This window comes from Methylobacterium sp. GC_Met_2 (genome assembly GCF_026540795.1).
Lineage (GTDB): Bacteria > Pseudomonadota > Alphaproteobacteria > Rhizobiales > Beijerinckiaceae > Methylobacterium.
Genome location: NZ_JALNUM010000002.1, coordinates 112,783 through 164,779, shown reverse-complemented (window position 1 = coordinate 164,779; position 51,997 = coordinate 112,783). Strand labels below are relative to the sequence as shown.

Sequence of the window (51,997 nt, the reverse complement as noted above, 5' to 3'; positions counted from 1 at the left end):
GACGGGTTCCCCGCGAGCGAGACCGAGACCGATGAACATATTCGCCCTGTTCGAGGCGCGCGTGCGCGAGGCCGTCGAGGCGCTGACGCGCGCCGGCCAGCTGCCGGAGGGACTGGATCTCGGCCGCGTGGTCGTCGAGCCACCGCGTGATCCAGCCCATGGCGACCTCGCCACCAACGCGGCACTGGTCCTGGCCAAGGAGGCGCGGACCAACCCGAAGGCCCTCGGCGAGGCGTTGGCCGCCGAATTGCGGACCGATTCGCGAATCGTGGAGGCCAGCGTCGCCGGCCCCGGCTTCATCAACCTGCGGCTCGATCCCGCGATCTTTCACGCGGTGCTGCGCAGCGCCCTCGCGGCGCCGGAAGCGTTCGGCCGGGCGCAGATGCCGGGTGGTCCGATCAACGTCGAGTACGTCTCGGCCAACCCCACCGGGCCGATGCATGTCGGCCACGGCCGGGGCGCCGTGTTCGGCGACGCCTTGTGCAACTTGCTGGTCGCCGCCGGCCGGACGGTCACGCGGGAATACTACATCAACGACGCGGGCGCGCAGGTCGACGTGTTGGCCCGCTCGGCCTACCAGCGCTACCGCGAGGCGCTGGGCGAACCCTTCGTGATCGGGGAGGGCCTCTATCCGGGCGATTACCTGAAGCCCGTCGGCGCGAAGCTCGCCGATACGCACGGGCGCACCCTTCTCGACCAGTCCGAGGCGGAATGGCTGCCGGTGGTGCGCGAGACGGCGCTCGCCATGATGATGGCGATGATCCGGGGCGATCTGGCGGCGATCGGCATCCGGCACGACGTTTTCTTCTCGGAGCGGACGCTTCAGGACAGCGGCGCCGTGAAGGCGCTCCTCCAGGAATTGCGTGAACGCGGACTGGTCTACGAGGGCCGTCTGCCACCGCCCAAGGGCCAGCTCCCCGAGGATTGGGAGGATCGCGAGCAGACGCTGTTCCGCACCAAGGAATTCGGCGACGACAGCGACCGGCCGCTGCTGAAGTCCGACGGGTCCTACACCTACTTCGCCTCCGACATCGCCTATCACCGGGCGAAGTACCTCGCGGGCGCCACCGAGTTGATCGACGTGCTCGGCGCCGACCATGGCGGCTACGTCAAGCGCATGCAGGCTGCCGTGAAAGCCGTGAGCGACGGCCAGGCGACGCTCGACGTCAAGCTCTGCCAGCTCGTGCGGCTGTTGCGCGCAGGTGAGCCGGTGAAGATGTCGAAGCGGGCCGGCGAGTTCGTCACCCTGCGCGACGTCATCGACGAGGTCGGTCGCGACGCGATCCGCTTCATGATGCTCTACCGCAAGAACGACGCGACGCTGGATTTCGACCTCGCCAAGGTGGTCGAGCAGTCGAAGGACAATCCGGTCTTCTACGTGCAATACGCCCACGCCCGGGTGCGTTCGGTCCAGAGGCAGGCGCGCGAGGCGTTTCCGGACGCCGACCTGTCCCCGTCCGGCCTCCTCAGCGAGGCGGCGTTCGACCTGCTCACCGATCCCGGTGAGGCCGAGATGATGCGGCTGATCGCCCAGTACCCGCGGGTGCTTGAGTCGGCCGCCGCCGCCCATGAACCGCACCGAATTGCCTTTCACCTCTACGAAATCGCGTCTGCGCTTCATAGTTTCTGGAACAAGGGCAAAGACTTGCCGCAATTACGGTTTGTTAATGCAACCGATCGAAAGTCCACCTGGGCCCGGCTCGCGCTCGCCGAATCACTTCGGAGCACGCTTGCCGCGGGCCTCGCGGTACTTGGTGTGACCGCGCCGGACGAGATGCGATAGGCCCGGCACCAGCGGGCCTCCGACCGGCGCTGATGTGAGGATGCTGCCATGACGAACGCTTCGCGCGCTCAGGTCGATCTGGACGCCCTTGCGCGCGATCTGCACCCGGAGAATCCCCGGGGGCAGGGCACGGGCAAGGTCGATCCCCTCGCCGAACTGGCCCGGATCGTCGGGCAGGACGATCCCTTCCGCGCGCTCCTTGCGGCCCGCGATCAGATGCGTGCCGCGGCACCCGTCGAGCCGCAGCATACCTGGAACGGACGGGTCGAGCCGAGTTTCGCCCCCGAGCCCGTCAAGGCCTTACCGGCCGACGCCTTCGATCAGTATCTCGCCTCGGTCGAGCGCGACACGCATGAGGAGGCGCCGTACGCCCATACCGGCGTTGCCGCTGCCGATGTCGCCGATGACGCCTACGCGGAGGACCGCCCCCTGCGGCGCACCAACCCGCGGCGCAGGCTGCTGTCCGTCGGCGCCGGGATCGCCGTGGTGACCGTCGCGGTCACGGGCGCGCTTACCTACAAGGGTCTGAACAACACCGGGCACGGCGGTGTGCCGGTCGTGCAGGCCGATACGACGCCCATGAAGGTCGCACCCAAGGTCGCCGACGGCGTCGAGATCCCCGATCAGAACCGGCAGATCTACGATCCGAAGGGCAAGAAGGACGGCCAGATCAAGATCGTGAACCGCGAGGAGCAGCCCCTCGACGTCGCCGAGGCGGCGCGCGCGGCGCAGGGCCCCTCGCTCGGCGGAGCCAGCCAGGGCGGAACGACGCCGGGCAACAGCCCGTTCGAGGCGTTCGGCGAGCCCAGGAGGGTGCGCACCGTCGCGGTGAAGCCCGAGGGGCCGCCCGCGGCGCCGGCCCGCGAGGCGCAGGCCGATGCGGGCCCGTCGCCCATCCCCACCATGGTGCTGCCTACGGACGAGCCGCCGGCTCCGCCGGTGTCCAGGGCCAAGCTCGGACGCCAGGCAGCCGCAAGCGCGCCGCAAGCGATGTCCGCCTCCGTCGAAGCTCCCCCGGCGCCGACGCCCGTCGAGGCGCCGCCGACCAAGCCCGTGGCCGTCAAGCCGCCGCCGAAGGCCGCCCAGCGCGTCGCCACCGCGGGCCCGGCCTCCATCCCGGATACGACTGCCAGCACCACGGCCGCCGACGATGCGCCCGTGACCAGCGGCTCGGTGAGCGGGTTCTCGGTTCAGCTCGGAGTCCGCGGCTCGGCCGCGGAGGCGCGGGCTGCCCTGCATCAGTTGCAGGGTAAGTACAGCCAGCTCGCCGGCAAGCCGGGGCTGATCCGCCAGGCGGAGGTCGGCGGCAAGACGATCTTCCGGGTGCGCGTCGGACCGCTGGAAAAGACGGCGGCGTCCAGCCTGTGCAGTTCGCTTCAGAGTGCTGGCGGCCAGTGCTTCGTCGCGAAGAACTGACACGCCACGGTGCCCCATCCCGCAGAACGTCGGGATGGGGCCGATCGTGGCCCGGTCCGATGACGAAGCGGACGTAGTCCACGCCGAGCCCGACAGGCGAACCCCGATCCGAGCCCGTTCGGCTCGGCTGATTGAAGCGGTCAGGTTCAGCGGGGGCCTGGGCCGCGCCGCAGCGGTCTCGGATACCAGTGCCGTACGCGTCGCCCGTTCCGAGTCCCGGCGGCAACACTTGCGGTCCGCGCGCTCAATCGTGGCGTCTGGCCGTCGATTCGACTTGCCGGCTCCCCGTTCCCGCCCGACTCTGGGCCGATCGGATCGGCCCGATCCAGCTTGTTTCTTCGTCGCCATTCACCGAGTTCTTTCGAGACGTCCCGATGACCTCCCGTGCCCTGATTCTCGGCTGCGCCGGCAAGTCGCTCTCCCCCGAGGAGGCGGCGTTCTTCCGCGACGTGCAGCCCTGGGGCTTCATCCTGTTCAAGCGGAATATCGGCACGCCCGAGGAAGTGCGCGCCCTGACGGACGCGTTGCGCGCCTGCCTGGGGCGCACGCTCGCGCCGATCCTGATCGACCAGGAGGGCGGCCGGGTCCAGCGGATGGGGCCGCCGCACTGGCCGGCCTATCCGGCGGGCGGTCGCTATGGTCGGCTGAACGGCAGCGCGACGGCGGTCGCGCGCCTCGGAGCGCGCCTGATGGCGCATGATCTCGCGGAGGTCGGCATCAATGTGGATTGCGCACCCGTCCTCGACGTTCCGGCGCCGGGCTCCCACGACATCATCGGTGACCGGGCCTACGGGACGAACCCCGATTCTGTTGCCGCAATCGCGCGGGCGGTGGCCGAGGGCCTGATGGCTGGCGGCGTCCTGCCGGTGATGAAGCATATCCCGGGGCACGGCCGCGCCGCGTGTGACAGCCATCACGGGCTGCCGATCGTTGAGGCCAGCCGCGACGCGCTGGAGGCGCAGGACTTCCGGCCGTTTCGCGCGCTCGCCGACCTGCCTATGGCGATGAGTGCGCACGTCGTCTTCACCGCCATCGATCCCGAGCGGCCGGCCACCCAGTCCCCCACAGTCATCCGAGACGTGATCCGCGGCGCGATCGGCTTCGACGGCTTGCTGATGACCGATGATCTGTCGATGCATGCCCTGACCGGGACGTTTCGCGAGCGAACCGAGCGTGCCTTCGCGGCGGGCATCGATATCGGGCTTCACTGCAACGGTGCGATGGACGAGATGCGCGCGGTCGCCGAGGCCGCTCCGATCCTGGCAGAGCGCGCCGCGGAGCGGGCCACCGCTGCGCTGGGGCGCCTCGATCCCACCGGCGACGGCTTGGACGTGCCGCAGGCGCGCGCTCGGTTCGCGGCGGCTCTCGCAGCTGCCTGAACCGCGGCCTTCCACCGCGGATCTCCCGCGGCCTTCCACCGCCCCTGGCACCGCCCGTGCTTGTGTTCGGGCGGCGTGATCCCTAGGTTCGCCCCGAATTCCTCACCCGGACGTGGCGTCCCGCTCCCGCTTCGTCGGGGCGCACGCAGGAGGTTGCCATGGGCAGCATGAGTATCTGGCACTGGGTCATCGTCGCGGTCATCGTGATGCTGCTCTTCGGGCGCGGCAAGGTCTCCGACCTGATGGGTGACGTCGCCAAGGGCATCAAGGCGTTCAAGAAGGGCATGGCCGAGGACGAGACGCCCCCGGCGAGCCCGACAGTGGTGCCGCCGAACGAGCCCGTCCGCACGATCCCGCACACCGCCGAGACCAGCCCCGGCACCGCCATTCCGGCGAGCCACATCCCCGGTGGCGAACGCAAGCCGGTCTGAGCGACGGGACGGTCTTTGGGACTGTCTTGAAGCGTGCGCTGGTGTAGAGCCTGACGGGGGCCGGGCTGCGGTTCGGTTCCCAGGGCAGCAGGACCGTCGACGACATGCTGGACATGAGTTGGGGCGAGGTGATGCTGATCGGCGGCGTCGCCCTCATCGTCATCGGGCCGAAGGACCTGCCGAAGGCGTTGCGCACCGTGGGGCAGATCACGTCGAAGCTGCGCCGCATGGCCGGCGAGTTCCAGATGCAGTTCAACGAGGCGATCCGCGAGGCCGAACTCGACGAGGTTCGCCGCGAGGTCGACGGGATCCGCAACACGGTGCGCGGCGTGGGGTCGACCTTCAATCCCGTCCAGACGATCCGTGACGAGTTGAAGGGCGCCGTCGAAGGCCGGACCAAGGTCGGACCGGAAAAGCTCGGTCCCCCGCCGCCCGAGGCGGACACGCGCTCGCTGGCCGAGGCCACGGCGCAGTTGAAGGCGGAGCAGGACGCCGCTCCTGCCTTGGCCGAACCGGCGCCAGCCGAGACCAGGACGCACTCGGCTTCGCCTGCGGCAGCCGCGGATGTTCCACTTCCGGTGCCCGGCTCGGTCGAGGACCCGTTCGGGCCCCCGGCGGAGCCGGTTCCCAGCCACGACGCTCCGATTGATCCGAAGAACGGCGCCGCCGCCCAATGAGCACCGACGCCGACGAGGCCGAGATCGAAGCCTCCCGGGCTCCGTTGCTCGAACACTTGATCGAGTTGCGTGCGCGCCTGATCAAGTCTCTCATCGCCTTTGTGGTGATGTTCTTCGCCTGCTTCTTCTTCTCGCGCGATATCTACAACGTGCTCGTCTACCCCTACACCTCGGTGGTGGGGACGGCGAACGCGGAGCTGATCGCGACCCATTTTCTCGAGCAGGTGTTCACCAACATCAAGCTCAGCGTCTTCGGCGCGGCGTTCCTGGCCTTCCCGGTGATCGCCAACCAGATCTACGCTTTCGTGGCGCCAGGCCTCTACCGCAACGAGCGCAAGGCCTTCCTGCCCTACCTCGTGGCGACGCCGATCTTCTTCCTGCTCGGCGCGCTCGTGGTCTTCTTTCTGGCGATGCCGCTGCTGATCAAGTTCTCGGTCTCGCTCCAGCAGGTCGGCGTGGCCGGCGAGCCGACGATCAAGCTGATGCCCAAGGTCGACGAATACCTTTCGTTGATCATGACACTGATCTTTGCCTTTGGCATCGCGTTCCAGCTGCCCGTCATCCTCACCCTGCTGGGCCAGATCGGCATCATCGACGCGGCGTTCCTGCGCGAGAAGCGGCGTTACGCCATCGTACTGGTCTTCGTCGCCGCGGCCGTACTCACGCCGCCCGACGTGATTTCCCAGCTCTCCTTGGCCCTGCCGATGCTGCTCCTTTACGAGGCCTCCATTTTCTCGGTGGTCCGAGTCGAGAAGCTGCGCGCGGCCCGGCGGGTCGAGGAGGGGTTGGATCCGTAGGGCGTTCCCTGCTTATAGCGCTTTCCGCCGAAGTGGACGCCGGTTCGGCGCAAGTGAGCGTGTCACAACACGAGCTTAGAGCCGTGCCCGATTGCAACGCGATCGGGCACGGCTCTAGTCCGGAGATCGCAGTCGGTAACCGACGCCGGTTTCCGTGAGCAGGTAGCGCGGCCGCTCAGGGTCGGGCTCAAGCTTCTGCCGCAGCTGGCGGATATAGACGCGCAGATACTGCGGATCCGACGAGGCCGGCGCGTGGCGCATGAGCTGGGCGTGGGTGAGAACCTTGCCCGCATGCTGCACCAGCACCCGCAGGAACTCGTATTCCCGCGGCGACAGCTTCACCTCGCGCTCGCCAACCCGAACGATCCGGCGCACGAGATCGACCGACAACTCGTCGAGGCGGAACACCGGCCGCTCGCCCTGCATGGCCAACCGATGCCGGAGCGCGGTGCGGATGCGCGCGAGCAACTCGTTCATGCCGAACGGCTTGGTCACGTAGTCGTCCGCCCCGAGATCCAGGGCCTCGACCTTCCCACGCTCGTCGTCGCGGCTCGAGAGGATCAGCACCGGCAGATCCGGCCAGCGCTCGCGAATTGCCGCGAGCAGCGCATGGCCGGCCATGTCGGGCAGCCCGAGATCGAGGATCACGAGGTCGATGCCACCCGCCTCCAGGCTCGCGAGCGCTGCGGCACCGTCGCCGGCCTCGACGATCGCGTAGCCCTGCGTGCCGAGGCCGGTCCGGAGCAGGCGCCTGATCGGCGGCTCGTCGTCGACGACCAGAATGCTGGCCGAGGCGGTCATTCCACCCGCAGCAGCACGTGCCGCTTCTTGCCGAAGGACAGCTTGATCACGCCATCGCGCGTCAGATCGCTCCGCCCGAGCATCGCCTTCTCGTCCGACACCGGCACGTCGTTGACGCGCAGGCCCCCGCCCTTGATCTGGCGCCGGGCCTCGCTGGTCGAGGGCACCAGCTTCGCGATGTCGGGCCCGAAGGCCGTGAGCACCCCGAGTCCGGCCTCAAAAACGGCCGCCGGAACGATCACGGACGGCAGGTCGGCCGCGAGCGTGCCCTCTACGAAGGTCTTCCGCGCGGTCTCGGCCGCCGCTTCGGCCACCTCGCGGCCGTGCATCAGCGCCGTGGCCTCCGTGGCCAGCACCATCTTGGCGGCGTTGATCTCGGATCCGGCGAGCGCTGCGAGCCGGGCGATCTCGTCCATCGGCAGCAGGGTGAACAGCTTGAGGAAGCGGGCGACGTCGGCATCCTCGGTGTTCCGCCAGAACTGCCAGTAATCGTAGGGCTTCAGCATGTCCGGATTGAGCCAGACGGCACCCGCGGCGGTCTTGCCCATCTTGGCGCCCGACGATGTGGTCAGGAGCGGGCAGGTCAAAGCGTAGAGCTGCGGCGTGCCCATGCGGCGGCCGAGATCGATACCGTTGACGATGTTGCCCCACTGATCCGAGCCGCCCATCTGCATCAGGCAGCCATAGCGGCGGTTCAATTCCACGAAGTCGTAGGATTGCAGGATCATGTAGTTGAATTCCAGGAACGAGAGTTCCTGATCGCGGTCCAGGCGCAGGCGCACGCTGTCCATCGACAGCATGCGGTTCACCGAGAAATGGCGGCCGACATCGCGCAGCATTTCAATGTAATTGAGCTTGGTCAGCCACTCGGCGTTGTCGACCATCACGGCGTCGTTGGCGCCCGCGCCGAAGCGCAGGAACCGGTCGAAGGTCTTGCGGATCTCGGCCTTGTTGGCGTCGATCTGCTCGACGGTCAGGATCTTGCGGGTCTCGTCGCGGCCGGAGGGGTCGCCGACCCGGGTCGTGCCCCCGCCCATCAGGGCGATCGGCTTGCCCCCGGTGGCCTGCAGCCAGTGCAGCATCATGATCGACAGCAGATGCCCGACATGGAGCGAGGGCGCCGTGCAATCGTAGCCGACATAGGTGGTCAACCGGCCTTCGAGCGCGGCCGCGTCGATCCCCGCGAGATCGGAGGTCTGGTGGATGTAGCCGCGCTCGGTCAGGATCCGGAGGAAATCGGATTTCGGCGCGAAGCTCTCGGCGGTCATTGGTACAATCTCGGGTCGCATGCTGGCGCGACAGGCCGAGGCCCCGCATGCTAGCTCGCGCTGGGTTCAGGATACGGCGCGCTCTTAGCAGGGCGTTGGCCGAAAGGCACGGGGCAGGGCGGCATGGCGATGATGCGCGCGATCGGACTGATGAGCGGCACCTCGCTGGACGGCGTCGACATCGCCCTGATCGAGACAGACGGCGAGGGGGTCCACGTCGTCAAGGGCCACAACAATTTCCTGGAGCCGTTGGGACCGACCGGATACCGCGGCTACGCCGAGGACGAGAAAGCGCTCCTGCGTGGGGCGACCAAGGATGCCGAATCCGTTCTCCATCCCGCGGACCGGCCCGGCCGCCTTCCGGAGGCCGAGGCCTTCGTCACGCAGGCGCATGCTGAAGCCGTGGAGCGCTTTCTGGAAGAGAACGGCCTGAAAGCCTCCGAGATCGACGTGATCGGCTTCCACGGCCAGACCGTGATCCACCGGCCGGACCAGCGCATCTCGATCCAGATCGGCGACGGGCAGGCCCTGGCGACACGTCTCGGCATTTCAGTGATCTCCGACCTGCGCCGGGCCGACATTGAGGCGGGCGGGCAGGGGGCGCCGCTGGTTCCGGTGTTCCACAAGGCGCTGGCCGAGGCATCGGGCTTCGACGGGCCGTTCGGCATCCTCAACATCGGCGGCGTCGCCAACGCGACGCTGATCGATTCGAGGGGGGGCGTGATCGCCTTCGACACCGGGCCGGGCAATGCCCTGATCGACGAGTGGATGCAGGACCGCGAGGGTAAGAACCTCGACGATGGCGGGCGCACCGCCGCCCGGGGCCGACCGGACGAGCAGCTCCTTGCATGGCTGCTGACGCACCCGTTCTTCTTCCGCAAGCCGCCGAAATCGCTCGACCGGAACTGGTTCTCGCACAAGCTCGCGGGCCAGCTCTCCACCGAGGACGGCGCTGCGACGCTGACCGCCTTCACGGCCCGGGCGGTGGCGCGCGCGCTGGACCACGCTCCCGAGATCCCCACCCGCTGGATCGTGGCCGGAGGCGGCGCGCGCAACGGCGAGCTGGTGCGGCTGCTGAACTACCACCTGCGCGCCGAGATCACGACCGCCGACGCGATCGGCTGGTCCTCGGCCTACCTGGAGGCGCAGGCCTTCGCGTATCTGGCGGTGCGCTCGCTGCGGGGCCTGCCGATCACGCTGCCGTCCACCACCGGCGTGCGCGAGCCCTTGACCGGTGGCGTCCTGGCCCGACCGAACCGGTGAGCCTGGGCTACGCGCTGCACCGGATCATCGACGAATACCCGCTGGCCCGTCTCGACCCACCGGCGGGACACCCTGTCGCGGCCCTGATCCGGCGGGGCGCGCCAGACGAGTTGCGCGCGGCCCTGGCGCCGATCGAGGGTCCGTTCCTGGTGAAGGGCAGCCCCGGGCGGGGAAGCCACTGGGCAGCCGTCCCCTGGATCGCAATGTTCGATCCCGCCGTCACCACGAGCGCCACCCGGGGCTATTACCTCGTCTACCTGTTCCCGACCCATCGCGAGGCCGTGCACCTGTCGCTGGTTCAGGGCACCGTGGCGGCGATCCGCGAGCACGGGAGCGGCGCGGGCGCTCACCTGCGCGCCAGCGGCGACGGCCTCCGGCTGCGGCTCGCTGACTTCGCCGACCGGCTTCCCAACCAATCCATCGCGTTGGGCACGACCGGCGAGCTACCCGAGGGCTACGAGGCGGCCCACATCCTTGGATTGACCTACACGCGCGACGAACTCGGGGACGAGCGGCGGCTGCGCGCCGATCTGGCGACGGGTCTCGCGGCCTATCGGGCCTTGAAGGCGCGCGGCGGTCTCGCGCCGGAGGGCGTACCTCGATACTCGGTCCCGGGCATGCGACGCTCGCGCTCCCGAACCAGAAGCCCTCCCGCGTGCGGCGGATCTTCCTGAAGGATGCCGCACGGCTCAGCATGACGACAGATGTCCGCTGAGCCGCGCTAAGCGGGTTTCGCAAAAGTGGCCACCGGTTTTTCGACAAAAACCTGTGATATAACAAAGAGCTAAGCAGATGAAGTGTTGGCTTGCCAACGCAAATCTGCTTAGAATGGATCGCTCTCTGTTTCCGCCAAAGCCGACAGCCCGGTCCGTGCTGGTCGCAAACGACCGCACGAAGCTGACGGCGAAGTATGTGAATGCGATTGCGGATGCGATCTTCACGGTCGGTGGCTTGGCGCCCATCTTGGCCACACGTCTAACAGCTGGTCCACCGACTTTGCCGCTGCCGGTTATCGTCGGCGTGGCTATCGTTTGCTGGATGACGAGCGCGACGCTACAGTACTCCGCGCGGCGTTATTTGAAGGAGTTGCAGTGATGGGCTTTTCGGACATCCTGACACTGCTACGCGTGCCTGCGGCCGCCCTGATCCTTGGCTTAGGCGCATTGCGTTATGCGCGGTGGGCCGACGGACGCTGACAGGCTGGACCTATACCTGACGGTCTCCCCCGGTTTGTGCCCTCGCCGCTCCCGCGCTAAGGCAGCCGCGCCATGTCGCACAACACCTTCGGCCACCTGTTCCGCGTCACGACCTTCGGCGAGAGCCACGGGATCGCGCTCGGCTGCGTGGTCGACGGCTGCCCGCCCGGCCTGCCGCTGGAGGCCGAGGAGATCCAGGCGGAGCTCGACCGGCGCAAGCCCGGCCAGTCGCGCTTCACCACCCAGCGCCGCGAGCCCGATCAGGTGAAGATCCTGTCGGGCGTGTTCGCCGACGATCGAACCGGCGGCCGCCAGTTCACCACCGGCACGCCGATCGCGCTGATGATCGAGAACACGGATCAGCGCTCGAAGGATTATTCCGAGATCCGCGACAGCTACCGGCCCGGCCACGCGGATTACACCTACGACGCCAAGTACGGCATCCGCGATTATCGCGGCGGCGGGCGCTCCTCCGCCCGCGAAACTGCGGCCCGCGTGGCCGCCGGTGCCGTGGCCCGCAAGGTCGTACCCGGCATCACCATCCGGGCGGCCCTGGTCCAGATGGGCCCGCACGCCATCGACCGGTCGCGCTGGGACTGGGCCGAGACCGGCAACAACCCGTTCTTCTGCCCCGATGCCGAGACCGCCGCTTTCTACGAGACCTATCTCGACGGCATCCGGAAGGACGGCTCCTCGGTCGGCGCCGTGATCGAGGTCGTGGCCGAAGGCGTCCCGCCGGGCCTCGGCGCGCCGGTCTACGGCAAGCTCGACGCGGATCTCGCCGCCGCGATGATGTCGATCAACGCCGTGAAGGGTGTCGAGATCGGCGACGGTTTCGCGGCGGCAGCTCTCCGCGGCGAGGACAATGCCGACGAGATGCGCGCCGGCAACGATGGGCGCCCCCGCTTCCTGGCCAACCACGCGGGTGGGATCCTCGGCGGCATTTCCAGCGGCGAGCCGGTGGTGGTGCGCTTCGCCGTGAAGCCCACATCCTCGATCCTCACATCGCGTCGCTCCGTGACCCGGGACGGCGCCGAGGTGGACCTCATCACGAAGGGCCGCCACGATCCCTGTGTCGGCATCCGGGCCGTGCCGGTGGCGGAGGCCATGATGGCTTGCGTGCTCGCCGATCATTATCTGCGCCATCGTGGACAGGTCGGGCAGCAGCCCTGATCCCGGCCCCGCCTTCAACGATTCGAGAATGCCCGTGCCCCATTGCACCGTCACCGAGGCCATCGCGGCCTTCGCCAAGGGCGAGATCGTCGTCGTCACCGACGACGACGACCGCGAGAACGAGGGCGACCTCGTCGTCGCGGCATCCCTTTGCACGCCGGAGAAGATGGCGTTCATCATCCGCAACACCTGCGGCATCGTCTGCGCGCCGATCACGCAGGGCGAGGCCAAGCGCCTGCACCTCGCGCCGATGGTCGCCTCGAACGACGCACCGCTCGGGACCGCCTTCACGGTCACCGTCGACACGAAGCACGGTCTGACGACGGGCATCTCGGCGGAGCAGCGCTGCAACACCGTCCGGGCGCTCGCCAACGGCAACATGGGCGCGGGCGACTTCGTCCGCCCCGGGCACGTCTTCCCGCTGATCGCCCGCGATGGCGGCGTGCTCATGCGCTCGGGCCACACCGAGGCCGCGGTCGACTTGTGCCGCTTGGCGGACCTGCCCCCCGTCGGCGTGATCTGCGAACTCGCCAACGACGACGGCACCGTGATGAAGGGGCCGCAGATCGAGGCCTTCGCCGAGCAGCACAAGCTCAAGCAGGTTTCGGTGGCCGATCTCATCGCCTACCGGCAGGCCCGGGACCGGCTGGTGGAGCGGGTCGGTCATTTCCCCGTCCGGTCGAACCACGGTGACATGACCGCCTACGTGTTCTCCACGCCCTTCGAGACGATCCAGCAATTCGCCTTCGTGATGGGTGAGATCGGCGACGGACGTGACATCCTCGTGCGTCTCCACCGCTCCAATGTCGCCGCCGATGTGATCGGCGGCGGCAGGCAGATCGACGCGGTGCTGCGGCGTTTCGCGGAGGCCGGTCGCGGCGTGCTGGTCTATCTCCGGGATGGAACGGCGGGCGTGCCGGTCATGAGTGCCACCGACGAAGGGACGGAAGCGCTGCGCGCCCGCCAATGGCGCGAGGTCGGTCTCGGGGCACAGATCCTGCGCGATCTCGGCGTGGCCTCGTTCCGCAACCTCGCGACCTCGTCGCGCGCCTATGTTGGCTTGGCGGGCTTCGGTATCGAGCACCTGGGCGACGAGCCCCTGGAAACCTGACCGTCGTCTCAGGTGCGCCGCGCGACCGTCCAGATTGCGGCGCCCGCCATGATGGCAGCAGCGCTGCGACTCAGCCGTCGGTGGAACGCCGAATTTTGCAAGGTGTGCCGCGCCGGCGAAGCCAGAGCCGCGTAGGGCGTCATCACGGCGATCAGGACGAGGGCCGTAACGGCGACGAGCGTCGCGAAGTCACGCCCTGTGACCGCACGCAGATCCAGCAAGGTCGGTAGCACCGCGAGATAGAAGACGATCGTCTTGGGGTTGGCGAGCGTCACGGTGAGACCGGCGAGGAAGCTCGCCAAGGGACGGTCGCCCCGGCGGCCCGTCACGGTCTGGGTGCGCGCTGCGCTGCGCCACAGCTGGACCGCGAGGTAGCCCAGATAGAGCGCCGCGCCGATCCGGACGACAACGAACACGTCGCCCAGGGCCTCGGCCATGCGGCTCAGCCCGAAGACCGCGGCAGCGAGATAGGTCAGGTCGCCCAGGATCAGGCCCGCGGCGAACGCCATGCCGGCCCTGAACCCCGAAGCAAGCGCCCGCGCAACGAGCGCTACGACGCCGGGGCCCGGAATGGCGGCCACGATGCTGAGCGCCAGCGCATACGCCAGGAAACCGGAGGCCGTCATTGCACACGTCTCGATCTGCGGCGATCGATGGCCCCGTCACGATGCCAATTCCCGAACGCCTCAGGCTAAGGCCGGATCCAGCCAGTTCGCAACCGCCTGATCGGGCCTATCGCCCCATCAGCGCGTCGACATGCGCGGCGGCCGATTTGGCGAGACCTTCGAGGCTGTAGCCGCCCTCCAGCACCGAAACGATCCGCCCGCCCGCGCAGCGTTCGGCGAGTTCCATCAAACGGCGCGTCGCCCAAGCGAAGTCCTCCGCCTCGAGCCGCAGATTGGCCAGGGGATCGAGGCGATGGGCGTCGAATCCAGCCGAGATCACGATGACGTCCGGTCGGAACGTCTCCAGGCGCGACAGGATACCGGTCTCGAACGCCTCGCGGAACACCGCGCCGTCGTCATTCGGGCGCAGGGGCACATTGACGATCGTGTCCTTGTCGCCGCGCTCCGACGCGGCCCCGGAGCCGGGGTAGAGCGGCATCTGATGGGTGGAGCAATACAGGACCGAACCGTCGTCCCAGAAGATATCCTGGCTGCCGTTGCCGTGATGAACGTCCCAATCGACGAGGGCCACGCGTTCGGCGCCGTGCTTCGTCTGCGCGTAGCGGGCCGCGATGGCCGCGTGATTGAACAGGCAGAATCCCATCGACCGGGTCCGCTCCGCATGGTGGCCGGGCGGTCGCATGGCCACGAAGGCGTTGCGGCACTCGCCGGCTACGACGGCGTCAATCGCGTGCGTCGCGCCGCCGATGGCGCGCAGCGTCGCCTCCAGGCTTCCCGCGGACAGGACCGTATCGGAATCGATCCCGACCATGCCGTGCTCCGGCACGGCCGCGACCAGCGCGTCGACATAGCTTCGGGGATGAGCGAGCGCCGCGGTCTCCAGCTCGGCGCGCGGCGCAGAAGCCCGCACGAGGCCGGCGAAGCGCTCGTCCTCAAGCGCGCGCTCGACGGCCCGCATCCGGGCGGGCCGCTCAGGGTGGCCCTCCGGCACCTCATGATCGAAGCTCGCGGGATGGCTCACGTACAGTGTGGTCACGACGGTCGCTCCCGGGTCCGATCCTGTCGCGCGCCTGCAACAGGAGCCGGCAATGTGCCACGGTCGTAACGCGCGGACTACGGCCGCGTGCGCGCCACGACTAGGCTTGTCCGACTCATCTTCACCTTTTCCCGATTATCGAACGCTGTTCGGTGCGGGTCTGCTCATTCGAGACTGGCAGCATGAACATTGGCGGCTTGCGCATCGTCCCGATCATCGTCTGTATGGGCCTTCTGGCAGGCTGCACCTTCAAGGCCGTGCCCGATCCAACGCTGTCGGCCCGCGACGCGGAATTCATGGCGCTGGTGCCCGATGCGGAGTTCGATCCGCATTTCGCCCGGTACGAAATGAGCGATCCGACCCACGAGCCAACCCGGCACGATCGTGGTCGAGACAAAGGAACGGCAGCTCTACCTCGTTCAGCCGGGCGGGAAGGCGCTCCGCTACGGCGTCTCGGTCGGCGACGAGGCCTATGGCTGGACGGGGAAAGCCGTTGTCGACCGCAAGGCGGAATGGCCCGCCTGGAATCCGCCGGCCGAGATGATCAAGCGCTGGCCGCACGTCCACGCCATGCAGGGCGGCCCGATGAACCCGCTCGGCGCCCGCGCCCTCTATCTGACGGACCACGGCAGGGACACGCTCTACCGGATCCACGGCACCAACGAGCCCGAGAAGATCGGGCAGGCGGTCTCGTCGGGGTGCATCCGGATGCGCAACATCGACGTGGTCGACCTCTACAATCGCGTCCCCGTGGGCGCCTCGGTCATCGTCCGGTAACGCAACTGGTCAACGTCCCAATAAGCCTGCTTGCTCGTGAGGTGTTTACCTGAACTGCCATTCAGATCTGGCCATTAACTCCTGGCAGGGAAGCTGTCCCGTAAGTTGAAGACACACAGGGACTAGCGCCGACCGCAGCAAAGGTCGGGGAGGCAGGCGACCATGACCATGATTTCCGTGCAACAGTTCTGCAACCATGCCGTTTCGACGGGCCTGATCAGCGACGAGGATCTGCTGGTCCTCAAGCGTGAGGTTATCCCGGATGGCCTGATGAGCCGCGACGATGCCGATCTGCTGATCGCCCTCGAGCGCGCGGTGATCGGCTCCGACGCGTTCGCGGATTTCCTGGTCGCCTCCGTGGTCGACTTCGCCGTGTGGGGATGCCGGCCGACCGGTTACATCAACGCGGATGTGGCCGCCTGGCTCGCCGCGTCGCTCAGCGGCCGCGAAGGCCCCAGCGTCGTCGGGGCGCGGATCGCCATGGAAGTCGTCAAGGAGGCCCAGGGCAGCGCCGAATCATTGATGGCCTTCGCCCTGGAGGCCAATCGCCGGATCCGGGACGCGGTCCAGCCCGCCCGCATGACCTTTGCGCTGGCCGCCTGAACCTCAGACCAAGGCGCAGCTTCCGTCCGGGACGCATCTGATCTATCGGGACAGTCAAGCCGGTGTTCAATCCGGCGATCTCGGAAGCAGTGCGCCAGCGATGTTCGACAAGATCCTGATCGCCAACCGGGGCGAGATCGCCTGCCGGGTCATCAAGACCGCCCGGAAAATGGGCATCAAGACCGTTGCGGTCTACTCGGACGCCGACCGCGACGCCGTGCACGTCGCCATGGCGGATGAGGCCGTGCATATCGGCCCCGCGAGCGCGTCCGAATCATACCTCGTGATCGACAAGATCGTCGAGGCCTGCAAGCAGACCGGCGCGCAGGCCGTCCATCCCGGCTACGGCTTCCTGTCCGAGCGCGAGGCCTTCCCCAAGGCGCTCGAAGCCGCGGGCATCGTGTTCATCGGCCCGAATCCCGCCGCCATCGCCGCCATGGGCGACAAGATCGAGTCGAAGAAGGCGGCCGCCGCCGCCGAGGTCTCGACCGTTCCGGGCTTCCTCGGCGTGATCGAATCGCCCGAACACGCCAAGACGATCGCCGACGAGATCGGCTATCCGGTGATGATCAAGGCCTCCGCGGGCGGCGGCGGCAAGGGCATGCGCATCGCCCATTCGGGCGACGAGGTGGCGGAGGGCTTCGCCCGTGCCAAATCGGAGGCCGCCTCCTCGTTCGGCGACGACCGCGTCTTCATCGAGAAGTTCATCACCGATCCGCGCCACATCGAGATCCAGCTGATCGGCGATAAGCACGGCAACGTCGTGTATCTCGGCGAGCGCGAATGCTCGATTCAGCGCCGTAACCAGAAAGTGATCGAGGAGGCGCCGTCGCCGCTTCTCGACAAGAAGACCCGCCGCAAGATGGGCGAGCAGGCCGTCGCGTTGGCGAAGGCGGTGAACTACGATTCCGCCGGTACGGTCGAGTTCGTGGCCGGGCAGGACAAGTCCTTCTACTTCCTGGAGATGAATACCCGGCTCCAGGTCGAGCATCCGGTGACCGAGATGATCACCGGTCTCGATCTCGTCGAGCTGATGATCCGCGTCGCGGCTGGCGAAAAGCTGCCGATGACCCAGGACGACGTGAAGCTGAACGGCTGGGCCGTGGAGAGCCGCGTCTACGCCGAGGATCCGACCCGCAACTTCCTGCCCTCGATCGGCCGACTGACCACCTACCGGCCGCCGGAGGAGGGGCAACGGGGCAAGGCGATCGTGCGCAACGATACCGGTGTGGAGGAGGGCGGTGAGATCGCCATCCACTACGACCCGATGATCGCCAAGCTGGTAACCTGGGCGCCGAGCCGCGCCGAGGCGATCGCCGCCCAGGGCGAGGCGCTCGACGCCTTCGCCATCGACGGCATCCGCCACAACATCCCGTTCCTGTCGGCGCTGATGGCGCATCCGCGTTGGCAGGAGGGCCGTCTGTCCACCGGCTTCATTGCCGAGGAGTTCCCAGAGGGCTTCACCGCGCCGGAGCCCGCGGGCGACGTGTCGCGCCGCATGATGGCCGCTGCGGCGGCGATCGACCACAAGCTCAACCAGCGCAAGCGTGGCATCTCCGGGCAGATGCGCGCGCCGGGGCTGTTCGCCTTCGAGCGGGATCGGGTGGTGATTCTGGCCGGGCAAACCTATGCCGTTACGGTGGAGCCGGAGGGCGAGGATCTGCTTGTCACCCAGGATGACGGCAAGTCGCTCTCGGTTGCGAGCGTGTGGCGTCCCGGCGAGCCGGTCTGGATCGGCACGATCGGGTCCGAGCGGGTGGCCATCCAGGTGCGCGGCCTGCTGAACGGCGTGTTCCTGCAGCATGCCGGTGCCGCCGCCGAGGCCCGGGTCTATACCCGCCGCGAGGCCGAACTCGCTGCGCTGATGCCGGTCAAGGAGCAGGCGGGCTCGGGCAAGCAGGTGCTCTGCCCGATGCCCGGTCTCGTGAAGCAGATCCTCGTGGCGGAAGGCCAGGAGGTGAAGAATGGCGAGCCGATCGCGGTCGTCGAGGCGATGAAGATGGAGAACGTGCTCCGCGCCGAGCGGGACGCGACCGTCGGGAAGATCCACGCCAAGGAGGGCGAAAGCCTCGCGGTCGACGCGGTGATCCTCGAATTCGCCTGAGCCGGTGCGCCTTCGTCGTGAGTGCGGTTCACAATGAGCAGACGAAGCTGCTGGCGATGGCGGCAAACAACGTTGCAGTCGCCTTCGCGGTGATCGGCTTCGTCATGCCGATCACCGCGATGAGCTTCGGGATCGCCAACGCATCGACATTGCGCTGAGCAACCGCCTTCTTCGTGGCGATCTGGCTTTGCGCCGCGATCAGCTTACATTGGGTCGGGAGGCGCGTGCTGCGGAGCATCAGGCCATGAGCTCGGGTGAAATCTTTGTCACCTTCGTAATACCCGCTGTGACCTTGGCGGTCGCCTATGCGGCGATGCGCGCGAACGAATGGGCGATCCAGCGCGACGAGCGCAAATCGGGCAAGTGACGGGTCCGAGGGACGCCTGACGTCTGCCGCATGCCCCTCTACTTCGCCTACGGCGCCAACATGGATGCCGCCGCGATGGCCCTGCGCTGCCCGGTCTCGCGGCTGATCGGCGGCGGGCATCTGCCGGGATACCGATTCATCATCATGCGCGCGGGCTACGCCTCGGTGGTGCGCGATCCGGCGCGCGTTGTCTGGGGCGTGGTTTGGGAATTGGCCGGCGACGACATCCCGGCCCTTGATCGCTACGAGGGCGTGGCGGGCGGCCTCTACACCAAGGCGACCCTGCCGGTCCGGACCCCTGAGGGGGTCAAGCGCGCTCTGATCTATCTCGGCTGCTCCACCGCGCCCGGCCGCCCGCGGTCCGGATACCTCGACGCCGTCCTGGCGGCGGCACGTGCTGCGCAACTGCCGTCAGCCTATCTCCGAGAACTCGGCAGCTGGTCGCGCGGCCTTCCGATCTGATGGGAGCTCAACTGGTACGCAACCTGCTTGCCCACGATCGAGCTGGCGGGCGAGGGGTCTCACCGCGCCCGGCCAGCCGTCCGTGATTGTGCAGCATGTCCGTCGATCAACGGCGATTGGCGCGCGTCTGCGAGGGAGTTTTTGCATGTCGTATCTGGCGCCCGCCGATTTCGTGAAGAAGGCCGTCGATGCCGGTGAGTCGAAGGTCTTCATGGCCACCAAGGACACTTTCATCCGGGGCTATATGGCCGGCGCGATCCTGGCGCTGGCCGCGGCCTTCGCGGTCTCGGTGAACCAAGCCACCGGCCAGCCTTTGATCGGCGCGCTGCTGTTCCCGGTCGGCTTCTCGATGCTCTACCTGCTGGGCTACGACCTGTTCACCGGCGTCTGCGTGCTGACCCCGCTGGCTCTGATCGACAAGCGTCCCGGCGTGACCGTCGCCGGCGTCGCGCGCAACTGGGTGTTGGTCTTTTTCGGCAACTTCGCGGGCGCGCTTACGACCGCCGTCATGATGTCGATCGTGTTCACCTTCGGCTTCGCCACGGAGCCGAACGCCGTCGGCAAGCTGATCGCCGGCATCGGCGAGGCCCGGACGCTGGGCTACGAGAAGTACGGCGCCTCCGGCATGCTGACGCTCTTCATCCGCGCCATGATGTGCAACTGGATGGTTTCCACGGGCGTGATCGGCGCCATGCTGTCCACGTCGGTACCCGGCAAGGTGATCGCGATGTGGATGCCGATCACGGTGTTCTTCTTCATGACCTTCGAGCATTCGGTGGTGAACATGTTCCTGTTCCCGTCGGCGATCCTCATGGGCGGCCATCTGACCGTGATGGATTACCTGCTGTGGAACGAGATCCCGACGCTCGTCGGCAACATTGTGGGCGGCCTCGCATTCACCGGCCTGATGCTCTACTCGACCCACGTACGGACCGGCGCGACCCGGTCGGCGGCCGTCGGCGCGAACGTGCGTCGGCCCATCGCGGCCGAGTAAGGCAATCCGGACCCGCACGTCCTGCGTGCGGGTCCTCCGGGTGGGTGTAGTTCCGGATGGGTGAGACACGGACGGTCTCCGTCGTCATCGAGGGTCGGGTTCAGGGGGTCTCGTATCGGGCCTGGACCCAGAGCGAAGCACGGGCCCGCGGTCTGACAGGCACCGTCCGCAATCGCGACGACGGCGCGGTGGAAGCCGTCTTCAGCGGCACGCCAGAAGCCGTGGCCGAGATGCTGACGCTGTGCCGGTCCGGGCCGCCGAGCGCCCGCGTCACCGATCTCACCCTCCGCGAGCACGCGGATGCGCCCAGCCTGAGCGGCTTCGAGATCCTGCGCAGCTGAGCCGACGGTCACCCCGGCCATTCGAGCGGCTTCTGCGCCGGCCCTTCGGCTGGTATGGCGTCGCGGTCTGCCGCGAACACGCATTTCGAGACGCATGACCGATCTATCCGCCAGCCAGGCTGCGTTCTCGCCCCTGGATCTTGGGGCGCTCCTGTATTTCATCCTGGCTTGGGTGGCGTACGGTCTGTCCGTTGGGCGGCTGCGGGGCCGGATGGTGTCGCTCAGCCAGATCATGAACGGCCATCGCTCGAACTGGGCGCGGCAGGTGATCGGCCGGGACAACCGGGTGGTCGATACGCAGATTAACGCGTCCCTGCAGAACGGCACCGCCTTCTTCGCGTCGACCTCGCTGATCGCGCTCGGATCGGTCCTGACGCTGTCGCGGTCCGGTGACGACGTGTTGAACCTGTTCGCCACCCTGCCGTTCGGCATGGTCGCCAGCCGTCTGACATGGGAGTTGAAGGTCGCCGGCCTCGCACTGGTCTTCGTCTACGCCTTTTTCAAATTCGCCTGGGCCTATCGCCTGTTCAACTACGCGGCGATCCTGCTCGGTGCGGTGCCGTCCAAGGGGTCCGGGGCGAGCGAGACCGAGATGTTGCGGGCGGTGCGCCGGCTCGCTGCGATGAACGTCAGCGCCGGGCGGCACTTCGCGCGCGGGCAGCGCGCCTTCTTCTTCGCCCTGGCGTATCTGGGCTGGTTCATCAGCCCCTACGTGCTGTTCGTCTCGACAACGGCGGTTGTGATCATCATGTGGCGACGGCAGTTCGCGTCCGAAATCCGTACGGCGCTCCTCGAAGCGGGCGAGGGCCCGCACGAGGGTTCGCTCCTGCCGCCCCTCCAAGAGGCACGGACATGACCGAGGCGAGACCGGACGACACGGCGATCGAGACGACCATCCTGGACCTCGTGGCGGCGCGCGGCGCGGGCAAGACCATCTGCCCCTCCGAAGTCGCCCGGGCCTTGGGCGGCCCGCATCCGGATGGCTGGGGCCCCCTGATGCAGCCGGTGCGCCGCGTTGCGGTCCGCCTCGCCCATGCGGGCCGCGTGGCGATCCTGCGCAAGGGCAAGCCCGTGGACCCGGACGATTTTCGCGGAATCTATCGGCTGGCGCTGCCCGCCGGTGCCTCCGGCCCCGGCAACCAATCCGGCGTGTAGCCCGCCCATCGATAGACGACGAGGCCGATCCACTCCTTCACGCCCAGGTCGAGCTGGAGCAGTCCGTCCGAGGCGAAGCCGTTGAAACGAGTCAGGTCGCCCCAGCCGCGCGTCCGGTAGTCGACCGGGAAGGCATCGACCGTGAACCCGGCCTGCCGGAAGCAGCCGACCGCCCGGGGCATGTGCCAGGCCGAGGTCACGAGGAGCCAGCGCTCGCCGGGCTTGGGCAGAACGAGCGCCGCCGTGAAGATCGCATTCTCGCGGGTGTTGCGCGAGCGGTTCTCCAGGATCAGGCGCGTGCGGGGAACCCCGATGGTGTCGGCCTGCCGACTGACGATATCGGCCTCCGAGATGCCACCCCCAATGAAGCCGCTTCCGCCCGAGAAGACCAGCCGCGCCGTTGGGAAGCGTCGGGCCAGATCCGCCAGATAGATCGGCCGCTCGCCGGCATCGTTGACGACGACCTGCGCCCGCGCCTCAGACAATCCGGACTCGATCCCGCCGCCGAGGACGATGATGCCCGTGGGCGGCGGGCCGTCCGCCGGGAACGCGGGAAAGCGTTGTTCGAGCGGGAGCAAAACCGCCTCGGACAGGGGCGCCAATCCCCCGATGGCCAATCCGGTGGCGCCCAGGAGCGCCAGGGCGGTGCCGGTCCGGCGAAGCCGCGTCACGTGGAGCAGGACGCCGATCAGGACCGCGAAAATGAAGACATTCGAAGGGGTGATCAGAAAGTAGATCACCTTCGAAAGCGGGAAGAAGGCGGTGCTCACGCCGTCTTCGTCTCTGCCTGGAATCGCTCCAGCGCCGCCGCATCGGGGGGCAGGAGGCCGGCGAGGCTCTCACCCCGCTCCACCTCGCGTTGAATCCAGAGATCGAGGCGTTGCTGCTCGACGGCTTCCAGCGCGATCCGCTCGGCGATGGCGACGGGTAGCGCGACGATACCGGCCTCGGTGCAAACAATGATGTCCCCCGGATGGATCGCAGCACCGCCGCACGAGACGGGCTGCTGCGTGCCGACCAGGGCCAGTACACCGATCGCGCCCAGCGGCGCGCTCCAGTGCGGCAGGCCGACTGGCTCCGGCAACGCGGCATCGGTGACGAGGCCGACGGCGCCGCGCTGGGCAAGCCGGGCCGACAGGATGGCACCGAAGGGGAGTGCCAAGCCCGATCCGGCAGCGTCGATCACCACGACAGCCCCCTCGGGGATGGCCTCGATCGCGGCGGCGAGATCGCCCGCGGCATCGTCGCGGGCCGGGATCATGCGCAGGGTGTACGCGGTCCCGATCGCGGTTCCGCTGCCAGCCAACAGACCCCGCGGGCTGAACGCTTTGACGCCGGCCCGCGTCAGGGCGCGGGCGAGACTTGCGGATGTCACGGCGGAGAGCGCGTCGCGCAGGGTCGGGTCGATCGCCATCGTGGCTTCCTTTAGGGGTGCAATCCGCGTCGCACGCTTGCCAAGGTGGACCCGGCGCGCGCGACGGCAAGTCCGTCGGAACGCTCAGCCAATGGGCTCGCGCAGGGCGTTCGCAGCCCCCGGCCGGGCGGCAATGCGCGCGTACCACCGGCGCAGGGCCGGGCGCTCGATGCGTTCGGCCGGAAGGTTCAGCCAGCGATGGGCCGCGCAGCCGAGGGCGATGTCGGCAATCCCGAAGCAGTCGCCGACCGCGTAATCCCGATCCGCCAGATGGGCGTCGAGAATCGCCGCCTGAGCCTCGGATTTCCTCAGCGACGCGGCGATGAGGGCGCGGTCGGGCTCCGGCGAACGGTAGAGCTGCCAGAAGGCGTCGCGCATGGCCGGCGTGAAGCTCGTCGACTGCCAGTCGAGCCATTGATCGGTCTGCGCACGCGCCCGGGGATCCTCGGGCAGCGCCAGGGCCCGACCGTTCATCGCCAGATAACGGAGGATCGCGTTCGACTCCCAGAGGACGAAGCCGTCCTCCTCCAGGGTTGGCACGAGGCCGTTCGGGTTCAGGGCGCGGTAGGCGGGATCGGAGACGACGCCGAAAGCACCGCCCGCGTCGATCCGCTCGTAGGCGAGCCCGGCTTCGTCGAGCCCCCAGATCGCCTTCTGCACGTTCACCGAAGTGAGCCGCCCCCAGAGCCTGCGCATCGTCACGCCTTCAGTCTCCCGCCTTCGGTGGATAAGCGTGATCGCATCCGTCCGGATCGGTCACCCGCTGCCCGTCGATGGTGTCGGTCAGGTAGTTCGGTCCAACCGGCACCTTGCCGTGGCCGCCGGGAATGTCGAGCACGTACGTCGGCTGTGCGAGGCCGGAGAGACGCCCGCGGAGCGCCCGCATCAGGGCCTGCCCTTCGGCGAGGCCCGTGCGCAGGTGGCTCGTCCCCGGAGCGAGATCGCCGTGGTGCAGGTAATAGGGCTTGATTCGGTTCTCGACAAAGCTCCGCATCAGGGCTTCCAGCGTCGCGGGATCGTCGTTCACGCCGCGCAGCAGCACGGTCTGGCTGACCATGGGGATCCCGGCATCGATCAGCCGAGCGCAGGCGGCGCGGGCGCTCGGCGTGAACTCGCGCGGGTGGTTCGCGTGCAGGGCGACGAAGACGGCGCGCCCGAAACGGCGCAGCGCCTGCACGAGATCGTCCGACACGCTGTCGGGTTTGACGACCGGCACGCGGGTATGGATCCGCAGAACGCGGACATGCTCCATGGACGCGAGCCGCTCCGCGATATCGCCAAGACGTCTGGCCGAGAGCGCGAACGGATCGCCGCCGGTGAGCACGACTTCCCAGATCCGAGGATCCTGCGCGATATAGGCGAACGCGGCCTCCAGTTCGGTCTCGCTCAACGTTCCGAGCCCGTTCGGCCCGACCATCTCGCGGCGGAAGCAGAAGCGACAATAAACCGGGCAGATGTGCAGCGGCTTGAGCAACACCCGGTCGGGGTAGCGGTGTACGATGCCGGTGATCGGCGCATGGGCGGCATCGCCGATCGGGTCCGCGCGCTCCTCGGGTTCGACCCGGCACTCCTCCACGGACGGCACGAACTGCCGGGCGATCGGATCGTCCGGGTCGCTCGGATCGATCAGTTCGGCCATGTCGGGCGTCACCGAGACCGCGTAGCGGGCGAGAACGACGCGCAGCAGGTCGGCCTCCGCGCCGGAGATCAGGCCAGCAGCGGCGAGATCGTCGGTGTTGCGCAGGGCCTGGGTCACGCCTGGGTCTCCGCGACGGGGGTCCAGATGACATCGTCGATGCGGCCGGCGCCGCAGGCCAGCATCGCGAGGCGGTCGAAGCCGAGGGCGATCCCGGAGGCGTCCGGCATGATGGCGAGGGCCGCGAGGAAATCTGCGTCGATCGGGTAACATTCGCCGTAGACGCGCAGCTTTTCTGCCATCTCGTCCTCGAAGCGGCGGCGCTGCTCGGCCGGATCGGTCAGCTCGCCGAACGCGTTGGCGAGCTCGACGCCACAGACGTAGAGTTCGAAGCGCTCCGCGACGCGGCCGTCATGGGGTGCCGGCCGGGCCAGCGCCGCCTCGCTCACTGGATACTCGCACAGGATCGTCGGTCGGCCGATGCCGAGATGCGGCTCGATCCGGGCCACCAGGACCCGCGAGAACAGATCGACCCAGGTGTCGTCCGGCGCGACCCGCAGATCCGCGGCGGCGGTGGCGCGGGCGAGGGCCTCCCGGTCGGTTTCGCCGGTCCGCGACAGCGTGGCGAACAGATCGATCCCGGCGAAGCGGTCGAAGGCCTCGGCGAGGGTCAGCCGCTCCGGCTCCGCGAAGGGATCCGCGTCCCGGCCGCGATACGCGAAGCGGCGCAAACCCGTCGTCACGGCGGCCAGCCTCAGCAGATCGGCGCAGTCCGCCATCAGGTCCGTATAGGGCGCTCCGGCCCGGTACCATTCGAGCATCGTGAATTCGGGGTGGTGCAGCGGTCCCCGCTCGCGATTGCGGAAGACCCGCGCGAGGCTGAAGAGCCGCGACTCCCCGGCCGCCAGCAGCTTCTTGCAGGCAAATTCGGGTGAGGTATGCAGATAGAGGGGCGTGCGCGCGCCGCTGATGCCGACAGCTTCCGTGGCGAAGGCCGAGAGATGCGCCTCGTTGCCTGGTGAGACCTGCAGGCAGGCCGCCTCAACCTCGACGAAATCCCGCTCCGCGAACCAAGACCGGAAGGCCGCTGTGAGGCGGTTGCGCTGGATCAGCGCCGGCCGGCGATCGGCATGGCGATCGGTGGCCCACCAGGGGGAGGGGGGTTCCGTCACCACGACGAACTCTCGAGGGCGGGCGAAGACGGGGCGCCTGTCATGATCGGGTCGATCCGGCCCATTCTCATTTCCGGTCCCGGCGCGGACACGACATGGCCTGTCGGCGGCTCACAACGACGATTCGGCCGCCCGCTGGCAACCGGGACGCAGATGCGATAGTGGCGGGGTCCGACAATACAGCGCCCGCGCTTGGCGCGTGCCGCCCCCCATGTCAATGCAGGACGCAATTCCGTGAAGGTGATCGCCTCAACGCTCCGCAAGGGCAACGTCGTCGACAAGGACGGCAAGCTCTACGTGATCCTGTTCGCCGAGAACATCCATCCCGGCAAGGGCACGCCGGTGACCCAGCTCGACATGCGCCGGATCACCGACGGCGTGAAGGTCTCCGAGCGTTACCGGACCACCGAGCAGGTCGAGCGCGCCTTCGTGGAAGATCGCGAGCACACCTTCCTGTACAGCGACGGCGAGGGGTTCCATTTCATGAATCCTGAGAGTTACGAGCAGATCGCCGTGCCGGCGGACGTGGTCGGCGACGCCGCCCCCTATCTGCAGGAGGGCATGGCCGTCATGCTCTCGGTCCACAACGACGTGCCGCTGACGATCGAACTGCCGCAGCGCGTGACCCTGGAGGTCACCGAGACCGAGCCGGCCATGAAGGGACAGACCGCATCGTCGTCCTACAAGCCGGCGACGCTGTCGAACGGCGTCCGCACGACCGTGCCGCCGCACATCGCGGCCGGAACGCGCGTCGTCGTCATGACCGCCGACGGGGCCTACGTCGAGCGTGCGAAGGACTGAGATAGCCTAGCCGGTCGCGCAGCGCCGCGGCCGATGTCAGCGTGGTGCGTGCGCCGCATTCTCGAGGGTTGCGTAGCAGCCCTGCGAGAGCGCCTGGGCCCGTAACCGCTCCGGTGGGCTGAACGGCCGTCCGTCCTCGCGGAACAGATCCTCGCGCAGCAAAGCGTCCGACGTGCAGCGCGCGGCGATCCGGCAGAGCGGCGGCTCGCCGCCGGTGCGGGTGCAGATCGTGGCGTAATCGGCTCGGAACGCCCGCAGGCCCGCGCGCGGATTGGCGCCGGTGACCGTCACCAAGCCGGTGAGCGCTGCGAGCAACAGCGGCTGGTGGATCAGGTAGACGACGAGGCTGTGGCGCCCTGCGAAGGTCGCGGCCCGCGCGAGGGATGAGCGTGGGCTCCAGGCACCCAGGCGCGACCGCGCGAGCCTCGGCAGACCGATGCGGCCAAGCACGATCCCGCCGAGCACCACCCCGAACCACGGAAACAGCGGCACGTAATCGTTGGTCCGCGGCATCACGGAGCCGAGCCCCAGGAAGAACAAGACGGGCGCATCGAGGAACGCGGCATGGACGACATGCGGTGTCGCGAGCACCAGCGCCGCCGCGAGCGCGGTGATCGGGACCGGTAAGAACAAGAAGGCGAGCCCCAGCACGCTCGACACGGCGATGCAGTGCAGGATGCCGAAGAACACATAGGCGTCCGGAAACGTGATCCACGTCCCCAGGGTCACCAGGAGGGCGGCGCCCCCGACGCGGGCGAGCCGCAGCAGCGTGGGCCGGGGCCGGATACCCCGACCGTTCATCAGTACGAGCCCGACGCCGACCAGCACGAGGAAGCTGCCGGCGATCATCGCGGCGGCCAGATGTCCGCCCGGCGTGACGGCGTAATTCTCGGCGGTCAGCCGCAGATACCCGAGGTCCCACAGAGTGTGATAGCTCGCCATGGCGACGAGCGCAGCAGCCCGCGCCCCATCGATGACCGGCAGACGATTCCCCCGGCCTTCGATCGGAGGGGCGGGCGGGCGAACGGCGAGGGTTGGGTCGGCGGACATGGCAAGGAACCCAAATCATGACGGCCCGGCACCTGCAAAGGGCTTACTGCTCGGCTTAAGAATGGCGTCGGGGAGAAAGCCGACCTCTCGGAAACGTGATGCCAGCCGAGACTGGTTCATGGACAGTCGGGTGGCGCCGCTCGATCCGGCGTTCCGCGGGCGCTGAGGTGCGTTTGCGTACGCCGTCTGCGACAGATCGACTGTTGCCGCCGCGCATACACCTGCCGAGATTGCAACTCGGCATAGCTCGCTTGCCGTTGAAACGGGCTTCCCGCGTGTCAGGACTTCGTTAATCTTGCCGGGAACCGGCGCGGCGTGATTCAGGGTAGGTTTTTCGGCCATGTCTGACGAACGCGGATCCGGGCCGGAAACCCCTGATCATGGAACGAGTGCTCGCAGCGCCGAAATGGGCCTGCGTGAGGACGAGGCTCTAGAGCTCATCGAGGTCGCCGGACACATCAAGTGGTTCGACGTCGCGAAAGGATTCGGATTCATCGTGCCGGATGACGGCACCCCGGATATCCTGCTTCACGTCACTTGCCTGCGGCGGGACGGTTTTCAGGCGGCGAGCGAGGGCGCGCGCATCGTCGTGGAGGCGGTGGAGCGGCCCCGGGGCTGGCAGGCCTTTCGGGTGATTTCCCTCGATCAGGCGACGGCGGTCCATCCCTCGGAGATGCCGCTGCCGCGGACGCACGTGACCGTAACGCCGACCAGCGGGCTGGAGACCGCCGTGGTGAAGTGGTTCAACCGCCTTCGGGGCTTCGGCTTTCTGACCCGGGGCGACGGCACGCCCGACATCTTCGTCCACATGGAGACATTGCGCCGGTACGGGATCGCCGAACTGAAGCCGGGCGAGGCCGTGCTGGTCCGATACGGAGACGGCTCGAAGGGCGTCATGGCTGCGGAGGTCCGGCTGGTCGACGGGACCCTTCCGGCGTCGCACTAGCGCGGTGACCGGCTCGCAGTCTCTGTTCTGACGCGCTCTCCTACGCTGAACCGGTGTCCGATGCGGCGAAGAACGCTCGCGCGAGACTCCGCCTTCACCCGTTGCGCGAGCGCGGATTCCCTCGGCTGCATTCCTGGCCTATGTGAGCGCCGAGCCGCAGATCCCCCACGCATCGCTCCACGAGAGGCTTCAGCCTGTGAGAATCCCGTCCCACCTCGCGGCGGCCGCAGCCATAATCGGCCTCGGTCTGATCGCCGTCATGCCGGTCCCGGTGGTCCGCGCGCAGGCGCCGGCCCAGGCTGCGACGGCGAAGACGGAGCCGCTCACGATTACCACGAAGGCGGGGCCGAAGCGGTTCGCCGTCGAGGTGATGCGCGACGATGCCGGGCGGTCGCGCGGCCTGATGTTCCGTCGGCACATGGCGGCCGATCATGGAATGCTGTTCGACTTCGAGCGGGACGAGCCGGTCACGATGTGGATGAAGAACACCTATCTTCCGCTCGATATAGTCTTCATCCGGCCGGACGGCACGATCAGCCACATCGCGGCCGACACGGAGCCGCTGTCCACCGCCATCATCCCTTCTGGCGGCCCGGTGGTCGCCGTGCTGGAACTCAATGCTGGTACGGCGGCCAAGCTCGGAATTCGGCCCGGAGACCGCGTCGAGCACGCCCTATTCCGAATACGCTGACAGTCCGGGCGCAGCGCGAACGCACCGGGAACAAATGTCTTGACCAACGCGGGGATCCGCGCCAATGTTCCAGCATTGTTCCGATGCTTCGGAACGCCGGGACGGCGCGGAGAACCCGATGAGCGACGTGGCCGAGGCCGAGCTGTTCGGCAACGATGATTGGTCCGTACAGGCGGACGGGATCGAGCACCGGGACACCGGATACTTCATCGCGCGCGACGCGCTCGCGACCCGGCGCGCCGAGGGACTCTGGGACTGGCCGCTCCAGATGGCCGAGAAGCGCTGGTGCCGACCCAGCCTGTTCCGCGAGGCATTTCTCGCTGCCCTCGACCGCTTCGGTATCGCCCGCGACGCTGAGCTGATCCGCTCCTTTGCCCTTGGCTATGGGATCCGTGCGGTCGTCTCGCCGGCCGCGGAGACCTTCGTGACCCTGGCCGACATGCTGCAGCCGCGCGAAGCACCGGCAACGCGCCGGGTCGCGTCCAGGCCTGCGATCCGCGCGCTCAGTGCCGCGAGCGCGTGATGCTCCGGGCAGCCTCAATCCGGACGATTGACGCACTCCTCGGACAAGAGGACGCGTAAGCCTCCATCGACGAGACGATCGCTGCCAAACGCGTTACCTCTTCCCGGAGCGATCAGGGAGAGACCAGCATGGCGGAGCAGGACACGGCCGGCAGCATCGAAGGGCTTGAGGGGCTGATCACGTCGCCTCTGTCTCGGCGCGGCTTCGTCATGACCAGCCTGATGAGCGGTCTGACGCTCGCAACCACCCGGGTCGAGGCACAGGTCATTCACACCGACGCGGCCGGCATCGAGGCGGGCGAGGTGAAGATTCCGGCTGCCGACGGGCCCATGCCGGCCTATCGCGCAGTTCCGGACGGGCCCGGCCCGTTCCCGATCGTGCTGGTGATCGAAGAGATTTTCGGCGTTCACGACTACATCAAGGATATCTGCCGCCGCTTGGCCAAGGCCGGTTACTGTGCGGTCGCGCCCGAGCTGTATGCCCGGCAGGGCGACCTTTCGACGATGACGGATCCCAAGATCATTATCCGTGACGTCATCTCCAAGACGCCGGATGCGCAGTGGATCGGCGATCTCGACGCCGCGGCGGCCTGGGCCGCTTCGGCTGCCAAGGGCGATCCGCAGCGTCTCGGGGTCATGGGATGGTGCCGGGGCGGACGGGACGTATGGCTCTACGCGGCGCACCGGCGCGACCTGAAGGCTGCCGTGGCCTGGTACGGCCCCGTCGGCGGTGAGCGGACGGATATCCAGCCGCGCACGGCCGGCGATGTCGCCGCGGAGCTCCACGCGCCATTGCTCGGGCTCTATGGTGGCGCCGACACGGGCATCCCCGTCGCCTTGATCGAGGAGGCGCGCGATCGGGCAAAAGCTGCCGGAAAGACCGTCGAGCTGGTCGTTTATCCCGACGCGCCGCACGGCTTCCACGCGGATTACCGTCCGAGCTACCGCCGGGAGGCCGCAGAGGATGGATGGGCGCGGGCGCTGGCTTTCTTGAAGGCGCATGGCGTCGGCTGACACCGGTACCTGGAGCCCGGAAGCCGAATCCGCGGTCGTATCCGGGCGTTCCTGGAATGCTGTGTTACTCAGGACACAAAAACAACTTCTCTATTGTGCAAGGATCACAGGAGGCTCGGTGCCTGCGCGGCGCCGGTCCATCGTCGCGATAAAACGTTGAACCGATTGCGTCGGCCGCCGTTCAGCCCCTCTAGAGTGTCCTGGCCTATGAACGACTCGGTACAGACAGGCCGGAAGCCCGTGATCCTCGTCGTGGAGGACCAGCCCGACGAGCGATTCCTCGCGGCTACGCTGCTGGAGGATACCGGGTTCACCGTCATCGAGGCTGAAACCGCCGACCGCGCGCTTGCCATTCTGAACGATCGCGGGGACGAGGTCAGCGTCGTTTTCTCGGATGTCCGCACGCCCGGTCCGATCGGGGGTTTCGAGCTGGCGCGGATCATCGGCGTGACCTGGCCGCGGGTGCGCGTTCTCCTGACATCCGGAGATGCGGGCGATCAGCCCAGTGACCTGAGAGTTTCCGCCACCTTCATCCCGAAGCCCTGGCGCGCCGAGGACATCCTGGCCTGGGTCGAGCAGGCGGCGGGTCGTCCTTCCGGCGGCACCGGTCCGGCGATTATTGGTCCGGGTGGTAAAATTATCAGTCCCGGCCTGGAAACTTGAAGCAGGGTCATCGTTGTACGCCACACCCGGACCCGGCGCCGGGATTCTCCACACGACTAGGGATCATAGGCGTCGCCATGAAGATCGTTGCTGCCAATCACGCCGATTCCCTCAGTCGCACCGGCGGGTGGGCGTCTGACGAAGCTGTAGAAACAGTTGTTCTGGATTCGGTCCGGGACGAGTTGCGCAGCGTCTATGGCGAGGCGGATACTGCAGTGCCGCTCTCATTGGCGGCTTTGGCCCGTCAACTCGACTCTGCGCATTTGGGCAGCGGCGATTGCGTTGCGTGAGCACCGGAAGACGCCGAACTAACGATCGATGCATGGCGCACCGGACGATCCTGGCCTGATATGGCCGGTTTTGCATAAGTGCTCTTTAGAGCCAACCGGTGATATTGATCGTCGGGACCCGCCATAGCTTCGTGAAAACTCCAGTTTCAGACGGCCTCCCATCAGGTCCAAACGTAATTTCATCGCGTTCGGGGGATTCTCTCGGCCTAATCTCGTCGACGATGCACAACGTCCGGTGCACAGCAGCGGCTGGCTGAACCGCATCGGGTCGCCAAGACGAAAGAATCTGCTATTCAGCGGCCCCAATCCTGCGAGCGCAGGCGTTTCTCAATCGAGCCCTTCATGCGTCCTACCGCTCTTCGCGGGTCGCTCGCCGCGGTCGCGATCATGATCCTGGCCGGCTCCACGGCGGTCGAGGCAGCCACGCCGCCACCCCAGCCCGCCGAAGGGCCGGGCGGCTTCGGTGACCGAAAGGTCAACGTGGTGAAGCGACTCCTCGGACGCGGCACTGCGAGCAGCTACGCCTTCTTCGCCGCCGGGGCTGCGCCCGAGGCCGGGCGACCCGTCGCGATATTCTTGCATGGATGGGGGATCGTGAATCCGCAGAGCTACGGCGGCTGGATCGATCATTTGGTCCGCCAGGGCTGGCTCGTGGTCCTGCCGCGCTTTCAGGAGGTGAACCGGACGCGGCCCGCCGATGCGCCGATGATCGCCGAGACGCTTCTCAAGAGCGCGCTGACGGACCTCGGCTCTGACGCCGAGGCCAAGCCCGATCTCTCTCGCGTCGCGATGGTCGGTCATCTGGCCGGTGCGCCTCTGGCCATGGATCTCGCTGCCGATGCCAAGGCGCGAGGGCTGCCCGTGCCGAAACTAATCTTCGCCATGACACCCGGCGGCATTGCCAGCGGACCGAAATCGCGGGGCATTACGCTCGGCGATCTGTCGACGGTCGACCCGGCGACGATGATCGTCGCCATGGTGGGCGACAAGGATACCCGGGCCGCCGACATGGCCGCCAAACGCCTATTGCGTGAGGCGAGCGCGGTGCCCCTGGGCCGCAAGCTGTTCGTGCGGGTCCTTTCGGACGATCACGGCTTCCCGGCGCTCACCGCGACCCTGGCGTCGCCGGCCGGCGTGGATACGGTCTACGACGGTGGCGCCATCAAGCCGGCGGCTGAGCCCAAAGATGCACCGAAGGACGGGGCGAAGCCGGCGCCCTTCCGGTGGTCCCCCGATATGGCCCTTACGGGCGAGCAGCAGACGCTCGTCGCACAAGTCAACCTCGCCCGGGTGGATGCGATCGATTACCTGGGCTTCTGGAAGACCTTCGATCTTGCGGCCGCAGCGGCCTTCTCGGGCTCGGATGCCACCGCGCTGAAGACGAACCCGCGCCTGGCCGATATGGAGCGCTGGAGCGACGGTTGGCCGGTGAAGCGGCTCTTCGTCGAAACGCCGCGCGCGGCTCCGGCGGCTCAGGCCAAACCGCCCGCGCAAGCCAAGCCGGCCGCTGCCGCTCCCCGCGGGCGCTGACCGGTTCTCACGACAGCTTGGCCTTGGCGCATCGCTTGCTAGGTTGGTCCCGTTCGGAACGGGAGCGCATCGATGCCCGAGTTCGTCGCCAGCCTGCTCGCCGCAGCAGCCTTTTGCCTGACCTTGCTCGCCTTGAACGCACTCACGCGCCTGCTGATCCAGGCCCATCTCGGCTCACCCGATCTCGGCGAGACCGGTTTCCTGCAGGTTGGTGGCGCCCTGGTAGCCGCCCGCGTCGCCTATCGGCGGGGTCCGGGGCGCCAATCGCTCTGAGAGGCCTCAGGTCAAGGGATCGTCACCGCAGGAACGTCCCGAACGCGCGTGGGCCGTTACCGGTCGGGATGGTTGCCGTCACCTTGAGCGTCGCGGCATCAAGGATGCTCAACGTGTTGTCGCCCCAGTTGGCCACGTAGAGACGGCCCTCCGAATCCGCCTCGATCCCCTCGGGGTGATCGCCCACGTCGATATCGGTGATCGGCTTGAGCGTCGTGAGGTCGAAGACGGTGACGCTGCCGGCATACTGGTCTGTGACGAAGCCGCGCCCGCGACTGAGCGCGATCACGTAGGGGCGTCGGCCAGTGGCGATCCGGCCGATCTCGCGGCCCGCAGCAACGTCGATCACCGAGACGTCGTCACTCGTGACATTCGCCGTGTAGGCGCGGCCCGAAGCGGCGTCGAGGGTGATGCCGAACGGATGCTGGCCCACCGGGATGGTCTTGATCTCGCGACGGGCCGACGCGTCCACCACCGAAACGGTATCGGCCTCGCGGTTGGCTACGTAGAGCGTCCGCCCGTCCGGGCTTATGGCGATCCCCGAGGGGGAGGCCCCGACCGCGATCTCGCCATCCGGAATCAGGGTGCCGTCGTGCTCGGTCAGCACGAACAGGCGGCGCCCGTACCAATCGGCCACGTAGACCCGGCCGCCTTGCGGATCAGCCGCGATGCCAAGCGGGCCGCCGGGCAAAGGCACCTCGGCGAGAAGCTGGCCGGCATCGAGATCGATCACGGCGATGCCGTGCCCCTCCGGGCGGGTCACGTAGGCACGCCGGTGATCGGCCGACAGAGCGATCCCGGCCGGGGCCCCATCGACCGGTATCCGGCGCACCACCTTGCCGGCAGCGAGGTCCACCACCTCGACCGCACCGCCGAGCTGCGCGGTGATGATGGCCTCCCGCGCCGGCTCGGCGCGGGCGATGCTGGCCGTGAGGGCGAGGGCGACGGCGAGCGCCGCCCGGCCCGAGCTCACAAGCCCTTCTCGACCTTGGCCTTCAGGTTGGCGAGGCTCGCCTTGATCCAGTCGCCGACGCCTTTCTCGGAGGCCTCGTCGTTGAGATCGGGCGGGGGATCGTTGTTCATGTAGCCGCGATAGAAGGCGGCCTTCCACTCGACCTTCGACTTGGCGTCGCCGGCAGGCTCAACCGTGATTGTGGCCGAATAGTCGTTGGCCGGCAGATCCTTCACGTCAACCTTGTCGATGTAGTACGAGAACAGTTTGTCCTCGGGCTTGTACTTGTTGCTGGTCTCGGAGATCTGGTCGCCGTTCTTGAGTGTCAGCACCCGCTTGAACTTGCCGGCCGGATCGCCGGTCAGCTCGGTCTTGGTGACGTTCTGCATCCAATCGGCGTTCTTCACGTCGCCGATCACCGCCCAAACCTTGTCGGCCGGAGCGTTGATCTCGATCGACTCGTTGATCTTGCGACGGGTCGGGCCATGGGCCTGCGCGGTCGCGGCGACCAGCGCCGCGGTGGCCGCCAAGGCCAGGGTTATTTTTTTCATCTCGTCCTTCTCCTCCCGCGATCAGCGGTCGTCGCGACCGAGGATCCGCGCCGCGGGGCCGATGGCCGCCGCGACCTTGTCCTCAATCCAACCCCAGGCCTCGCGTTCGCGGGGTCCAGCGGTCTTTCCCACGGCGATGGCGAGGTAGGCCATCTCCGTCAAGACTTTCTCGGGTTCCAGCATGTGGAGCCGGGTGGAAAGAATAGCGGCTTCCACCACCGCCGCCTGCGCGCGGTTATAGCCGATGAACGGCGCCTGCGCGGCACTGTGAACCATGCGGCCGCGGAAGCGCGGCCGGGTTTCGTGATCCTCGACGACTGCGACCTCGAACTCGGCGTGGCCAAAGCTGTCGGCGAGACGCTGGCCCGCGATGACCGCGCAGGGAACGGTCGGCCAGTCGCGCCGCCCCGTGACAGCCCCGGCGATCACCCGGATATCGCGGGGACTCGAAGCCGCGAAGCAGGGATTTGCTTCCAGGTTGACGATAGTCGGCGAGGGCCGGAACGGCGCCAGCACGTAGCCGTCATCCCCGCCGATCAGCCCGAACGGCACGAGGTGCAGTTCGCCCGCGGGGGAGACCGTGGTGACGATGGTTTCCAGGATCAGCGGCATCGGCTTACGCCTGATCGGCCGACACGAGCCGGCCGCAGACCAGCTTGGTTTTCGGCGCCTGCGGACGTTCCGGCGCCGCCTCGGCGCGGGCCGCCGTTTCCGGAATCGTCTCAGGCGGCTCCGCGTCGGCCTCGGGTTTCACGAGCCGCGCGTCCCGGGTGCCGGGGGGTGGCGCGTCGGGGCCGGAATGGCGGGTGTGGCCGGCCTTCTTAAAGGCGGTGGCGTCCTCGACCTCGGCATCGGCGGCGCAGCCCCAACCCAGCGGCTCGTCCTGCACGTAGCGCTTGCCGAGCCGCCACGCGGTCTCGGCCTTGGCCAACTCAGCCCCGAGATAGAAGGCGTGGGCGCCGTCGCTCGCCACGTTCAGGTCCGGGAAGAAGGCCATCGCGTCGGTGCCGACCCTGTGGATGTCGCGGTTGTAGACGTGAATGCCGTCCTCCGCGACGGCGATCCGGTAGTTCGGATCGCGGACCTCCGCGGCGGCCTGGACGATATCCGCGGACGTCTGGACGAAGGGCCGTTTGTCGTGAAGCGCCAGCAGCGCCCGGCCGTAGCCTTTGGGCAGCGCCGAATCGGCCTTGGCGGCGAACATCACCCGCCGGGCCGCGTCGTGCTCCTCGACGGTGCGGCGGGTGTGATTGGAGACCTGCACGATCAGCACGTTCTGGATCGTCAGCTCCGAGCACATGCCGACGAGGAGGGCGGTGACACCCAGCGAATCCGCCTCGGTGAGTTCGGTAAGATTGCCGGTGCCCATCATCATGGCGATGTCGGGCCAGCGGGCACGGGTGTCGCGATAGCGGCTGATCGAATCCACGAAGCCGTGATGGATCGGCTCCAGGATCGGATCGGCCAGGAAGGGCCGGCCGGCCTTGAGCATCCTCTCGATCGCCCGGTCGAGGGAGGGCAGGTCGTCGGGGCGCTTCGGCACCAGCACGGGCACCGCATCGCATTCAAAGGCGAGGTCGAGGGTGTCCTCGTTGAGGCTCAGCAGAAAGTCGGCCCCGGCCTGGGCGCCCCGGGCGAGTTCCTCGCGGGAGAAGGAATCGACGCTGACCTTGAGTCCGGCCTCCTTCATCGCGCGCACGGCGTCTTCGAGATGGGGAAACGGCGTGTCGGGCAGGCCGCCAAGATCGATCACGTCCGCGCCCCTCCGGGCCAGATCCTGACCCTTGGCCAGGATTTCTTCGACGCTCATCTTCGAGGCGTCGACGATTTCGGAGAAGATCCGAAGGTCGTGACGGGAGAGATCGATTTTCCGGGCCGAGAGCCCGAGCCAGGCCGGCAGATCGACCACCTCGTCGGGCCCCCGCTCCACCGGCATGCCGAAATGAGCGGCCAAGTGCTCCAGGTTGGCCCGGCAGCGGCCCGGCAGGATCACCCGGGTCGCGCCTTCGGGCAGCTCGATCCTGCGGCGGATGATCTCCTCGGTCATCAGGGCCGCGACCTTCACGCCGGCATCCGCGATGCTCCAGCGAAACTTTTCGGGGAGGCCAGCCGCGACCTTTTCCAGCCGCGCCCGGGCGAGGCGGCCGGTGATGAAGACGATGTGTTCGGGCGCGCTCACGCGGCATCCCTCAATGCGACGGCGACCCGTCGGTTCGGTCCCCAGATCTCGATCGGTCCGCCGTAGCGGGCCGCGAAGGCCGGGAAGGCCGCGTCCACGAGGCCGCCGGACGCGAGGGCGTCGGTGTCCCGCCCCGACGGCGCATCGACGGATTTGACCAGCACGCAGCGTCGGGCGGCGATCCGCCCGGCAAGCCAGAGGGCGAGACTGTCGGAGGTCACGTCCCAGGTCTCCGGGATATCGGGATGCCCGGCGCGCAGCAGGCGCGGGTTCCAGACGCGCGCCGTCGCCGTCGCAGTCTCGGCCCAGGGCTCCAAAGTGTGGACGAGGCGCGGCTCGATCCCGCGAAAGATCCCGGCTGCGTCGCTCATGGCATCCAGTGCCCGGCGATGCGCTTCGGCGTCGCTGAAGCCCTCCCGCGCCTGTGCGGCCCGCACGAGGCCCGCGAAGGTGCCCCCGCCCGGAACGACGATGCAGCGTCCGCACGCGCCATCCGCAATCTCGGTCAGCAGCGCGCGCCGGCGGTGCGGATCCGCCTCCAGGCTGCCGCCGATCTTGACGACCGAAATCACGCGGCATCCCGCTGGTTGGGGCGAAGCACCCGCAGCGCCTCGGCGATTCGCAGTGGATCGATCCCAGAGCAACGGTCGAAGTCGCGGCACAGACCACCGCGGAAGCCAAGATAATCCGGCCCGTGTTCGGCCAGGGGCGGAATGTCGATGACGCGCAGCGAACCCGCGAGGCCACTCATCAAGCCGTGGGCGCGGCAGGCCTGCGTGAAGGCCGCGAGGTCGCCGGGCGGAGCGAGATCGGGCAGCCGCGCCCCATGCTTGCCGGCGGTGTCGATCATGGCGCCCGTGAAACCCGCCCGCGCCAGATGCGGGATCAGGTCGGCCGCGGGACCGTCCTCGGCGAACAACACGGCGATCAGATGGTTCGGTGCCGCAGCGGCCAAGGCTGCGAATGCGGAGGGTTCGCGCCGGCGGTCAGAATCGAGCCCGGTTTTCACCCAATCGACGCCGGTGGCCGCCATGGCGGCGATCGCCGCGGGCTCCGGATCGGCCACCGCGCTCGTCACCGCCCCGCCGGCCACTCGGCCCACGATCTCGCGGACCTGGGTCGGATCCAGGGCGCCGAGGGCTCCCCGATCAGGATTCTTGGCGTCGATCAGGTCGGCGCCGGCGAGCCGTGCGACCTCGGCCTCGGCCGGATCGCGGACACTGACGAGCAGTCGGGGCAGGGGGCTGAGCTGGACGTTGGACGCAGGCACGGTTGACTCGAGGAGAGTGTGAAAGGCCTCAGGATTTTCCGGGCAGCGGCTCGGCAAGCAGGCGGTTCTTCACCAGCCAGCGCATCGCGTGGGCCCAGGTATCGTCGGTGTCGGCCCGGATCGTGACCAGCCCGCCGCGCACCACCTTGCCGGTCTCGGCTTCGGCGATGGTGACGTTCAGGTTGAAGATCTGACCCGACCCCTTCTCCACATAACCCGTCGCGACGAGGTCCGCACCCAGGCTCTTGCCGATATCCGCCGCGCACCCGTTGCACTTGTACAGCGGCCCTTCCTTGGCCACGGTGTCGGCCTTCGGTGCCGTGTCGACGATCTCCAGCCCCGCCTGATCGTGCAGCGCCTTGCGCAACTCGTCCGTGACGAGCGCCAGCTTCCTGGTGTCGGCGGGACGCGCCCGGGCCCCGTAGGTGGCGCCTGGCTCGAACAGCTCCACCGGGAACACGGCAGCCTTCTCGGCGGCCAGCGCAGCGGCAGGCAGGACGGCGCCGACGGCGAGGAGACTGCAGACCGTGGTCGCTTGGAGGGACAGGTGACGCATGGACGGGGCGTTCCTCTCGACAATCCGGCCGCTTCGGACGGCCTCTCTCGGAGCATAGGTCGGGCGACGGGACACTTTGGCAATGTACTTCCCCGTCTGCCTGATCCACGAGGGGCTTACGCACTGCCGGTCATCCGGTCGTCGGGAACGTGAACGGCGCAACGGCGAGCCGCGATTGAGCGGTGGGGATGGAAACTGATAGAGGCCGTGCCTATGCACAATCCTGCAGCCGAAAGACGCATCGGTCGGGCGGCACGGCGGCGCTGGCTCCGGGCCGGCCTCACCCTGCTGGCGATGATGCCGTTCGCGGCCCGGGCGCAGCAGCCTGCGACGGAGTCCATCGACACCCATATCGGTCTGATCTACCGGCCTCAGCCCGCCCCGTCCTCCTACGACGCGGAGGCCGCGCCCGAGGACGAGGGGCTCGCCGGCGCCAAGATGGGTATCGCGGACAACAACACGACCGGCCGCTTCACCAAGCAGACCTACGTCCTCGACGATGTGGCGTTGACGGACGACAAGCCGGATCCGGTCGCCGCCGCCAAGGACCTCGTCGGGAAGGGCATCCGCTACCTCGTCCTGGCGCTGCCGGCCGACGCGGTGTTGGCGGTGTCCGACGCGGTGAAGGACACGGGCGCCGTGGTGCTCAACGCCGGCGCCGCCGACGACCGGCTGCGCGGCGCCGATTGCCGGGCCAACGTGTTTCACATCCTCCCGTCTAGGGCGATGTTCACCGATGCCCTGGCGCAATACCTCACGGTCATGCGCTGGCGGAAGGTTTTTCTGATCGTCGGCCCGACCGACGCCGACAAGGCCTACGCGGACGCCGTTCGCAACTCGGCACGAAAATTCGCCCTCAAGATCACGGCGGAAAAACCTTGGACTTTTGGCCCTCTGGCCAAGGCACGGGGCGATACCCCGACCCGTGCGGAGGCGATGGTGTTCACCCGGGGCCTCGACTACGACATGGCGATCGTGGCCGACGAAGAGGGCGATTGGGGCGACTACGTCTCCTATCGGACGGTGGACCCGCGGCCGGTCGGCGGCACGCAGGCCCTGACTCCGACCACATGGTCCCCGGTCCTCGAAACCTGGGGCGCCGCGCAGGCGCAGAATCGGTTCCGCAGGCTCGCCGGGCGGCTGATGCGGCCGCTCGACTATCAGGTCTGGGCCGCGGTGCGGACGGTGGGCGAGGCCGTGACCGCCAAAAAGACGAACGATCCGGCGGTGATCGCGCCGTACCTCGCGGAGCCCGCGTTCACCCTGCCCGCCTACAAGGGCGTGCCGCTGAGCTTCCGCCCCTGGGACCATCAGCTGCGGCAGGCGATCATCGTGGTGCAGCCGAAAGCGCTGGTCTCGGTGGCGCCCGAGCAGGGTTTCCTGCACCAGCGAACGCCGCTTGATACGCTGGGCGTGGATCTTCCAGAGACCACCTGCAAGTTCAAGTGACCGAGCGCCTGCGGCGTTGACGAGCGCCCCGGACCCTCGCAACGCGCGGATATCGCACTACTATTGGCCCGCGAGAATGTCCCAGGGTCGAGCGACCGAACGGGACTCCGGGACGACACAAGGGAAGGGAATGGCATGAGCCGCCGCATCGAGGCAGGACTGAGCGTTGTCGCCCTCGGTACATGGTTCGCCCTATGCGGGCCGGCCGCCGCCTTCACCGCGTATGTCACCAACGAGAAGGGCAACTCGGTTAGCGTCATCGACGCCAACACCATGGCAGTGACCGCCACGTGGAAGGTCGGCCGGCGCCCCCGCGGCGTGACCGTGTCCAAGGATGGCAAGGAGCTGTTCGTCTGCGCGAGCGACGATGACCGGATCGACGTGCTCGACACCAGCACCGGCAAGGTGGTCCGCTCGCTCCGCTCTGGGCCTGATCCGGAGCAGTTCATCCTCGATGCCTCGGGCAACCCGCTCTATGTCGCCAACGAGGACGACAGCCAGGTCACGATCATCGATATCGAGAAGAACAAGGTGCTGGCCGAGGTGCCGGTCGGCGTCGAGCCGGAGGGGATGGGCCTGTCGCCGGACGGGAAGATCCTGGTCAACACCTCCGAGACGACCAACATGGCCCACTTCATCGACACGAAGACCTTCCAGGTCATCGACAACGTGCTGGTGGATGCGCGGCCGCGCTTCGCCGAGTTCACGGCCGACGGGAAGTTCCTGTGGGTCTCGGCCGAGGTCGGCGGCACGGTCAGCGTGATCGACGTAGCCCAGCGCCGGGTGATCAAGAAAATCACCTTCAAGATCCCGAGCGTGAATGACGAGGCGATCCAGCCCGTCGGCATCCGGATCACCAAGGACGGCACCAAGGCCTTCGTGGCGCTCGGACCCGCCAACCGGGTCGCGGTGATCGACGCCAAGACCTACACGGTCGAGAAGTATCTGCCCGTGGGCCAGCGCGTCTGGCAGCTCGCCTTCACGCCGGACCAGAAGCAGCTATTCACCACGAACGGCACCTCAAACGATGTCTCGGTGATCGACGTGGCCTCCGAGAAGGTGGTCAAAAGCATCCCGGTCGGCCTGCTGCCGTGGGGCGTGGCGATCTCGCCGAACTGATCCGGGACCACAGCAATCGAGACCGCTCGACCGGCTCGAGCGCTCTCCGCGGAAGTGGACATCGGTTCGGCGCAGGAGACCGCGTCATGACAAGGGCTTAGAGCGGCGCACCTTTGCAAGGCAAACGGGCACGGCTCTAAAAGAGGGTGGAAGCGACACGATGCGGATGTTTCGATTGGCGGCTCTCGCCGGCGCCGGGCTGCTCGCGGCCGGTCCGGCCCTGGCGCTGGATCTGACCAAGAAGCGGGAGAACCTGCCCGATCTCGTCCTCGGCGACGATCAAGGCAATGACTTCGTCGTCGAGAACAAGGACATCACCCTCGAATCGGGCAAGGCCTACCGGCTGCGGATCGTCGCCAAGGGGCATCAGGAATACAAGTTCTATGCGCCCGAATTCTTCCGGTTCATTTGGTTCAACCAGATCGTGATCGAGCATAAGGAGATCCACGGCGGTGGCCCGCCCGACCACTTGGAATTCGACGATCCGGGTGAGATCGCCATCGAGTTCGTGGCGATCAAGCCGGGCACTTACACCTGGGCGGCGCACGGTCTCGAGTCGAAGGGCATGACCGGCACGTTGACGGTGAAGTGATGCGTGCGATCCTGCTTGCCTCGACCCTGATCCTCGCCGGGCCCGCGTTCGCCGCCGACGATGCCGCGGCCTGCGCCGAAGGCATCACGATGATCCGCGACGCCCTGGCACTGAACCCGCCCGAAGCCGCATTGCCCAAGCTCCGCAAGGCGCTGCGCGTCGCCGAGCGGGAGCAGAAGGAGGGCGAATTTGACGAGTGCCTCGACGCCGTCGCCGACTCCCGGAAGGTGCTCGGCCGATGAGTACTGAGGCGGCCCTTCGGGTCGAGCAGGTCGGCCACCGCTTCGGCACCCGGGCGGCCCTGGACGACGTATCGCTCGACGTGGGGCACGGGCGCTTCGCGGCCCTGCTCGGGCCGAACGGCGCGGGCAAGACCACGCTGTTCTCGGTGATCACCCGCCTCTACAACAATCAGACCGGGCGGGTCTCGATCTTCGGCCACGCGCTCGACCGGGAACCCTCCCGGGCGCTCGCGCGACTCGGCGTGGTGTTCCAGGCGCGCACCCTCGATACCGATCTGACCGTCGAACAGAACCTCCTCTACCATGCGAGCCTGCACGGCATCGCCCGCAGCGCCGGGAAGGAGCGGGTCGGCGTGCTCCTCGATCGGGTCGGGCTCGCCGACCGGCGGCACGACAAGGTTCGGACACTCTCGGGCGGGCAGTCGCGCCGCATCGAGATCGCCCGCTCGCTGATCCACCGGCCGGACCTGTTGCTGCTCGACGAGCCGACAGTCGGCCTCGATCTCGAATCGCGTGCCGACATCGTCGCGATCGTGCGGGCTCTGGTGCGCGAGGAGGGCCTCTCGGTTCTTTGGGCGACCCATATCTTCGAGGAGATCTCGCCCGAGGACGACGCGATCGTTCTCCATCGCGGCCGGATCGTCGCCCGGGGCCGGGCCGGCGATATCGGCGCCCCCGGGGAAGGACTCGCCGACGCGTTCCGCCGCATCGTGGCGGAGCCTGGGAGGGTGGCGGCGTGAGGATGCAGATGGGCGACGTGCCGCAGGATCGAGGACGGCATTCATGACGGCGCCGACGCACGTCTCAACGCCGGTCGCGCCGGCGACCGCCCGCGCCGTGCCGGCCCGGATCGGCCGCCTCGATTCGATCGGCTACCTGATTTGCCTCGGCGGCATCGTCCGCCGGGAACTGCTGCGCTTCTTCAATCAGAAGGAACGGTTCTTCTCGGCGCTGGTCCGGCCGCTCGTGTGGCTGTTCATCTTCGCGGCGGGCTTCCGCAATACGCTCGGCGTCTCGATCGAGCCGCCCTACCAGACCTACGTGCTCTACGAGGTCTACGTGGTGCCGGGCCTCGCTGTGATGATCCAGCTGTTCAACGGCATGCAATCGTCGCTCTCGATGGTCTACGACCGCGAGGTCGGCTCCATGAAGGTGCTGCTGACCTCGCCCTATCCGCGCTGGCTGCTGCTGCTCGCCAAGCTGATCGCTGGCGTCGCCGTCTCGGTCGTGCAGGCCTATGCGTTCCTGGCGGTGGCCTATTTCTGGGAGACCGACATCCCGCCGCTCGGCTACCTGACAGCGCTTCCAGCCTTCCTGGCCTCGGGGCTGATGCTCGGGGCGATCGGCCTATTCCTGTCCTCGCTGGTGCGCCAGCTCGAGAACTTCGCCAGCGTGATGAACTTCGTGATCTTCCCGATGTTTTTCGCCTCCTCGGCCCTCTACCCCCTGTGGCGGATCCGGGAATCCTCCGAGACCCTCTACTGGATCTGCGAGCTGAACCCGTTCAGCCACGCGGTCCAGCTCGTTCGTTTCGCTCTCTACGTCCAGTTCGAACCTGTCGCCTGCGCCGTCGTTGTGGGCGTGACGCTCGCGTTTTTCGGCATGGCGGTGGTCGCCTACGACCCCGGCCGCGGCATCATGGCCCGGCGCGGCGGCCCGGCTGGCGAGACCCCCTGATGGAGCCCGTTTCGATGAACCGTATCGCCTGCCGTCTTCTGGGCACCGCCCTCGGGCTGTCCCTCTTTACCGGATCGGCGCTGGCCCAGCCCAAGACCGATCCGGATTGGCCCTGTGTCCAGCGCAAGGTTTCCTCGCTCAGCCCCGGCCAGTTCTGGACCGGGCCTGATATCGCGGCGGCCGGCGATTGGGGAAGCGACAACAACGCCGCCGTGCTAGCGCAGAAGATCGCCTCGCGCCGCACCGAGCTGTCGCAGGTCGGTCCGCTTCTGGATGACTTCGCCAACACGTTCGGCGCCGACAAGGATGCCAAGGACAAGGCCCTGACCCGGGTCTACGCGGGCGTCTTCGAGGTGCTCAACGGCGAGCGCGACAAGGTCGTGGGTGGGATCGCACGCTATGCCCAGGGCCAGCGCCGGATGGCCGAGCGGATTCGCGACGAGGCCGATAAGATCAGCCAGACCAAGGATGCGCCAAGCGCGACGGACGCCACCGAACTGCCTAAGGATCAATCGGATCTCGAGACGAAGTTCGCTTGGGACCGCCGCATCTTCCAGGAGCGCAGTCAGTCGCTCACCTACGTCTGCGAGGTGCCGCAGTTGCTTGAGCAGCGATTGGGTGAGATTGCCCGGATGATTCAGGCGAAGCTCTGACGGGTTGATCAGACGCTCGGTGGCTTTGCCGAATGATCCCGGCCAAGCTTGCCAAATTGTCCGTAAGTCGCTGAAAAACCACGAAAAAGTGTTGCGACACCGCCACGGGCCGGGGCGTTCCGCGATCCCGGCGCCAAAATGGATCCGAAAAGTGGTCGCGGACCATCAGGTCCGATTGTGAACGTCCGATCGACCCGCCATGAGTATTGCCAAGCCCGGGACAACCGGACGCTGGTCTCAAGGCAGGGGAAATGCAATGTCACGTCGGGCGCTTCGGAGCGGCTTGCTCGCGTCTGCTTCAGTATTGGCGCTATCGGTCGCCCCGGGTGCAGTACAGGCTCAGCAATCGGTAACCCTCGGCGAGATCAGCGTCGTCTCGACATCACCGGTCGGGGCGGGCGGCGGCAATTCGAGCGGCGCTCAGAACCTCGACACACTGGGCCAGATCGTGCCGACCGCGCCCGCCGGCCCGATCCGCCTGCGCGGCTCCGAGCAACCGCTCAACAAGATCCCCAGCACGGTTCAATCGGTAACGCCCCGCCAGATCGACGTCGACCGCGGCACCGACAACATCCTCGCCACCTTCGCCCGGGCGACGCCCGGCGTGAACCTCAATGACTCGCAGGGCAACGGCAACCGCGCTGACCTCAACTACCGCGGCTTCACCGCCTCCCCCGTACAGGGCGTGCCGCAGGGGCTCGCCGTCTACCAGAACGGCATCCGCATCAACGAGGCCTTCGGCGACGTCGTCAACTTCGACCTGATCCCGCCGCAGGCGATCCAGCGCATCGACGTGGTCACCGGCAACCCGGTCTTCGGCCTCAACGCCATCGGCGGCGCGGTCAACATCCAGATGAAGAACGGCTTCACCTGGCAGGGTACCGAGATCTCGGCCTGGGGCGGCTCGGACGCCCGAACGGCCGGTTACTTGCAATATGGCAAGGTGTCGGACAACTGGAGCTTCTACTTCACCGGCGACGGCTTGAACGACCGCGGTTGGCGCTACGAGAACCCGAGCACGATCGGGCGGCTCTACGCGGATCTGGGCTATCGCTCGCAGGATTCGGAGTTTCACCTGATCGGGCTCGCCGCCCGCAGCTTCTACGGCGCGGCGGCCGCGACCCCGGTGGACTTCACCCATGTCGATCCCCGGGCGATCTTCACCTACCCGCAGACGCAGACCACGCAGGTCGGCTCGCTCCAGCTCACCGGCCGGGTCGACATCTCGCCGACCTGGGACCTCGCCGGCAACGCGTATTACCGCCGCTTCAGCGAGCGCTACGTCGACGGCAACGACGGCAATTTCGAGCAATGCAGCTCGCGGTCGAGCTTCCGCGGCTCCCTGTGCTACGAGGATGACGGCTTCAGCCCCTCCGCCGGCCAGTCGCAGAACGCGTTCCGCAACCAGTTTCTGCTGCTGGGCCAGCAGAACCAGCGGATCCCGTACCGCGCGCGCATCCCCTACGGGACGATCGACACCACGCAGACGGAATCGCAGGGCTATGGCGGCTCGCTGCAGGCGGCCAATCGCGACCGGATCTTCGGCCTGCCGAACACCTTCGTCATCGGCGGCAGCGTCGACGCGGCCGACTACTCGTTCAAGTCGTCGAGCACCCTCGGGGTGATCAACCCGAATCTCTCGATCACGACCGACCCGAACAACCCGTATTACGGCACAATCCCGGGGCTCGGCACGCCTTACATCCGGACGGCCGGCGCACTCGGCATCGCACCCAGCTCGGTGCAGGGCTCGAACCTGTATCTCGGCCTCTACGCCACCGACACGCTCGACCTGACCGACCGGCTCTCGCTCACTGCCGGCTTCCGGCTCAACTACGCACATATCCGCTCGGTCGATCAAACCGGCTTCTCGCCGGATGTCACGGGCACGCATGAGTTCACCAAGGTCAACCCGCTGGCGGGCCTGACCTACCAGTTCGACCCGGCGCTCAATCTCTACGGCAGCTACTCGGAATCGAACCGGGCGCCGACACCGCTCGAACTCGCCTGCGCCAATCCCGATCGACCGTGCCTGTTGCCGAACTCGCTGGTGGCCGACCCGCCGCTCAAGCAGGTCACCGGCCAAACCTACGAAGTCGGCTTCCGCGGCGTGATTCCGAGCTTCCTCTCGGGCGGCGCCCTGACCTACAAGGCCGGTGTGTTCCGCACCGACCTGACCAACGACATCATCCAGGTCGCCGTCGCGGGCAACGCCGCGCGGGCCTACTTCGTGAACGTACCGTCGACCCGGCGGCAAGGCATCGAGGTCAGCGCCGAATACGTGGTGACCCCCGACCTGCTGGTTTACGCCAACTACGCACTGATCGACGCCACCTTCCAGTTCAACCAGACGCTGTCCTCGCCGAACAACCCGTTCTCCGATGACGGGGCGATCAACGTGCGCAAGGGCAACAAGGTGCCCCTGATCCCGGATCATCAGATCAAGGCCGGGTTCGAGTACAACATCACGCCGAACTGGCGCTTCGGCCTCAACGTCTCGGCCTTCTCGTCGTCCTATTTCCGCGGCGACGAGTCGAACCTCAACCGCAAGCTGCCGGCCTACTATGTGATGAATCTGACGACGAAGTATCAGGTCACCAAGAACCTGGAAATCTTCGGGTTGATCACCAACCTGACCAACAACCGCTACGCGACGTTCGGCACCTTCGCCGAGCCCGGAGCGATCGCCGGCAACCTGTCGATCAACGACCCGCGGACCACGACCCTGGCGCAGCCGCTCTCGGTCTATGCGGGTCTGACCTACCGGTTCGGTGCCGATCCTGTACCGATGGCGCCGGAGCCGATCATCCGCAAGTACTGACGCCACAGGCGACAGGGGCGGGCGCCTTCCGCGGCCTTTGGGCCGCGCGAGGCGCCCGTCTGCGTTCAGAGGTCGCCGTGCGGCCTCCTGTCTCGGGAACGGGCCAGTGCGCCCGGAGTCTCCTCGGTGAGTCGGCTGAGCTCCTGTCGGAGTTCGCGCGCCGAACGAACCGCAATGCCTGGAGACCTGTCTCGATGATGTTCCGTTTTGCCGTCGCAGCCCTCACCCTCGCCGCAGCTACGCCCGCCCTCGCGACACCCTGCGCCGACGAGGTCAGCACCCTGCAGCGGCGGCTCGACAGCGCCGGCGCGGCCATGGTGACGGGCAAGACGCCGCCCGGCGGCCTGACCTCCTCGGATTCGCCGAAGGCGCTCGATAAGCCGCCGGCCCTAACAAAGGCGGATGCGGCCGTGAAGCCGAGCGCCGCAGGCGTCGAGGAAGCCAAGAAGCTGGTTGCCAAGGCGGGGGAGCAGGACAAGGCCGGCGACGCCCAGGGCTGCCGCGACACGATCATGAAGGCCAAGGAGAAGGCCGGCGCATTGCCGTAGTCGTAAGCATGACGCGGTCCCGCCGGATTCCGGTCGGGGCCGCGTGTCGGCGTGCTCAATAGGCGTTCTCGGTCTTGAGCAGCGCGAAGGGCGTGGTCGCCAGAATCTGGAGGTCGAGGAGAACCGACCAGTTCTCGATGTAGTAAAGGTCGTGCTCGACGCGCCGCTGTAGCTTCTCGGACGTATCGGTCTCGCCGCGCCAACCGTTGACCTGTGCCCAGCCGGTGATGCCGGGCTTCACCTTGTGGCGGGCGAAGTAGCCATCGACCACTTGGTCGTAAAGGGTGTTGGCCGCCTTGGCTTGCAGCGCGTGCGGCCGCGGGCCGACGAGCGAGAGGTCACCCTTCAGAACGTTGAACAGCTGCGGCAGCTCGTCGAGCGAGGTCTTGCGGATGAAGCGGCCCACCGGCGTGACGCGCGGATCGCCACGGGTCACCATCTTGGAGGCTCCCGCGTCGCACTGATCGACATACATCGAGCGGAACTTGAAGACCTCGATCAGCTCGTTGTTGAAGCCATGCCGCTTCTGCCGGAACAGCACCGGCCCGCGCGAACTCAGGCGCACGGCGAGCGCCACGCTCATCATCACCGGCGACAGGGCGAGCAGCATCAACAGGCCGACGCAGCGGTCGAACAGCGCTTTGACCACGACATCCCAATCCGCGATCGGCTTGTCGAACACGTCGAGCACCGGCACCGATCCGAGATAGGAGTAGCTGCGCGGCCGCAGGCGCAGCTTGGCCGCATGGGCCGAAAGCCGGATGTCGATCGGCAGCACCCAGAGCTTGGCCAGCATCTGCAAAATGCGCGCTTCGGCGGTGATGGGAATGGTGAAGACGATCAGGTCGAGCCGCGCATGCCGCGCATAGGCTACGAGGTCATCGACATTGCCGAGCTTCGGATGGCCCGCCACAACGTCCGACGAACGGTCCGTGTTGCGATCGTCGAAGACGCCGACGATGCGGATACCGCTGTCGCTCTGTGCCTCCAGCGCGGCGATCAGATCTTCCGCAGGCTTGCCGCCGCCCACGATCGCGGTGCGTCGGTCAAATCGGCCCGCGCGGGTCTGCGCCTCGATGACCCGATAGAGGATGAAGCGCCCGATCAGCAGCGCGCCGAGTCCCGTGCCGTAAAAGGTCGCCAGCCACAGGCGCGAGTAATGGTCGGCCACCTTCGCGAGCACCAAGCCCGCCGCGACCACCAGGAAGGTCAGCGACCACGCGGTGGTGATCCGGATTGCGCTCTTGAAGAAGGTGCGGAATGCGGCGATCCGGTAACAACCCGCGGTCTGGAGCAGGGCGACCGTGATCGCCGCGATGCACCCGATCGCCCCGGCATAGGTCACGCCGAAGGCCACCCGCCCATACAGCATGACAAGGTGGAGCAACGCACCAAGTGCGAAGATGAGGGCGCCTTCCAGCGCCCGGATCAGGCCCGCCACCACGACCGGCGAGATCGCGGTGCGGCCCGCAACGGCCGTCTCGGCCAGCGGCATCGCAGCGTCGGCGCGATGGTGGGGTTGTACCTCAAGAGGAGTGGCGGCCTCGAGAAGATCGCGGATGTCGAACGCACTCATCGAACGGCCCTCTTCCGCGCCAGCCGGCGGTTTCGTCAATCACAGCGTGGCACGGGGCATTGTCGGAAGACTTAAGACCACGCCACCCGCGACGTTATTGATCGTCGGGGCGCGGGTGGCTGGTCACTCAGATCCGGTCCGCGGATCAGGCCGTCCGCGGCGCCGCGAGTTCCTGAACCTTGACGGTGCGACGGTCACCGCGGGCCTGGAATGCGGCGGCGTAGCCAGAGATCACCTCGGTGCCCATGCGCTCCAGGGAGAAGCGCTGGTGAACCGACGTGCTGAGCGCCTGCACCTGGGCGTCGAGCGCTTCCGGCGCTTCATCGAGGACCCGACGGATGCCGGAGGCGAGGCCCACCGGATCCCGGGGCGGAATGAGATCGCCCGCCGCCTGCCCGAAGATCTCGGGGATCCCACCGACCCGGGTGGCGACCAGCGGCTGCCCGGCGGCTGCGGCTTCCAGGACCACGTAGGGCAGCGATTCCGCAAGAGAGGGAACCACTAGGATCCGGCCACGCGCCAGGACGGAGCGGATCGCCTGCGGCGGCTCGAACGAGACGGCGCCGCCGAGCCCAAGGCGGTCGACGTTCTGCCGCAGGATCTCGGCGTCCGGCCCGGACCCGACCATCAGCAGGCGCAACGCCCGGCCTTCCGCTCGGAGCTGAACGAGGGCCTCGAGCAGGTATGGCAGGCCCTTGGCCTCCCGCAGCTCGCCGACGTAGAGCAGATCGAAGGGGTCCTCGACGCGCTCGACGGGTGCGAACTCGGCGTCGGCGAGGCCATTATGGACGATGCGTGTCACTTGCTCCGGGCCGCCGACGAAGCGTCGGTGCCGGCCGGCGACGTACTCGCTTTCGAACAAGAATGCGTCGGTCCGGCGGGCCAGGACCGCTTCGGCGCTCATGTAGAGGCGGTGCAACGCGGTGCCGGGCCGGTAATTGTAGCTGCCGCCATGGGGCGTGTAGCTGCGGATCGCTGCGCCGCTGCGGGCGAGCCTGGCATAAGCGCCACCCTTCGCGCCGTGGCCGTGAAGGACATCGGCACCCACCATGGCCGCCCGCCGGCCGACCGCCTTCAGGCATCTCCAATCGGATCGATCCGGATTGCGCCGCATCGGGATCCGGAGGAGGCCGAGTTCGAGGCAGGGCAGCAGGTCGGACAGCGCCCGCTCGCCGCGCTCGCCGCCGGTCGTCGAGTCGCAGATGATCCCCACCGCGTGTCCCGCAGCGGCCTGAAGGCAGGCCAGATCCATCACGTGCCGGAAGAGCCCGCCGACGGGCGCCCGGAAGATGTGTAGGATCCGGTAACGCTCTGTGGCTCGAGCGTCGTTCGACTTGGCGACCACGGTATCGCTCCCGGTGAAAACTGTCCCGGGATTTATGGAGCGCCGATAGTCGTGGGGCTCTTAAACGCAGCTCATCCGGCGCATCCTTTTCATCGACACGGTAAGCGGAGTTTTACTGCGCCGAAAACAAGTCATGTCATTGGCAAGCCGTTCAGGCTGGCCCAGATGGTGCCGTAATGGCAGGCGGTGGCGGCCAACACGAAGCCGTGCCAGATCGCGTTCTGGAAGGGCAATGTCCGCCAGATGTGGAACACCACGCCGATTGAGTAGAGCGCACCTCCGATGGCCAGGAGCCAGAGCGCGGTCGGCTGAAGACTGGCGATCACCGACTCGTAGGCAAACAAACCGCTCCAGCCGAGCATCAGGTAAAGCCCGATGGACAGCCGGTCGAACCGGCCGGGCAGGAACAGCTTGACGCTGATCCCGACGAGGGCGACTGCCCAGATCATCGCAAGCAGCAGGTAGGCACGCGATCCCGATCCAACGAGGGCGACGAGCGGCGTGTAGGTGCCGGCGATCATCAGGTAGATCAGGGCGTGATCGGCCCGGCGCAGCAGCCATTTGCGAGGGCTGACCGGATACAGATTGTACAGAGCTGAGACGCCGAGCATCAGCACGAGGGCGGTCGCGTACACGACAACGGCGACACGCTCGGCCACACCAAGATGCGCGGTGAGCGCCGTCGCCACCATCGCGGCGGCGCCA

The 51,997-nt window shown here is 67.6% G+C and carries 58 protein-coding genes and 1 pseudogene (1 of these 59 cut by a window edge); 38 read left to right on the top strand and 21 right to left on the bottom strand.

All coding sequences use genetic code 11. The annotated features are described in order from the left end of the window. The first annotated feature begins 31 nt into the window (after positions 1–31). The 6 genes from argS (at position 32) to tatC (ending at position 6,483) form a co-directional block, all read left to right on the top strand. Positions 32–1,783, top strand: coding sequence for an arginine--tRNA ligase (gene argS, locus OXS49_RS01750; protein ID WP_267421170.1), 1,752 nt, complete (start codon positions 32–34; stop codon positions 1,781–1,783). 48 nt (positions 1,784–1,831) lie between these two features. Next, entirely contained in the window at positions 1,832–3,199 is a 1,368-nt protein-coding gene (locus tag OXS49_RS01745) for an SPOR domain-containing protein (protein WP_267421167.1), read from the top strand. A gap of 374 nt (positions 3,200–3,573) precedes the next feature. Then, entirely contained in the window at positions 3,574–4,578 is a 1,005-nt protein-coding gene (gene nagZ / locus OXS49_RS01740) for a beta-N-acetylhexosaminidase (protein WP_244000555.1), read from the top strand. Positions 4,579–4,736: 158 nt separating this feature from the next. After that, positions 4,737–5,009, top strand: a complete 273-nt coding sequence (locus OXS49_RS01735) for a twin-arginine translocase TatA/TatE family subunit (RefSeq protein ID WP_244000557.1) — start codon at positions 4,737–4,739, stop codon at positions 5,007–5,009. Between the two features lie 104 nt (positions 5,010–5,113). After that, complete coding sequence (gene tatB, locus OXS49_RS01730) at positions 5,114–5,686, top strand: Sec-independent protein translocase protein TatB (RefSeq protein WP_267421164.1); 573 nt, start codon at positions 5,114–5,116, stop codon at positions 5,684–5,686. Next, complete coding sequence (tatC, locus tag OXS49_RS01725; protein ID WP_244000562.1) at positions 5,683–6,483, top strand: twin-arginine translocase subunit TatC; 801 nt, start codon at positions 5,683–5,685, stop codon at positions 6,481–6,483. The genes tatB and tatC overlap by 4 nt, the downstream gene beginning before the upstream one ends. 114 nt (positions 6,484–6,597) lie before the next feature. Here the strand turns inward: tatC and OXS49_RS01720 are convergent, their stop codons facing one another. Further along, positions 6,598–7,284, bottom strand: a complete 687-nt coding sequence (locus OXS49_RS01720) for a response regulator transcription factor (RefSeq protein WP_244003763.1) — start codon at positions 7,282–7,284, stop codon at positions 6,598–6,600. Next, positions 7,281–8,552 carry a tyrosine--tRNA ligase gene (gene tyrS, locus OXS49_RS01715; protein ID WP_244003762.1) on the bottom strand — a complete coding sequence of 424 codons (1,272 nt, stop codon included), beginning with the start codon at positions 8,550–8,552 and terminating at the stop codon, positions 7,281–7,283. The genes OXS49_RS01720 and tyrS overlap by 4 nt, the downstream gene beginning before the upstream one ends. Before the next feature lie 123 nt (positions 8,553–8,675). Here tyrS and OXS49_RS01710 point away from each other — a divergent pair, with 123 nt between their 5' ends. From OXS49_RS01710 to ribB, 5 genes are all read left to right on the top strand, one after another. Continuing rightward, positions 8,676–9,815, top strand: coding sequence for an anhydro-N-acetylmuramic acid kinase (locus OXS49_RS01710; RefSeq protein WP_267421148.1), 1,140 nt, complete (start codon positions 8,676–8,678; stop codon positions 9,813–9,815). Next, positions 9,812–10,489, top strand: a complete 678-nt coding sequence (locus tag OXS49_RS01705) for a DUF3578 domain-containing protein (protein WP_267421145.1) — start codon at positions 9,812–9,814, stop codon at positions 10,487–10,489. The genes OXS49_RS01710 and OXS49_RS01705 overlap by 4 nt, the downstream gene beginning before the upstream one ends. Positions 10,490–10,685: 196 nt before the next feature. Then, positions 10,686–10,910, top strand: coding sequence for an amino acid transporter protein (locus OXS49_RS01700; protein ID WP_267421143.1), 225 nt, complete (start codon positions 10,686–10,688; stop codon positions 10,908–10,910). Between the two features lie 173 nt (positions 10,911–11,083). Further along, on the top strand, positions 11,084–12,184 hold the full coding sequence (gene aroC, locus OXS49_RS01695; protein WP_267421141.1) for a chorismate synthase: 1,101 nt from the start codon (positions 11,084–11,086) through the stop codon (positions 12,182–12,184). A gap of 34 nt (positions 12,185–12,218) precedes the next feature. Next, positions 12,219–13,295: a 3,4-dihydroxy-2-butanone-4-phosphate synthase gene (gene ribB / locus OXS49_RS01690; RefSeq protein WP_244000323.1), complete on the top strand. Its 1,077-nt coding sequence runs from the start codon at positions 12,219–12,221 to the stop codon at positions 13,293–13,295. Between the two features lie 8 nt (positions 13,296–13,303). On the opposite strand, the gene OXS49_RS01685 is transcribed toward ribB, so the two are convergent. Both OXS49_RS01685 and OXS49_RS01680 read right to left on the bottom strand, forming a co-directional pair. Continuing rightward, on the bottom strand, positions 13,304–13,921 hold the full coding sequence (locus OXS49_RS01685) for a LysE family translocator (RefSeq protein WP_267421139.1): 618 nt from the start codon (positions 13,919–13,921) through the stop codon (positions 13,304–13,306). Between the two features lie 106 nt (positions 13,922–14,027). Then, positions 14,028–14,957 (bottom strand): histone deacetylase family protein, encoded by a 930-nt coding sequence (locus OXS49_RS01680; protein WP_267421137.1) that lies wholly within the window; start codon positions 14,955–14,957, stop codon positions 14,028–14,030. A 197-nt stretch (positions 14,958–15,154) separates the two neighbouring features. On the opposite strand from OXS49_RS01680, the pseudogene OXS49_RS01675 reads away from it, so the two are divergent. The 3 genes and pseudogenes from OXS49_RS01675 (at position 15,155) to OXS49_RS01665 (ending at position 18,441) form a co-directional block, all read left to right on the top strand. Then, a pseudogene (locus OXS49_RS01675) lies at positions 15,155–15,734 on the top strand (L,D-transpeptidase). A gap of 162 nt (positions 15,735–15,896) precedes the next feature. Further along, positions 15,897–16,337 (top strand): hypothetical protein, encoded by a 441-nt coding sequence (locus OXS49_RS01670; protein ID WP_244000280.1) that lies wholly within the window; start codon positions 15,897–15,899, stop codon positions 16,335–16,337. Between the two features lie 100 nt (positions 16,338–16,437). After that, a complete protein-coding gene (locus tag OXS49_RS01665; RefSeq protein ID WP_267421134.1) occupies positions 16,438–18,441 on the top strand; it encodes an acetyl/propionyl/methylcrotonyl-CoA carboxylase subunit alpha in 2,004 nt (667 codons plus the stop codon). A gap of 28 nt (positions 18,442–18,469) precedes the next feature. On the opposite strand, the gene OXS49_RS01660 is transcribed toward OXS49_RS01665, so the two are convergent. Continuing rightward, positions 18,470–18,679 (bottom strand): hypothetical protein, encoded by a 210-nt coding sequence (locus OXS49_RS01660; RefSeq protein ID WP_244000275.1) that lies wholly within the window; start codon positions 18,677–18,679, stop codon positions 18,470–18,472. A gap of 6 nt (positions 18,680–18,685) precedes the next feature. Between OXS49_RS01660 and OXS49_RS01655 the strand changes: the two genes are divergently transcribed. From OXS49_RS01655 to OXS49_RS01630, 6 genes are all read left to right on the top strand, one after another. After that, complete coding sequence (locus OXS49_RS01655) at positions 18,686–18,808, top strand: hypothetical protein (RefSeq protein WP_267421129.1); 123 nt, start codon at positions 18,686–18,688, stop codon at positions 18,806–18,808. 30 nt (positions 18,809–18,838) lie between these two features. Continuing rightward, positions 18,839–19,270 carry a gamma-glutamylcyclotransferase family protein gene (locus OXS49_RS01650; RefSeq protein WP_244000273.1) on the top strand — a complete coding sequence of 144 codons (432 nt, stop codon included), beginning with the start codon at positions 18,839–18,841 and terminating at the stop codon, positions 19,268–19,270. 145 nt (positions 19,271–19,415) lie between these two features. Then, a complete protein-coding gene (locus tag OXS49_RS01645; protein WP_244000272.1) occupies positions 19,416–20,264 on the top strand; it encodes a formate/nitrite transporter family protein in 849 nt (282 codons plus the stop codon). Between the two features lie 56 nt (positions 20,265–20,320). Further along, positions 20,321–20,605 (top strand): acylphosphatase, encoded by a 285-nt coding sequence (locus OXS49_RS01640; protein WP_244000270.1) that lies wholly within the window; start codon positions 20,321–20,323, stop codon positions 20,603–20,605. Positions 20,606–20,699: 94 nt separating this feature from the next. Continuing rightward, the gene (locus OXS49_RS01635) at positions 20,700–21,461 is read left to right on the top strand and encodes a DUF599 domain-containing protein (RefSeq protein WP_267421122.1); all 762 of its coding nucleotides are present in this window, start codon (positions 20,700–20,702) and stop codon (positions 21,459–21,461) included. Beyond that, complete coding sequence (locus OXS49_RS01630; protein WP_267421120.1) at positions 21,458–21,760, top strand: DUF3253 domain-containing protein; 303 nt, start codon at positions 21,458–21,460, stop codon at positions 21,758–21,760. Before OXS49_RS01635 ends, OXS49_RS01630 begins: the two co-directional genes overlap by 4 nt. Here the strand turns inward: OXS49_RS01630 and OXS49_RS01625 are convergent. From OXS49_RS01625 to epmA, 5 genes are all read right to left on the bottom strand, one after another. Then, a complete protein-coding gene (locus OXS49_RS01625; protein ID WP_267421118.1) occupies positions 21,703–22,530 on the bottom strand; it encodes a YdcF family protein in 828 nt (275 codons plus the stop codon). The two genes, OXS49_RS01630 and OXS49_RS01625, sit on opposite strands and share 58 nt — an antisense overlap. Beyond that, complete coding sequence (locus OXS49_RS01620; RefSeq protein WP_267421115.1) at positions 22,527–23,174, bottom strand: dimethylmenaquinone methyltransferase; 648 nt, start codon at positions 23,172–23,174, stop codon at positions 22,527–22,529. Before OXS49_RS01620 ends, OXS49_RS01625 begins: the two co-directional genes overlap by 4 nt. 84 nt (positions 23,175–23,258) lie before the next feature. After that, complete coding sequence (locus tag OXS49_RS01615) at positions 23,259–23,870, bottom strand: glutathione S-transferase family protein (RefSeq protein ID WP_267421183.1); 612 nt, start codon at positions 23,868–23,870, stop codon at positions 23,259–23,261. A gap of 10 nt (positions 23,871–23,880) precedes the next feature. Beyond that, on the bottom strand, positions 23,881–24,930 hold the full coding sequence (locus tag OXS49_RS01610) for a lysine-2,3-aminomutase-like protein (protein ID WP_244000259.1): 1,050 nt from the start codon (positions 24,928–24,930) through the stop codon (positions 23,881–23,883). Continuing rightward, positions 24,927–25,982: an EF-P lysine aminoacylase EpmA gene (epmA, locus tag OXS49_RS01605; protein ID WP_244000257.1), complete on the bottom strand. Its 1,056-nt coding sequence runs from the start codon at positions 25,980–25,982 to the stop codon at positions 24,927–24,929. The genes OXS49_RS01610 and epmA overlap by 4 nt, the downstream gene beginning before the upstream one ends. A gap of 234 nt (positions 25,983–26,216) precedes the next feature. Between epmA and efp the strand changes: the two genes are divergently transcribed. Then, positions 26,217–26,783 carry an elongation factor P gene (gene efp, locus OXS49_RS01600; RefSeq protein WP_243919478.1) on the top strand — a complete coding sequence of 189 codons (567 nt, stop codon included), beginning with the start codon at positions 26,217–26,219 and terminating at the stop codon, positions 26,781–26,783. Between the two features lie 36 nt (positions 26,784–26,819). Here efp and OXS49_RS01595 read toward each other — a convergent pair whose 3' ends face one another. After that, positions 26,820–27,833 carry a heparan-alpha-glucosaminide N-acetyltransferase gene (locus tag OXS49_RS01595; RefSeq protein WP_267421110.1) on the bottom strand — a complete coding sequence of 338 codons (1,014 nt, stop codon included), beginning with the start codon at positions 27,831–27,833 and terminating at the stop codon, positions 26,820–26,822. A gap of 406 nt (positions 27,834–28,239) precedes the next feature. On the opposite strand from OXS49_RS01595, the gene OXS49_RS01590 reads away from it, so the two are divergent. The 8 genes from OXS49_RS01590 to OXS49_RS01555 all read left to right on the top strand — a co-directional run bounded on the left by OXS49_RS01590 (position 28,240) and on the right by OXS49_RS01555 (position 33,762). Then, positions 28,240–28,779, top strand: coding sequence for a cold-shock protein (locus OXS49_RS01590; RefSeq protein ID WP_267421107.1), 540 nt, complete (start codon positions 28,240–28,242; stop codon positions 28,777–28,779). A gap of 259 nt (positions 28,780–29,038) precedes the next feature. Next, positions 29,039–29,470, top strand: a complete 432-nt coding sequence (locus tag OXS49_RS01585) for a DUF192 domain-containing protein (protein WP_267421181.1) — start codon at positions 29,039–29,041, stop codon at positions 29,468–29,470. Between the two features lie 118 nt (positions 29,471–29,588). Beyond that, positions 29,589–29,993, top strand: coding sequence for a hypothetical protein (locus OXS49_RS01580; protein WP_267421105.1), 405 nt, complete (start codon positions 29,589–29,591; stop codon positions 29,991–29,993). Between the two features lie 128 nt (positions 29,994–30,121). Then, the gene (locus OXS49_RS01575; RefSeq protein ID WP_244000248.1) at positions 30,122–31,006 is read left to right on the top strand and encodes a dienelactone hydrolase family protein; all 885 of its coding nucleotides are present in this window, start codon (positions 30,122–30,124) and stop codon (positions 31,004–31,006) included. 207 nt (positions 31,007–31,213) lie between these two features. Then, positions 31,214–31,669 (top strand): response regulator, encoded by a 456-nt coding sequence (locus tag OXS49_RS01570; protein WP_244000246.1) that lies wholly within the window; start codon positions 31,214–31,216, stop codon positions 31,667–31,669. Positions 31,670–31,746: 77 nt separating this feature from the next. Further along, the gene (locus OXS49_RS01565) at positions 31,747–31,959 is read left to right on the top strand and encodes a hypothetical protein (RefSeq protein WP_244000244.1); all 213 of its coding nucleotides are present in this window, start codon (positions 31,747–31,749) and stop codon (positions 31,957–31,959) included. 342 nt (positions 31,960–32,301) lie between these two features. Continuing rightward, a complete protein-coding gene (locus OXS49_RS01560; RefSeq protein WP_267421100.1) occupies positions 32,302–33,489 on the top strand; it encodes an alpha/beta hydrolase in 1,188 nt (395 codons plus the stop codon). A 72-nt stretch (positions 33,490–33,561) separates the two neighbouring features. Continuing rightward, positions 33,562–33,762, top strand: a complete 201-nt coding sequence (locus OXS49_RS01555; protein ID WP_243919469.1) for a hypothetical protein — start codon at positions 33,562–33,564, stop codon at positions 33,760–33,762. A gap of 22 nt (positions 33,763–33,784) precedes the next feature. Here OXS49_RS01555 and OXS49_RS01550 read toward each other — a convergent pair whose 3' ends face one another. Genes OXS49_RS01550 through OXS49_RS01520 form a run of 7 tightly spaced genes read right to left on the bottom strand, consistent with a single transcriptional unit; the run spans position 33,785 to position 39,270 of the window. Beyond that, entirely contained in the window at positions 33,785–34,735 is a 951-nt protein-coding gene (locus tag OXS49_RS01550) for a YncE family protein (protein ID WP_267421099.1), read from the bottom strand. Further along, a complete protein-coding gene (locus tag OXS49_RS01545) occupies positions 34,732–35,265 on the bottom strand; it encodes an SRPBCC family protein (RefSeq protein WP_267421097.1) in 534 nt (177 codons plus the stop codon). The genes OXS49_RS01550 and OXS49_RS01545 overlap by 4 nt, the downstream gene beginning before the upstream one ends. Before the next feature lie 21 nt (positions 35,266–35,286). Beyond that, positions 35,287–35,877 carry a DUF447 domain-containing protein gene (locus OXS49_RS01540; RefSeq protein WP_267421095.1) on the bottom strand — a complete coding sequence of 197 codons (591 nt, stop codon included), beginning with the start codon at positions 35,875–35,877 and terminating at the stop codon, positions 35,287–35,289. A 4-nt stretch (positions 35,878–35,881) separates the two neighbouring features. After that, positions 35,882–37,444, bottom strand: coding sequence for a DUF6513 domain-containing protein (locus OXS49_RS01535; protein ID WP_267421093.1), 1,563 nt, complete (start codon positions 37,442–37,444; stop codon positions 35,882–35,884). Further along, positions 37,441–38,016: a uridylate kinase gene (locus tag OXS49_RS01530; protein WP_244000234.1), complete on the bottom strand. Its 576-nt coding sequence runs from the start codon at positions 38,014–38,016 to the stop codon at positions 37,441–37,443. The genes OXS49_RS01535 and OXS49_RS01530 overlap by 4 nt, the downstream gene beginning before the upstream one ends. Then, positions 38,013–38,714, bottom strand: a complete 702-nt coding sequence (locus OXS49_RS01525; protein WP_267421087.1) for a (5-formylfuran-3-yl)methyl phosphate synthase — start codon at positions 38,712–38,714, stop codon at positions 38,013–38,015. Before OXS49_RS01525 ends, OXS49_RS01530 begins: the two co-directional genes overlap by 4 nt. A 28-nt stretch (positions 38,715–38,742) precedes the next feature. Next, positions 38,743–39,270: a DUF3280 domain-containing protein gene (locus OXS49_RS01520; protein ID WP_267421083.1), complete on the bottom strand. Its 528-nt coding sequence runs from the start codon at positions 39,268–39,270 to the stop codon at positions 38,743–38,745. Between the two features lie 213 nt (positions 39,271–39,483). On the opposite strand from OXS49_RS01520, the gene OXS49_RS01515 reads away from it, so the two are divergent. From OXS49_RS01515 to OXS49_RS01475, 9 genes are all read left to right on the top strand, one after another. Continuing rightward, entirely contained in the window at positions 39,484–40,719 is a 1,236-nt protein-coding gene (locus tag OXS49_RS01515; RefSeq protein WP_267421082.1) for an ABC transporter substrate-binding protein, read from the top strand. Between the two features lie 135 nt (positions 40,720–40,854). After that, complete coding sequence (locus OXS49_RS01510) at positions 40,855–41,838, top strand: YVTN family beta-propeller repeat protein (RefSeq protein ID WP_267421081.1); 984 nt, start codon at positions 40,855–40,857, stop codon at positions 41,836–41,838. Between the two features lie 166 nt (positions 41,839–42,004). Beyond that, the gene (locus tag OXS49_RS01505; RefSeq protein ID WP_267421179.1) at positions 42,005–42,430 is read left to right on the top strand and encodes a hypothetical protein; all 426 of its coding nucleotides are present in this window, start codon (positions 42,005–42,007) and stop codon (positions 42,428–42,430) included. Beyond that, positions 42,430–42,672 (top strand): hypothetical protein, encoded by a 243-nt coding sequence (locus OXS49_RS01500; protein ID WP_267421080.1) that lies wholly within the window; start codon positions 42,430–42,432, stop codon positions 42,670–42,672. The genes OXS49_RS01505 and OXS49_RS01500 overlap by 1 nt, the downstream gene beginning before the upstream one ends. Continuing rightward, on the top strand, positions 42,669–43,412 hold the full coding sequence (locus tag OXS49_RS01495; RefSeq protein ID WP_244000222.1) for an ABC transporter ATP-binding protein: 744 nt from the start codon (positions 42,669–42,671) through the stop codon (positions 43,410–43,412). Before OXS49_RS01500 ends, OXS49_RS01495 begins: the two co-directional genes overlap by 4 nt. Positions 43,413–43,455: 43 nt before the next feature. After that, positions 43,456–44,349, top strand: coding sequence for an ABC transporter permease (locus tag OXS49_RS01490; RefSeq protein ID WP_267421079.1), 894 nt, complete (start codon positions 43,456–43,458; stop codon positions 44,347–44,349). Between the two features lie 14 nt (positions 44,350–44,363). Continuing rightward, positions 44,364–45,002: a hypothetical protein gene (locus OXS49_RS01485; RefSeq protein ID WP_244000219.1), complete on the top strand. Its 639-nt coding sequence runs from the start codon at positions 44,364–44,366 to the stop codon at positions 45,000–45,002. Between the two features lie 256 nt (positions 45,003–45,258). Continuing rightward, positions 45,259–47,823, top strand: a complete 2,565-nt coding sequence (locus OXS49_RS01480; protein ID WP_267421076.1) for a TonB-dependent receptor — start codon at positions 45,259–45,261, stop codon at positions 47,821–47,823. A gap of 194 nt (positions 47,824–48,017) precedes the next feature. Then, positions 48,018–48,371: a hypothetical protein gene (locus OXS49_RS01475; protein ID WP_267421075.1), complete on the top strand. Its 354-nt coding sequence runs from the start codon at positions 48,018–48,020 to the stop codon at positions 48,369–48,371. Positions 48,372–48,426: 55 nt separating this feature from the next. Here the strand turns inward: OXS49_RS01475 and OXS49_RS01470 are convergent, their stop codons facing one another. The 3 genes from OXS49_RS01470 to OXS49_RS01460 all read right to left on the bottom strand — a co-directional run. After that, a complete protein-coding gene (locus tag OXS49_RS01470) occupies positions 48,427–49,947 on the bottom strand; it encodes an undecaprenyl-phosphate glucose phosphotransferase (protein WP_267421074.1) in 1,521 nt (506 codons plus the stop codon). Positions 49,948–50,092: 145 nt separating this feature from the next. Further along, positions 50,093–51,292 (bottom strand): glycosyltransferase family 4 protein, encoded by a 1,200-nt coding sequence (locus OXS49_RS01465; RefSeq protein WP_267421073.1) that lies wholly within the window; start codon positions 51,290–51,292, stop codon positions 50,093–50,095. Between the two features lie 131 nt (positions 51,293–51,423). Continuing rightward, on the bottom strand, positions 51,424–51,997 hold the 3' portion of the coding sequence (locus OXS49_RS01460; protein ID WP_244000312.1) for a hemolysin III family protein. 110 nt of this gene lie beyond the right edge of the window; the window shows 574 of its 684 coding nt (coding positions 111–684); its start codon lies beyond the right edge, outside the window; it ends in the stop codon at positions 51,424–51,426.

Coding starts and splice junctions, on each gene's coding strand:
- argS (WP_267421170.1), top strand. CDS start 32: ATGAACATATTCGCCCTGTTCGAGGCGCGCGTGCGCGAGGCCGTCGAG.
- OXS49_RS01745 (WP_267421167.1), top strand. CDS start 1,832: ATGACGAACGCTTCGCGCGCTCAGGTCGATCTGGACGCCCTTGCGCGC.
- nagZ (WP_244000555.1), top strand. CDS start 3,574: ATGACCTCCCGTGCCCTGATTCTCGGCTGCGCCGGCAAGTCGCTCTCC.
- OXS49_RS01735 (WP_244000557.1), top strand. CDS start 4,737: ATGGGCAGCATGAGTATCTGGCACTGGGTCATCGTCGCGGTCATCGTG.
- tatB (WP_267421164.1), top strand. CDS start 5,114: ATGCTGGACATGAGTTGGGGCGAGGTGATGCTGATCGGCGGCGTCGCC.
- tatC (WP_244000562.1), top strand. CDS start 5,683: ATGAGCACCGACGCCGACGAGGCCGAGATCGAAGCCTCCCGGGCTCCG.
- OXS49_RS01720 (WP_244003763.1), bottom strand. CDS start 7,284: ATGACCGCCTCGGCCAGCATTCTGGTCGTCGACGACGAGCCGCCGATC.
- tyrS (WP_244003762.1), bottom strand. CDS start 8,552: ATGACCGCCGAGAGCTTCGCGCCGAAATCCGATTTCCTCCGGATCCTG.
- OXS49_RS01710 (WP_267421148.1), top strand. CDS start 8,676: ATGGCGATGATGCGCGCGATCGGACTGATGAGCGGCACCTCGCTGGAC.
- aroC (WP_267421141.1), top strand. CDS start 11,084: ATGTCGCACAACACCTTCGGCCACCTGTTCCGCGTCACGACCTTCGGC.
- OXS49_RS01685 (WP_267421139.1), bottom strand. CDS start 13,921: ATGACGGCCTCCGGTTTCCTGGCGTATGCGCTGGCGCTCAGCATCGTG.
- OXS49_RS01670 (WP_244000280.1), top strand. CDS start 15,897: ATGACCATGATTTCCGTGCAACAGTTCTGCAACCATGCCGTTTCGACG.
- OXS49_RS01665 (WP_267421134.1), top strand. CDS start 16,438: ATGTTCGACAAGATCCTGATCGCCAACCGGGGCGAGATCGCCTGCCGG.
- OXS49_RS01660 (WP_244000275.1), bottom strand. CDS start 18,679: ATGCTCCGCAGCACGCGCCTCCCGACCCAATGTAAGCTGATCGCGGCG.
- OXS49_RS01655 (WP_267421129.1), top strand. CDS start 18,686: ATGAGCTCGGGTGAAATCTTTGTCACCTTCGTAATACCCGCTGTGACC.
- OXS49_RS01650 (WP_244000273.1), top strand. CDS start 18,839: ATGCCCCTCTACTTCGCCTACGGCGCCAACATGGATGCCGCCGCGATG.
- OXS49_RS01645 (WP_244000272.1), top strand. CDS start 19,416: ATGTCGTATCTGGCGCCCGCCGATTTCGTGAAGAAGGCCGTCGATGCC.
- OXS49_RS01640 (WP_244000270.1), top strand. CDS start 20,321: ATGGGTGAGACACGGACGGTCTCCGTCGTCATCGAGGGTCGGGTTCAG.
- OXS49_RS01635 (WP_267421122.1), top strand. CDS start 20,700: ATGACCGATCTATCCGCCAGCCAGGCTGCGTTCTCGCCCCTGGATCTT.
- OXS49_RS01630 (WP_267421120.1), top strand. CDS start 21,458: ATGACCGAGGCGAGACCGGACGACACGGCGATCGAGACGACCATCCTG.
- OXS49_RS01620 (WP_267421115.1), bottom strand. CDS start 23,174: ATGGCGATCGACCCGACCCTGCGCGACGCGCTCTCCGCCGTGACATCC.
- OXS49_RS01615 (WP_267421183.1), bottom strand. CDS start 23,870: ATGCGCAGGCTCTGGGGGCGGCTCACTTCGGTGAACGTGCAGAAGGCG.
- OXS49_RS01595 (WP_267421110.1), bottom strand. CDS start 27,833: ATGTCCGCCGACCCAACCCTCGCCGTTCGCCCGCCCGCCCCTCCGATC.
- OXS49_RS01590 (WP_267421107.1), top strand. CDS start 28,240: ATGGGCCTGCGTGAGGACGAGGCTCTAGAGCTCATCGAGGTCGCCGGA.
- OXS49_RS01585 (WP_267421181.1), top strand. CDS start 29,039: ATGCCGGTCCCGGTGGTCCGCGCGCAGGCGCCGGCCCAGGCTGCGACG.
- OXS49_RS01580 (WP_267421105.1), top strand. CDS start 29,589: ATGAGCGACGTGGCCGAGGCCGAGCTGTTCGGCAACGATGATTGGTCC.
- OXS49_RS01575 (WP_244000248.1), top strand. CDS start 30,122: ATGGCGGAGCAGGACACGGCCGGCAGCATCGAAGGGCTTGAGGGGCTG.
- OXS49_RS01570 (WP_244000246.1), top strand. CDS start 31,214: ATGAACGACTCGGTACAGACAGGCCGGAAGCCCGTGATCCTCGTCGTG.
- OXS49_RS01565 (WP_244000244.1), top strand. CDS start 31,747: ATGAAGATCGTTGCTGCCAATCACGCCGATTCCCTCAGTCGCACCGGC.
- OXS49_RS01560 (WP_267421100.1), top strand. CDS start 32,302: ATGCGTCCTACCGCTCTTCGCGGGTCGCTCGCCGCGGTCGCGATCATG.
- OXS49_RS01555 (WP_243919469.1), top strand. CDS start 33,562: ATGCCCGAGTTCGTCGCCAGCCTGCTCGCCGCAGCAGCCTTTTGCCTG.
- OXS49_RS01545 (WP_267421097.1), bottom strand. CDS start 35,265: ATGAAAAAAATAACCCTGGCCTTGGCGGCCACCGCGGCGCTGGTCGCC.
- OXS49_RS01540 (WP_267421095.1), bottom strand. CDS start 35,877: ATGCCGCTGATCCTGGAAACCATCGTCACCACGGTCTCCCCCGCGGGC.
- OXS49_RS01520 (WP_267421083.1), bottom strand. CDS start 39,270: ATGCGTCACCTGTCCCTCCAAGCGACCACGGTCTGCAGTCTCCTCGCC.
- OXS49_RS01515 (WP_267421082.1), top strand. CDS start 39,484: ATGCACAATCCTGCAGCCGAAAGACGCATCGGTCGGGCGGCACGGCGG.
- OXS49_RS01510 (WP_267421081.1), top strand. CDS start 40,855: ATGAGCCGCCGCATCGAGGCAGGACTGAGCGTTGTCGCCCTCGGTACA.
- OXS49_RS01505 (WP_267421179.1), top strand. CDS start 42,005: ATGTTTCGATTGGCGGCTCTCGCCGGCGCCGGGCTGCTCGCGGCCGGT.
- OXS49_RS01500 (WP_267421080.1), top strand. CDS start 42,430: ATGCGTGCGATCCTGCTTGCCTCGACCCTGATCCTCGCCGGGCCCGCG.
- OXS49_RS01495 (WP_244000222.1), top strand. CDS start 42,669: ATGAGTACTGAGGCGGCCCTTCGGGTCGAGCAGGTCGGCCACCGCTTC.
- OXS49_RS01490 (WP_267421079.1), top strand. CDS start 43,456: ATGACGGCGCCGACGCACGTCTCAACGCCGGTCGCGCCGGCGACCGCC.
- OXS49_RS01485 (WP_244000219.1), top strand. CDS start 44,364: ATGAACCGTATCGCCTGCCGTCTTCTGGGCACCGCCCTCGGGCTGTCC.
- OXS49_RS01480 (WP_267421076.1), top strand. CDS start 45,259: ATGTCACGTCGGGCGCTTCGGAGCGGCTTGCTCGCGTCTGCTTCAGTA.
- OXS49_RS01475 (WP_267421075.1), top strand. CDS start 48,018: ATGATGTTCCGTTTTGCCGTCGCAGCCCTCACCCTCGCCGCAGCTACG.
- OXS49_RS01470 (WP_267421074.1), bottom strand. CDS start 49,947: ATGAGTGCGTTCGACATCCGCGATCTTCTCGAGGCCGCCACTCCTCTT.